48 protein-coding genes, 1 tRNA gene and 1 pseudogene (1 of these 50 running past the window's edge) are annotated in these 57671 nt (G+C 31.3%); 23 read left to right on the top strand and 27 right to left on the bottom strand.

What is annotated here, in order from left to right; translation table 11 throughout:
• From ACIQ66_RS01350 to ACIQ66_RS01360, 3 genes are all read left to right on the top strand, one after another.
• Positions 1-934: T9SS type B sorting domain-containing protein (locus tag ACIQ66_RS01350; RefSeq protein WP_396211021.1), on the top strand; the 934-nt coding region annotated here is incomplete at its 5' end.
• Positions 935-939: 5 nt separating this feature from the next.
• Entirely contained in the window at positions 940-1941 is a 1002-nt protein-coding gene (locus ACIQ66_RS01355) for a type IX secretion system membrane protein PorP/SprF (protein ID WP_396211022.1), read from the top strand.
• Between the two features lie 50 nt (positions 1942-1991).
• Entirely contained in the window at positions 1992-2507 is a 516-nt protein-coding gene (locus ACIQ66_RS01360) for a gamma carbonic anhydrase family protein (RefSeq protein WP_396211023.1), read from the top strand.
• Here the strand turns inward: ACIQ66_RS01360 and murI are convergent.
• The 8 genes from murI to ACIQ66_RS01400 form a co-directional block, all read right to left on the bottom strand.
• Positions 2504-3283, bottom strand: a complete 780-nt coding sequence (gene murI / locus ACIQ66_RS01365) for a glutamate racemase (RefSeq protein ID WP_396211024.1) — start codon at positions 3281-3283, stop codon at positions 2504-2506. The two genes, ACIQ66_RS01360 and murI, sit on opposite strands and share 4 nt — an antisense overlap.
• 73 nt (positions 3284-3356) lie before the next feature.
• Positions 3357-3854, bottom strand: coding sequence for an OmpH family outer membrane protein (locus ACIQ66_RS01370; RefSeq protein WP_396211025.1), 498 nt, complete (start codon positions 3852-3854; stop codon positions 3357-3359).
• Positions 3855-3879: 25 nt separating this feature from the next.
• Positions 3880-4911, bottom strand: coding sequence for an OmpH family outer membrane protein (locus ACIQ66_RS01375; protein ID WP_396211026.1), 1032 nt, complete (start codon positions 4909-4911; stop codon positions 3880-3882).
• Positions 4912-4953: 42 nt separating this feature from the next.
• The gene (locus ACIQ66_RS01380; protein ID WP_396211027.1) at positions 4954-7725 is read right to left on the bottom strand and encodes an outer membrane protein assembly factor; all 2772 of its coding nucleotides are present in this window, start codon (positions 7723-7725) and stop codon (positions 4954-4956) included.
• Positions 7658-8398: an isoprenyl transferase gene (locus ACIQ66_RS01385; RefSeq protein ID WP_396211028.1), complete on the bottom strand. Its 741-nt coding sequence runs from the start codon at positions 8396-8398 to the stop codon at positions 7658-7660. The genes ACIQ66_RS01380 and ACIQ66_RS01385 overlap by 68 nt, the downstream gene beginning before the upstream one ends.
• Before the next feature lie 2 nt (positions 8399-8400).
• Positions 8401-9084 (bottom strand): DUF6089 family protein, encoded by a 684-nt coding sequence (locus ACIQ66_RS01390; protein ID WP_396211029.1) that lies wholly within the window; start codon positions 9082-9084, stop codon positions 8401-8403.
• 172 nt (positions 9085-9256) lie between these two features.
• Positions 9257-10141 (bottom strand): NAD kinase, encoded by an 885-nt coding sequence (locus ACIQ66_RS01395; RefSeq protein WP_396211030.1) that lies wholly within the window; start codon positions 10139-10141, stop codon positions 9257-9259.
• A 46-nt stretch (positions 10142-10187) separates the two neighbouring features.
• Positions 10188-10847 (bottom strand): CBS domain-containing protein, encoded by a 660-nt coding sequence (locus tag ACIQ66_RS01400; RefSeq protein ID WP_396211031.1) that lies wholly within the window; start codon positions 10845-10847, stop codon positions 10188-10190.
• Between the two features lie 92 nt (positions 10848-10939).
• Here ACIQ66_RS01400 and ACIQ66_RS01405 point away from each other — a divergent pair, with 92 nt between their 5' ends.
• Together ACIQ66_RS01405 and ACIQ66_RS01410 are read left to right on the top strand one after the other, a co-directional pair.
• Positions 10940-11653 carry a pyridoxine 5'-phosphate synthase gene (locus ACIQ66_RS01405; protein ID WP_396211032.1) on the top strand — a complete coding sequence of 238 codons (714 nt, stop codon included), beginning with the start codon at positions 10940-10942 and terminating at the stop codon, positions 11651-11653.
• 108 nt (positions 11654-11761) lie between these two features.
• On the top strand, positions 11762-12538 hold the full coding sequence (locus tag ACIQ66_RS01410; RefSeq protein ID WP_396211033.1) for an alpha/beta fold hydrolase: 777 nt from the start codon (positions 11762-11764) through the stop codon (positions 12536-12538).
• A 53-nt stretch (positions 12539-12591) separates the two neighbouring features.
• Here the strand turns inward: ACIQ66_RS01410 and ACIQ66_RS01415 are convergent, their stop codons facing one another.
• Positions 12592-13416, bottom strand: coding sequence for a universal stress protein (locus ACIQ66_RS01415; protein WP_396211034.1), 825 nt, complete (start codon positions 13414-13416; stop codon positions 12592-12594).
• Positions 13417-13589: 173 nt separating this feature from the next.
• Between ACIQ66_RS01415 and rimP the strand changes: the two genes are divergently transcribed.
• Genes rimP through infB form a run of 3 tightly spaced genes read left to right on the top strand, consistent with a single transcriptional unit; the run spans position 13590 to position 18143 of the window.
• The gene (rimP, locus tag ACIQ66_RS01420; RefSeq protein WP_396211035.1) at positions 13590-14054 is read left to right on the top strand and encodes a ribosome assembly cofactor RimP; all 465 of its coding nucleotides are present in this window, start codon (positions 13590-13592) and stop codon (positions 14052-14054) included.
• Between the two features lie 13 nt (positions 14055-14067).
• Entirely contained in the window at positions 14068-15312 is a 1245-nt protein-coding gene (nusA, locus tag ACIQ66_RS01425) for a transcription termination factor NusA (RefSeq protein WP_396211036.1), read from the top strand.
• A 53-nt stretch (positions 15313-15365) separates the two neighbouring features.
• Positions 15366-18143, top strand: coding sequence for a translation initiation factor IF-2 (infB, locus tag ACIQ66_RS01430; protein WP_396211037.1), 2778 nt, complete (start codon positions 15366-15368; stop codon positions 18141-18143).
• 93 nt (positions 18144-18236) lie between these two features.
• Here the strand turns inward: infB and ACIQ66_RS01435 are convergent, their stop codons facing one another.
• Entirely contained in the window at positions 18237-18626 is a 390-nt protein-coding gene (locus ACIQ66_RS01435; protein WP_396211038.1) for an SPOR domain-containing protein, read from the bottom strand.
• A 220-nt stretch (positions 18627-18846) separates the two neighbouring features.
• On the opposite strand from ACIQ66_RS01435, the gene ACIQ66_RS01440 reads away from it, so the two are divergent.
• From ACIQ66_RS01440 to ACIQ66_RS01475, 8 genes are all read left to right on the top strand, one after another.
• Positions 18847-20127: a c-type cytochrome gene (locus ACIQ66_RS01440; RefSeq protein ID WP_396211039.1), complete on the top strand. Its 1281-nt coding sequence runs from the start codon at positions 18847-18849 to the stop codon at positions 20125-20127.
• A 31-nt stretch (positions 20128-20158) separates the two neighbouring features.
• Positions 20159-23218: a TAT-variant-translocated molybdopterin oxidoreductase gene (locus ACIQ66_RS01445; RefSeq protein WP_396211040.1), complete on the top strand. Its 3060-nt coding sequence runs from the start codon at positions 20159-20161 to the stop codon at positions 23216-23218.
• Positions 23219-23296: 78 nt separating this feature from the next.
• Positions 23297-24706, top strand: coding sequence for an NrfD/PsrC family molybdoenzyme membrane anchor subunit (nrfD, locus tag ACIQ66_RS01450; protein ID WP_396211041.1), 1410 nt, complete (start codon positions 23297-23299; stop codon positions 24704-24706).
• 8 nt (positions 24707-24714) lie between these two features.
• Complete coding sequence (locus tag ACIQ66_RS01455; protein WP_396211042.1) at positions 24715-25242, top strand: DUF3341 domain-containing protein; 528 nt, start codon at positions 24715-24717, stop codon at positions 25240-25242.
• An 8-nt stretch (positions 25243-25250) separates the two neighbouring features.
• Positions 25251-25811, top strand: coding sequence for a c-type cytochrome (locus ACIQ66_RS01460; protein WP_396211043.1), 561 nt, complete (start codon positions 25251-25253; stop codon positions 25809-25811).
• 27 nt (positions 25812-25838) lie between these two features.
• Complete coding sequence (locus ACIQ66_RS01465; protein ID WP_396211044.1) at positions 25839-27329, top strand: quinol:cytochrome C oxidoreductase; 1491 nt, start codon at positions 25839-25841, stop codon at positions 27327-27329.
• Positions 27330-27349: 20 nt separating this feature from the next.
• On the top strand, positions 27350-28492 hold the full coding sequence (locus ACIQ66_RS01470) for a cytochrome c oxidase subunit II (protein WP_396211045.1): 1143 nt from the start codon (positions 27350-27352) through the stop codon (positions 28490-28492).
• A 35-nt stretch (positions 28493-28527) separates the two neighbouring features.
• Positions 28528-30324: a cbb3-type cytochrome c oxidase subunit I gene (locus ACIQ66_RS01475; RefSeq protein WP_396211046.1), complete on the top strand. Its 1797-nt coding sequence runs from the start codon at positions 28528-28530 to the stop codon at positions 30322-30324.
• A 68-nt stretch (positions 30325-30392) separates the two neighbouring features.
• Here ACIQ66_RS01475 and clpX read toward each other — a convergent pair whose 3' ends face one another.
• The 5 genes from clpX to ACIQ66_RS01500 all read right to left on the bottom strand — a co-directional run bounded on the left by clpX (position 30393) and on the right by ACIQ66_RS01500 (position 34561).
• Positions 30393-31625: an ATP-dependent Clp protease ATP-binding subunit ClpX gene (clpX, locus tag ACIQ66_RS01480; protein ID WP_396211047.1), complete on the bottom strand. Its 1233-nt coding sequence runs from the start codon at positions 31623-31625 to the stop codon at positions 30393-30395.
• 76 nt (positions 31626-31701) lie between these two features.
• Positions 31702-32358, bottom strand: a complete 657-nt coding sequence (gene clpP / locus ACIQ66_RS01485) for an ATP-dependent Clp endopeptidase proteolytic subunit ClpP (protein WP_298176850.1) — start codon at positions 32356-32358, stop codon at positions 31702-31704.
• A gap of 246 nt (positions 32359-32604) precedes the next feature.
• Positions 32605-33930 carry a trigger factor gene (locus ACIQ66_RS01490; protein WP_396211048.1) on the bottom strand — a complete coding sequence of 442 codons (1326 nt, stop codon included), beginning with the start codon at positions 33928-33930 and terminating at the stop codon, positions 32605-32607.
• 85 nt (positions 33931-34015) lie between these two features.
• Positions 34016-34360, bottom strand: a complete 345-nt coding sequence (locus tag ACIQ66_RS01495; protein WP_298176854.1) for a phage holin family protein — start codon at positions 34358-34360, stop codon at positions 34016-34018.
• Between the two features lie 130 nt (positions 34361-34490).
• A tRNA-Gln gene (locus tag ACIQ66_RS01500) sits at positions 34491-34561 on the bottom strand.
• Positions 34562-34826: 265 nt separating this feature from the next.
• On the opposite strand from ACIQ66_RS01500, the gene ACIQ66_RS01505 reads away from it, so the two are divergent.
• Together ACIQ66_RS01505 and ACIQ66_RS01510 are read left to right on the top strand one after the other, a co-directional pair.
• Complete coding sequence (locus tag ACIQ66_RS01505) at positions 34827-38033, top strand: DUF2723 domain-containing protein (protein ID WP_396211049.1); 3207 nt, start codon at positions 34827-34829, stop codon at positions 38031-38033.
• A 75-nt stretch (positions 38034-38108) separates the two neighbouring features.
• The gene (locus tag ACIQ66_RS01510) at positions 38109-38741 is read left to right on the top strand and encodes a polysaccharide deacetylase family protein (protein ID WP_396211050.1); all 633 of its coding nucleotides are present in this window, start codon (positions 38109-38111) and stop codon (positions 38739-38741) included.
• Here ACIQ66_RS01510 and ACIQ66_RS01515 read toward each other — a convergent pair.
• The 4 genes and pseudogenes from ACIQ66_RS01515 to ACIQ66_RS01530 all read right to left on the bottom strand — a co-directional run bounded on the left by ACIQ66_RS01515 (position 38738) and on the right by ACIQ66_RS01530 (position 40863).
• The gene (locus tag ACIQ66_RS01515; protein WP_396211051.1) at positions 38738-38977 is read right to left on the bottom strand and encodes a DUF2442 domain-containing protein; all 240 of its coding nucleotides are present in this window, start codon (positions 38975-38977) and stop codon (positions 38738-38740) included. The genes ACIQ66_RS01510 and ACIQ66_RS01515 overlap by 4 nt on opposite strands.
• A 5-nt stretch (positions 38978-38982) precedes the next feature.
• A pseudogene (locus tag ACIQ66_RS01520) lies at positions 38983-39240 on the bottom strand (DUF4160 domain-containing protein).
• 18 nt (positions 39241-39258) lie between these two features.
• The gene (locus tag ACIQ66_RS01525; protein WP_395044228.1) at positions 39259-39555 is read right to left on the bottom strand and encodes a thioredoxin family protein; all 297 of its coding nucleotides are present in this window, start codon (positions 39553-39555) and stop codon (positions 39259-39261) included.
• Positions 39556-39627: 72 nt separating this feature from the next.
• The gene (locus ACIQ66_RS01530; protein WP_396211052.1) at positions 39628-40863 is read right to left on the bottom strand and encodes a metallophosphoesterase; all 1236 of its coding nucleotides are present in this window, start codon (positions 40861-40863) and stop codon (positions 39628-39630) included.
• A 145-nt stretch (positions 40864-41008) separates the two neighbouring features.
• Between ACIQ66_RS01530 and polA the strand changes: the two genes are divergently transcribed.
• A complete protein-coding gene (gene polA / locus ACIQ66_RS01535) occupies positions 41009-43900 on the top strand; it encodes a DNA polymerase I (RefSeq protein ID WP_396211053.1) in 2892 nt (963 codons plus the stop codon).
• Positions 43901-44306: 406 nt separating this feature from the next.
• Here the strand turns inward: polA and ACIQ66_RS01540 are convergent, their stop codons facing one another.
• Entirely contained in the window at positions 44307-45332 is a 1026-nt protein-coding gene (locus ACIQ66_RS01540; protein ID WP_396211054.1) for a LacI family DNA-binding transcriptional regulator, read from the bottom strand.
• A gap of 76 nt (positions 45333-45408) precedes the next feature.
• Positions 45409-46275: a DMT family transporter gene (locus tag ACIQ66_RS01545; protein WP_396211055.1), complete on the bottom strand. Its 867-nt coding sequence runs from the start codon at positions 46273-46275 to the stop codon at positions 45409-45411.
• Positions 46276-46394: 119 nt separating this feature from the next.
• Here ACIQ66_RS01545 and ACIQ66_RS01550 point away from each other — a divergent pair, with 119 nt between their 5' ends.
• Positions 46395-46724 (top strand): heavy-metal-associated domain-containing protein, encoded by a 330-nt coding sequence (locus ACIQ66_RS01550; RefSeq protein ID WP_396211056.1) that lies wholly within the window; start codon positions 46395-46397, stop codon positions 46722-46724.
• A 136-nt stretch (positions 46725-46860) separates the two neighbouring features.
• Here ACIQ66_RS01550 and ACIQ66_RS01555 read toward each other — a convergent pair whose 3' ends face one another.
• The 6 genes from ACIQ66_RS01555 to ACIQ66_RS01580 are packed head-to-tail and all read right to left on the bottom strand — an operon-like array spanning position 46861 to position 53769.
• Positions 46861-48147: an HlyD family secretion protein gene (locus tag ACIQ66_RS01555; protein WP_396211057.1), complete on the bottom strand. Its 1287-nt coding sequence runs from the start codon at positions 48145-48147 to the stop codon at positions 46861-46863.
• A 1-nt stretch (position 48148) separates the two neighbouring features.
• Positions 48149-50344 carry a peptidase domain-containing ABC transporter gene (locus tag ACIQ66_RS01560; protein WP_396211058.1) on the bottom strand — a complete coding sequence of 732 codons (2196 nt, stop codon included), beginning with the start codon at positions 50342-50344 and terminating at the stop codon, positions 48149-48151.
• Positions 50335-51138 carry a tetratricopeptide repeat protein gene (locus ACIQ66_RS01565; protein ID WP_396211059.1) on the bottom strand — a complete coding sequence of 268 codons (804 nt, stop codon included), beginning with the start codon at positions 51136-51138 and terminating at the stop codon, positions 50335-50337. Before ACIQ66_RS01565 ends, ACIQ66_RS01560 begins: the two co-directional genes overlap by 10 nt.
• 7 nt (positions 51139-51145) lie before the next feature.
• Positions 51146-52351: a hypothetical protein gene (locus ACIQ66_RS01570; RefSeq protein WP_396211060.1), complete on the bottom strand. Its 1206-nt coding sequence runs from the start codon at positions 52349-52351 to the stop codon at positions 51146-51148.
• The gene (locus ACIQ66_RS01575; RefSeq protein ID WP_396211061.1) at positions 52344-53549 is read right to left on the bottom strand and encodes a retropepsin-like aspartic protease; all 1206 of its coding nucleotides are present in this window, start codon (positions 53547-53549) and stop codon (positions 52344-52346) included. The genes ACIQ66_RS01570 and ACIQ66_RS01575 overlap by 8 nt, the downstream gene beginning before the upstream one ends.
• A 58-nt stretch (positions 53550-53607) precedes the next feature.
• A complete protein-coding gene (locus ACIQ66_RS01580; RefSeq protein ID WP_396211062.1) occupies positions 53608-53769 on the bottom strand; it encodes a hypothetical protein in 162 nt (53 codons plus the stop codon).
• A 559-nt stretch (positions 53770-54328) separates the two neighbouring features.
• Between ACIQ66_RS01580 and ACIQ66_RS01585 the strand changes: the two genes are divergently transcribed.
• The 3 genes from ACIQ66_RS01585 to ACIQ66_RS01595 form a co-directional block, all read left to right on the top strand.
• Positions 54329-55951, top strand: a complete 1623-nt coding sequence (locus tag ACIQ66_RS01585) for a helix-turn-helix domain-containing protein (RefSeq protein WP_396211063.1) — start codon at positions 54329-54331, stop codon at positions 55949-55951.
• Between the two features lie 141 nt (positions 55952-56092).
• Entirely contained in the window at positions 56093-56248 is a 156-nt protein-coding gene (locus ACIQ66_RS01590) for a hypothetical protein (RefSeq protein WP_396211064.1), read from the top strand.
• Between the two features lie 76 nt (positions 56249-56324).
• Positions 56325-57671, top strand: the 5' portion of a protein-coding gene (locus tag ACIQ66_RS01595; RefSeq protein WP_396211065.1) for a S8 family peptidase. 342 nt of this gene lie beyond the right edge of the window; 1347 of the gene's 1689 nt are visible here — the first part of the coding sequence; its start codon is at positions 56325-56327; its stop codon lies off the right edge, out of view.

The following is a 57671-nucleotide window of genomic DNA, read 5'->3' on the forward strand; positions in this document are numbered from 1 at the left end:
CACTGTTGATTTAACAGATCCTTTAGTTACAGCTGGAAGTGATGTTGGTGTATTGAGCTATTGGAAAAATTCAAATCTTACTTCTTCTCTTTCAACACCAAGTAGTGTGAGTCAAGATGGTATTTACTATATTGAGTTAACTGTAAATGGCTGTTCGACAGTAAAACCGGTTACTGTTACCATAAACCCATTACCGGTTATTAGCTTACCTGTAAATCCATTCCTTTGTGTAGATCTAAATGGTGATCCTACAACAACAGTTAATCTAGAAACGGGTTTGACATCACCAGCATATAGTTTTGCTTGGTATAATGACACAATATCTTCGACAACTATCATTGGAAATTCTAGTTCATACTTAGCAAATGATCTAGGAACTTACAGAGTAGTAGTTACAAATAACACTACTACATGTACCGATTCTGCCTCTGTAGAAGTTATTAGTTCGCTTCCTCCTTCTGCTATGCAATTTATAACTTCTAGTTATTTTTCTGATGAAGAAATGGTAATGGTAAATGTTACTCCTGCTGGTGATTATGAATACCAAATAAACAATGGTGAGTTTCAAGATAGTAATCAGTTTGTCGGACTAAATTCGGGTGAGCACACCATAGTTGTTAGAGATAAATTTAGTTGCGGTAGAATAGAAGGAACTGTAACATTACTTAATTATCCTAAGTTCTTTACACCAAACGGAGATGGCTTTAACGATACTTGGAATATTTCTGATTTAGAAAATGAACAACCTAACGCAAAAATTTATATATTTGACCGATACGGAAAATTAGTTAAACAAATTGCGCCAGGAGTTAACGGTTGGAATGGAAATATGAACGGAACACCACTTCCTGCTGATGATTACTGGTTTACTGTAGAGTATCAAGAAGAACAAATTAATAAAATTTTTAAATCGCATTTCGCATTAAAACGATAGCCACAATGAATTATAAAGGATTATATTTAGTTTTAGTATTATTTTTTTCACAAATTTCTTTTTCACAACAAGGAATTGCTGTTTATTCTGATTATTTATCAGACAATTATTATTTACTGCATCCATCAATGGCTGGAGCTGCAAATTGTGCTAAATTAAGAGTTACAGCTCGCCAACAATGGTTTGGTCAAGAAGATGCTCCTGCATTACAAACAGCAAGTTTTAATACTCGTTTAGGCGAATTTTCACCATCTGGCGCTGGAATAATTGTTTTTAACGATAAAAATGGCTACCATTCACAAAAAGGATTCAAAATGACTTATGCGCATCATTTAATGTTTTCTAGAGACGAAGTTGATTTAAACCAATTATCATTTGGATTAAGTGGAGGTTTTACACAAGCTTCTTTAGACGAAACAAAATTTTTACAGCCTGGAGAATATGACCCAATAATTGGAGGAATTGTTCAAAGAGATTCCTATTTTAATGTTGACTTTGGAATGTCATACAATTTGAGAAACTTTTATATTCATGGAACATTAAAAAATGCCATTGAAACAAGAAGAGATCTTTATACAGAATTTGAAGATGATAATATAAGAAAAGTTATAATTAACACTGGCTATGCTTTCGGAAGCAAAGATAAATTACTAATTGAACCATCATTGATGTATCAATCAGCAAATAAAACAGGCGAAAAGACGTTCGACGCAAATATTAAAGCGTATAAAGGTATGGATTTTGGAACTTTATGGGGCGGACTATCCTATAGAAGAAGTTTGGATGCAACTGAATTTCTTGATGGTGTAAATGTCAGAGCGCAAAGACTTCAATATATTACTCCAATTGTTGGTATAAATTATAAAGAATATATGGTATCATACACATATTCTCACCTAATAGGCGATATAAGATATGACAATGGCGGTTTTCATCAAATTACACTTGGTATGAATGTCTTCTGTAGAAAAGAAAGATGGCATTGTGACTGTCCTGCGGTTAATTAATAATTCAATAAATTTGTCCCGATTATTTCGGGACTATTTTTTTTTATAGTATGTTAGTAAAATCTGTAAATGGCAAATCGCCAGTAATTCCTCAAGATTGTTATATAGCTGAAAATGCAACAATTATTGGAGAAGTTTTTTTAGGAGAAAAATGTAGTGTTTGGTTTAACGCTGTTATTCGAGGCGATGTAAATAGCATTCATATTGGCAATAAAGTAAATATTCAAGATGGAGCCGTTATTCATTGTACCTATCAAAAACATCCGACTATTATAGGTAATAATGTGTCTATTGGCCATAATGCAATAGTACACGGTTGCACTATTAAAGATAATGTTCTTATAGGAATGGGAGCTATAGTTATGGATAATTGTGTTATAGAAAGCAATTCTATTATTGGTGCTGGATCTGTTGTAACTCAAAACACAGTTGTAGAATCAGGTACAATATATGCAGGCATTCCAGCTAAGAAAGTTAAAGATTTGAATGCTTCAGATTTTGCTGGCGAAATTGAACGTATTTCAAACAATTACGTTATGTACTCAAGTTGGTTTAAAGAAGATTAAAACTCTTTTTGACTAACAGAATACTCGCCTTTTAGAATTTCAGAAAGAACTTTGGGATTGCTATTAGTATAAAAAAACGCTTTCCCTTTTTGTTTTGAAGAATTCAAACCGATTTTTTCTTTTAAAACTTTTTGAGTTTGTCGTGCAACTGCTTCACCAGAATCAATAATTTGAATTCTTGCTGGAAGAATTTGTTTTATTTGTGGAATTAAATACGGATAATGACTGCAACCCAAAACCAAGTAATCAATGTTTTTTTCAATCATTGGATCTAAGTAAGAATGAAGTAATGTAGTCATTTCAGACGAATTTAATTCACCTTTTTCTATTAATTCTACTAATCCGTGCCCTACCTGTTCAACTATTTTAGTATCGTGATAAAGCTCGGTTGTTTTATTGAAAAGTTCGCTAGTCAAAGTTCCTTTTGTTGCTAGAACGCCAATAGTTTGCGTTTTAGAGTTGATTGCGGCTGGTTTGATTGCTGGTTCAATACCAATAAAAGGGATGTCGTATTTGGCTCTTAATTCTTTTATTGCATTTGTTGTAGCGGTATTACAGGCAACAACTATAATTTTGCAGTTCATTTTGAGTAGTACTTCTGTATTTTTACTGCTCAAATCAATTATCTGCTGTTTTGATTTTTTCCCATAAGGTGCATTAACGCTATCCGCTAAATAAATAGTGTCTTCATTTGGCATCAAATCTTGAATTGCTGACCAAATTGATGTCCCTCCTATGCCTGAGTCAAAAAGCCCTATTGGATTATTATTTTTCATTGAAACAAAAGTAAAAAAAAACTGCTCTAAACTGATAATTCAGCAGAGCAGTTTTTTAATTTATTTTAGATTATTAAAATCCTAAATCTTTTTTTACATCAGCAGTCAAGTTTGGTCCATCAGCTAAAAGTAAACCTTCAGAATTTAAAACATACTGATATCCTTTTGCTTTACCAACTTTAGCAATTGAAGCTTTTACTCTTTCGTAAAGAGGTTTCATAATATCTGCTTCTTTTGCTTGTAATTCTTTTTGAGCATTGTCTCTGTAATCAACAATTCTTTTTTGCATGTCTTGCATTTCTTTTGCACGAGTTTCATTAGATGCTTCTGTTTGAGTTGCAGCTTCTTCTTCGTATTTTTTAAGTTTGTTTTGATACTCATCAACCATAGTTTTGTACTCAGCATCATAAGTACCGCTCAATTTTTCTAATTGTTTTTGAGCATCTAGCATTGCAGGCATTTTAGAAATAATTTCGTTTACTTCAACATGAGCAGTTTTTGCTTGTGCTTGAATTGCCTGACTTCCAAGTAACATTACGGCAACTATAACTAACGTTTTAATTTGTTTCATTTTTCTAAATTTAATAATTATTGTTTTAAGGTTTATTTTTGTTTTCTTTATCTAGTTTTAATTTTTCTTCTCTTTCTTTTTTAGCAGCTTCTCTATCGGCTAAAGTTTTTGCTCTTTTTTCTTCTAAATTTTTCTTTCTTTCTTCTAAAACGCGCGCTCTCTCATCTGCTGCTTTTTGTTTTGCATCTGCAACAACTTTTTGTTGTTCATTCTTGGCAGATTCATCATCTTTCGTATCAATTGAAGTTTCTTTACTTAAATCTTCTTTTGGAGTATTAGCAGGAATCGTGCCATTTTTTTTTGCGGCTCTTTCGTCGGCTAATTTTTTTCTTGCCTCCTCTATTTCTTTTTTCTTTGCGTCGGCTGCTAACTTTCTTTCTTCTAATAATTTTTCACGAGCAGCTTTTTTATCGTCTAATTTTTTTTGTCTTTCTGCAAAAGCTGGATTTTCTTTTAATTCGTCTTCAAGATCTTGCTTAGCTTCTTTAGCTTCTTCTGCCTTAAGTTGTTTTTTTGACATTTGAGTTTGCTTAGAAGCACGAGTAATTGCACGAATTACTTGATCGCTAATATCAAATCTTTTGGCAGCAAAAAGCATTGTTAAATCAGAACTTTTATCGAAAATAAAATCATATTTTTTTGCCTCAGCTACATCTTGAGCTGCTGTGAAAACCTGATCTTGAACTGGCTGAACTAACACTGTTTTTTGAACAATTAAATCGCCTTTTGGTCCAAATCTTTTTTCTTGGTACTCTAATAATTCCTTTTTTTGAAAAGCAATTTCTTCTTCTCTTTCTTCAATTAATTCTTTGGTAAGTAAAACTCTTTCCGTCTTTAGAGACTCTTCGAGTTTGGTTAATTCCAATCCTTTAATTTCAATTTCTTGTTTCCATTTAAGCGCTTTTTGCTCTAATTGATTTTTTGCTTCAGTGTAATCTGGAACTTTTTGAAGAATGTACTCCATATCTATATAGCCAATCTTAACTCCTCTTCCCTGTGCATTTACAGAAATTGAAATTAACATACTGACCACAAGAATAACTAAATATTTTTTCATAATTCTAAATTTTATTAGAAATAATTTTCAAATATATTGATTTTAAAATTGTTGACCAATGATGAAGTGAGTTTCCCACCCATTTTTTTGAAGTGTACCTGGAACAGCATCAAAACCATGACCAAAATCAATACCTAACAATCCAAACGCTGGCATGAAAATTCTTAAACCAAAACCTGCCGAACGTTGTAATATAAACGGATTATATTGATTAAAATTGTTATAAGCGGCTCCACCTTCTAGAAATGATAAAACATATATTGATGCAGAAGATTTTAAGGTTATTGGATAACGCATTTCTAGAGAAAACTTGTTGTAAATTGTTCCTCCATCAACACTTGACAATGAATTGTTTGGATAACCTCTTAATTGAATTATCTCTCTACCGTCAAGGGCAAAATTTGCCAAACCATCACCACCTAAAAAGAATCTTTCAAATGGTACAAGACCTCTATCTTCATTGTAAGAACCCATAAACCCAAATTCACCCAATGAGCGAAGAACTAATTTACCATAAATTTTTGTAAACCAATCTGCTTTAAACTTGATTTTGTAATACTCTAACCAATTAAATTTCTTTTGGTCAACTTTTCCTCTATCTGCATCGGCACTCAAATAATCTGATTCTAAAATTTTATCGTAAAAACCTGTCTCTTCATTGAATTTGATTAGATCGCCTTCTTGCGGATAACCATTCGGAGTTACACTATTTACATCAATTGGCAACCTAGAAGAAGCTGCATATCGCAATTTATATTCTATTTGATTCTCTAAATTTCCATAATCAACTCCGTTAAACTTAGAATAAGGTGGTGTAAATTTACCAGAGATACTAAATTCAGAGCCATAAGTTGGAAAAATTGGGTTGGTACCTTTATTATTTCTACTAAGACCAATTGTGTAGGCTAAGTTTCTTGATGATCCATTACCAAACGTAAATAGTCCAGTGTTGTAATTATTCAAATCATAATACTGAAAACTCAATCCTTGTGAGAAAACAAAATAGTTATCAGGAGCATTTAATCTTTTGGCAAGACCAACAGATAAGGAAGTAATATTAAAACTTTTACTTTTATCTATAGTTGAAAACCCATTACTTAGGAACTGCTTGCTATGTGATAATGATGTGCTAAATTGAACAGGTTTTCTTCCTCCAAACCATGGTTCAGAAAAAGACAAACTATACGTTTGGAAAAATGAACTTGCTTGAAGTCGTAAAGCTACTTTTTGACCATCTCCCATAGGCAGGGGTTTGTAAGCATCTTTTTTGAATAAATTACTTGCAGAAAAATTATTAAAAGATAAACCAAGTGTTCCAATGAAACCGCCACCACCATAACCACCTTGAAGTTCTATTTGACTAGAACCTTTTTCGACAACTTGATATTCAATATCAACTGTTCCAGCTCCTGCATCAACGTTTTTAAAATCGGGTTTGATAGCTTCAGGATCAAAGAAACCTAATGCTCCAATTTCACGAATGGTGTTTACTAATTCTTCTTTACTATACTTTTGACCAGGTTTAGTTCTTAACTCACGGTAAATTACTTTATCGTTTGTTTTGTCATTTCCTGTTACTGTAATTTTGTTGAAATAGGCAATTGGCCCTTCGACAATTCTAATTTCAAAATCGATAGAATCTCCAACAGTTTTGGTTTCAACGGCATTTATATTAGAAAATAAATAACCATTGTTTTGATATAAATTAGTAATATCATCACCATCTGGTTTCGACTTATCAGCAATTCTTTTTTCTAACAAAACACCATTGTAAACATCGCCTTTTTTTATTCCTAACATTCTACTTAATCCATTGTCTGGATAAACCGTATTTCCTAAGAATTTGATGTCGCCAAAATAGTATTTACGCCCTTCCTCAATGTTCAAATTTATAGCAATATTTTTCTTTTCTTTGTTATAAATTACAGAATCGGAAGTTATACGAGCATCTCTATATCCTTTCTCCTTATATTTATCAATAATTGTAGTTATATCTTCTTTGTACTTATCTTTAATGAATTTAGATTTTTTAAAAACTCTAAGAGGATTTTGGAAAAAAGAACCAACAGTAAGTTTTTGTTTGGTGTTCTTCATTGCTTTTTTGAGTTTTTGATCAGTAATTTTTTCATTACCCGTAAAAACAATTTTTTCAACCTTTATTTTTTCACCTTTATCAATATTGACAAGCATTTTCACTTCATTAATTACAGTAGTGTCAACAACAGTATTAATATTTACCTTAGTATTGTAATAACCATCTTTTTTATACTTGTTTTCAATATAGTTTCGAGTAGTTGTAATTAAATTTTCGTTAACAATCTTACCTTTAACAAGGTCGTTATCTTTTATAAGAGCTTCTGTTTTATTTTTCTTTATCCCTTTAAACTTAACTTCACTTAATTTTGGTAGTTCGTTTATATTTAATTGAAGGTAAATACTATCTCCAGCAATATTATTTACATAAAAATCAATTTCACTAAAAAGACCAAGTTTACCAAGTTTTTTGATTGCATTAGATATTTCTTCTCCAGGCACGGTCACTGATTGTCCTTTTTCAAGACCGGCGAATGTAACAACTGTTTGTTGGTTGTAGCTTATTTTACCTATAACTTCAATATCGGCTAAAATATATTTTGTTCCTTGATCAAAAGGAATTCTTTCTTGTTCTTGGGCTTTAATTTGAAAAACGCTTCCCAGAAATAGTATTGTAAGAGCTATTCTTAATTTATTTTGTAACACTAAAAATTTATTTAATTTGTTCACTGGTTTTTCCAAATCTACGTTCTCTCTTTTGATAGCTAATGATTGCCTCATACAAATCTTCTTCTTTAAAATCTGGCCAAAGAACTTCGGTAAAGTATAATTCTGAGTAGGCAATTTGCCATAACAAGAAATTGCTTATCCTATGTTCGCCGCTAGTCCGTATTAATAAATCTACGTCTGGTAAATTTTGCGTGTAAAGATGCTGATTTATAATTGATTCGTCAATAGTGTCAATTGAAATTATATTATTTTTAACTTTATCGCTTATAATTTTAACAGCATTTAGCATTTCTTCTCTTGCTCCGTAATTCAAAGCAAGCGTTAAAACCATTCGCGTATTGTTTTTTGTCTTTTCTATTACTTCGAGTAATTCTTTTTGAGCAGATTTGGGTAAACGCTCAAGATTTCCAATAGAATTCAAACGAATATTATTGCCAATAAGTGTTTTAAGCTCTTTTTTTAATGAGCTTATCAAAAGTTTCATTAGGGTTTCTACTTCTAGTTTTGGGCGGTTCCAATTTTCTGTAGAAAAGGCATAAAGAGTTAAATTTTCAATTCCAAGTTTTGCACAAGTTTCTACGGTGATTCTAACAGATTTTGTTCCGTTTTCGTGACCAATTGCTCTTATTAATCCTTGTTTTTTTGCCCAACGACCATTCCCATCCATAATAATGGCAAGGTGTTTTGGTAAATTTTCTAAATTGATTGTATCTTTTAAACTCATTTTTATAGTTTACAATAACATGGTTTATTTCCAAAAGTATAGGTTAATGTTATACCTGAAAAAACATACCAATCAGTACTATTGATGTTGCCAAATTTTAAATGTGACAATTTATTACTTGTTGGATTGCTTCCATCGATATCATCTTTGAAAGTATATCTTGCTCCGGCTTCTATGCCAATAACCCAATGATCTAAAACTTTGGCTTTAACTCCAATGGTCATAGGAATTGCTAATGCACCATATTTTTTTTCCGTTTTGGGGTAATTTTCACCAGCAAAAAATAATCCGTCATATCTTGTATAACTTAGACCTGAATATATATAAGGTGTGACTTTTTTTGTCATATCATGCTGATTGAAATCAAAAAAATTAAATTCAAGTCCTAAAGATAATTCTTTTGCACTATTTTCAAAACTATAATCTCTTCCTTTTCTAGATTTCATATCTGAATCTGCATCTCTTGATGTTAATTTTGATTGAATAAATGATGCTCTCCATGAATGTCTTGGACTTTTATTCCATTTATACAATAGACCATAGGCAGGTTCGTTTGGATTTACATATGTTGTTGGCCCAACATCGCCTATAAAATTACTTCCACCAAAAAAAACCCCAACTTCATGTATTTGAGCTTTTGTTGATGATAAACTTATTAAAAATAAAACTAAAAAAAATCTTTTCATTCTTTTTAAAATAGCGTGCAAATATAATAATTATGACTACTAAAAGTACATGATTTATAATAATCTTTTCTTGCTATATTTAACGTTTATACTAGCGCCAGTTTTTTTCTATTTCTGGCTGGTATTTAAACGGTATTTTTAGTGTTTGTAGTATAAAAAAGTGAAAAAAAATTTAATTTCGCTTGTCTTCTCCCCATAGAAGTTTGTTTCGTAGTGTTTTCAGGAAAGTTTCATTCGGAATTTCAACCATATTTATATAAAATTCTGTTTTTCTTATTGTTAAAACCGAATTATTATTAAGTGTTGCAATTCGAGAATCTAAGGAAACTAAATATTGTTCTTCTCGCCCTGAAACTTTTAGTTTTATTTCTGTATCATCTGGAATAACTAGTGGCCTAGCGTTTAGATTATGCGGAGCAATAGGTGTTATTACAAAACTTTTTACTTCTGGTGTCAAAACGGGACCACCACAACTCAATGAATAACCTGTTGATCCTGTTGGAGTTGAAATAATTAAGCCGTCAGCCCAATATGAATTTAGATATTCATCGTTCAATGAGGTTTCAATTGTAATCATCGAAGTGGTGTCTTTTCGACTAACGGTTACTTCATTCATCGCAAAATTTAGTTCGTTTATTTGTTCATTTTCAGGTGAACATTCTAAACTTAAAAGTGCTCTTTTTGAAATAGTATATTTTTTCTCAATTACCACTTGAAGAAAACTTTCGATATTTTCTTTTTGAACTTTTGCCAAAAAACCTAATCTACCAGCATTAATTCCTATTATTGGAATACCAGAATCTCTAACAAAAGTGGCTGCTCTTAGAATAGTCCCGTCGCCACCAATGCTAACCAAAATATCAAAACTTGAATCTAAACACGAATATTCTTTAAATGTTTTATATTCTCGCTTTAAAATTTCTTGTTCGTATAATATTTTTAAGAATTTTTCTTCAATCACCAATTCGACATTGTTGGCATTAAAAAAAACAAAAATATCTCGAATAATTGGTCGAGTATCGTTTTGGTAATATTGTCCGAAAATTGCGATTTTCATTTTTTCTAAATTATCTAATTGGCAGAATAATTCATTGCCACATTGATTACATACTCAAATATTTGTCTAAATATTCCGATCGTTCTTTTAAACTATTCAAATAATTGTCTTCTTGATGCTCTGAAACAATTTCATAATTGTATCTTCTGAAAGTTTGAATAATATCATTCATAGCTCCAATTGCAATTTTTATGGTAATTTGAACATTTTCAACATCTGCTTCTGAAACAAATAAGCCTAACAATTTACCATTGTTGCTTTCAACAATTTGTGTAATTTGGCTCATAGAATACTCTTGAATACTTTTTTTAATCACAATAATGCCACCTTGTTCTCTTAAAAAAGGTGTTTCGTGAAAAAATTTCACAATATCTTCCAATTCATAATAACCTAAATAGGCATTTTCTTCATTCAAAACCGGAACTACATTGCTGTGATTTTTGGCAAACACTTCTAAAACATCTAGCCAAATCATACTATTTCTGGCAAAAAACCCTTCTAAAGCATATTTATAATCAGAAATATTTTTGTCAGAATCAAAAGTGTCAACATCATCTGCAGCAATGCTACCTATATATATACCCTCATTTAATACCGAAAAATGAGAAAAAGGAACATCCATAAAGAAATCTTGAACATGGGCAATAGTTTCTTGACTATCAAGGGCTTTGTAATCGTTCGTGATGTAGTCGGTAATCTCTGTCATGATACTTATTCAATATTTGTTGCAAAATAATCAAATTTTACAACATAAAACCTTATTTTAACTTTGTATTTTTGTGGTTCAAAAAAAATGATATGACAAAGTTAAGTGTAAATATTAATAAAATTGCAACTTTAAGAAATGCTCGCGGTGGAAATGTTCCCAATTTAGTTCAAGTTGCGAAAGATATTCAGAAATTTGGAGCACAAGGAATCACTATTCATCCGCGTCCTGATGAAAGACATATACGTTATCAGGATGCTCGTGATTTAAAACCAATTGTTTACACAGAGTTCAATATTGAAGGAAATCCGCAACATAATTTTATTGATTTGGTTTTAGAATGCAAGCCCGAACAAGTAACTTTAGTTCCAGATGCTATTGGAGCAATAACTTCATCCGCTGGTTGGGATACTAAAAAAAATCAATCTTATCTAACAGAAGTTATTCAGGAATTTCAGCGTAATGGCATCAGAACTTCTATTTTTGTTGATCCAATTTCAGAAATGATTGAAGGTGCAAAAAAAACAGGAACAGACAGAATTGAATTATACACCGAAGAATTTGCACAACAATACGGTTTAGGAAATCACAGAGTAATTGAAGCATATATAAAAGCTGCAATTATGGCTAATGAGTTAAACTTAGGAATAAATGCAGGTCATGATTTGAGCCTGGATAACATCAAATTTTTCAAAGAAAATATTCCAGATTTATTAGAAGTTTCTATTGGTCATGCATTAATTTCGGAAGCACTTTATTTTGGTTTGGATAATGTTGTAAATATGTATTTGCAAAAATTGAAGTAATTATAAACACAAATTGCCCAATTTTTTTTCGAATTCTAAATTCTAAATTATTTTACAAATTATCTGATACTGTAAATTCGTGAAATTCGAGTCAAAAAAAATAAAATCATGTTATATTCAAGAATAGAAGGACAAGGTAAACCATTATTAATCATCCACGGCTTTTTGGGAATGTCTGATAATTGGAAATCGTTTGGTTTTTTATATGCGGCCGAAGGATTTCAAACACACATGTTAGATTTGCGCAATCACGGTAGAAGTTTTCACTCTGAAAACTTTAGCTACGAAGTAATGGCTCAAGATGTTTTAGAATATTGCCAACAACATAATTTAGAAAAAATTTTCATAATCGGACATTCAATGGGCGGAAAAGTTGCTATGCTTTTTGCGACAAAATATCCCGAAATGATGGAAAAATTAATTGTTGCCGATATTGGTCCAAAATATTATGCACCACATCATCAAGATATTTTAGCCGGACTAAATGCTGTAGATTTTTCATCAAAACCTGATAGAACAGCCGTTGAAGAAATATTGTTTCCTTTTATTCCTGATTATGGTACACGCCAATTTTTAATGAAAAGCTTGTATTGGAAAGAACCCGGTCAACTAGCTTTCCGATTCAATTTGGATGTTTTCAATAGAAAAGTTGAAGAAGTTGGCAAAACATTACCGGAAAATGCCATTTTTGAAAAACCAACTTTGTTCATCCGCGGAGGAAACTCTAACTATATCTTAGATGCTGATTTTCTTGAAATAAAAGAACATTTTCCAAATTTAGAATTAGCAACTATTCCAAACACAGGTCATTGGCTACATGCAGAAAATCCGAATTTATTTTTTAGGGAAACTGCGCTATTTTTAAATAGTAAAATTTTAAAATAAAAAAAACCGTCTTTATTTAAAAAAACGGTTAATTAATAATATAATATCAACTATTATATTTTAAATGTAATAACGGGTCTAACAGCATGATTTACTAAATCCTCGCTTATACTTCCGTTAAAGAAATGAGCAAACCCAGTCCTTCCATGTGTACACATTCCAATGACATCAGCATTTACACTATTTGAAAAATTAATAATTCCTTTTTCGACATTGACATCATTGTATATATGTAATGAATGGTTACTATAATCAAATTCTTTAATAAAATCATTCATTATATTTTCAGCAACAATTGTTGATTTAAAACTATTAGGAGTGTTGATCATTACAAGATTTAAATGCGAACCATATCCTTTGGCAAAATCCAATATTTTAGCGAATGGTTTTTTGATTTCTTCTGAAAAATCTGAAGCAAAAACAAAACTATCAGCTTTAAATTCAGACATTTCATTTTTTATAACCAAAACAGGAACATCAGAATAACGAACAACTTTTTCTGTATTTGAACCGATAAGCATTTCATTAAAACCACTCGCTCCATGAGAACCCATTACAATAAAATCAATATCGTTTTTCTTGCTAATGTTTAAAACGCCACTAAATGCTTTTTCAAACTGAATTACTTCAGAAACTTCAATTCCATCTAAGAAATCTTCATCCATCAAATCTTCTAATCTTTCAATAGCTTTGTTTTTAAAAAACATTATTTCAGGCAAATCTTTACCCGTCCCAATGGCATCATTACCTTGATGAGGCAGCTCAATCATGTGCAATAAGATGATTTCACCGTTGTTTTTTCTTGCGATTTGCGCAGCTACTCTCAACGCATATTCAGAATGCTTTGAGAAGTCGGTAGGTACTAAAATTTTCTTCATGATATATAGTATAATTTATGTAAAAATGTAAGATACATTTTAATTATATAAAGGTACAAAAAATTATAAGATGAAACAATATTTTGATTTATAAAAAAAACACTATATTTGCACCGTTATTTAGTAAAACTTGAATAATGAGGGAAGCAATGCTTCCCTCTTTTTATAACAATATGGTATTTAAAGAAAAGGTATTTAGCTTACTTGAAGAAGGTTTACAAGAAAAACCATCTATTTTTTTAATAGATTTAACAATAACAGATAGTTATAAAATAATTATTACGCTTGATGGAGACAAAGGAGTGCAATTGCAAGACTGTATTGATATCAGTAGAATTATAGAAAATAATCTTGACAGAGAAGAACAAGATTTTTCGCTAGAAGTAGCATCGGTTGGAGTTGGTTCACCTCTAAAAATAGTAAGACAATACATAAAAAATATTGGAAGAAAACTAATAGTAAAATTAGCAACCGAAACCATTGAAGCTGAATTAGTTGAAGTTACAGATAATTTTATAACTTTGTCTTGGCAAGCGAGAGAACCTAAGAAAATAGGAAAAGGAAAAGAAACTGTACAAAAAAGACAAGAAATTCCTTTTTCTGAAATAAAAGAAGCAGTTGTTACAGTAACATTTTAAATAAAGAGTTGGCATGGAAAATTTAGCATTAATCGATTCATTTTCAGAGTTTAAGGACGATAAACTTATTGATCGTGTAACGCTTATGGCGATTTTAGAGGATGTATTTAGAAATGCATTAAAAAAGAAATTTGGTTCAGATGATAATTTCGACATTATTATCAATCCGGATAAAGGTGATATGGAAATTTGGCAAAGAAGAGTTATCGTTGCTGATGATGATTTAGACTTGGACCACCTAGAAATTACACTTACAGAAGCAAGAAAAATTGAACCCGATTTTGAAATTGGTGAAGAAGTTTCTGAAGAAGTAAAATTAATTGATTTAGGAAGAAGAGCTATTTTAGCTTTGCGCCAAAATTTAATTTCAAAAATTCACGAACACGACAATACTAATCTTTATAAACAATTTAAAGATTTAATTGGCGAAATTTACACTGCCGAAGTTCACCATGTACGACCAAGAGTTGTGATTTTGGTAGATGACGAAGGAAATGAAATTGTTCTTCCAAAAGAAAAACAAATCCCATCTGATTTCTTCCGCAAAGGAGATAATGTAAGAGGAATCATTGAAAGCGTTGAATTAAAAGGAAATAAACCTCAAATTATTATGTCTAGAACTTCAGAAAAGTTCTTAGAAAAATTATTTGAACAAGAAATTCCCGAGGTTTTCGACGGTTTAATTATGGTAAAAAATGTTGTTAGAATTCCAGGAGAAAAAGCAAAAGTAGCTGTAGATTCTTATGATGATAGAATTGATCCTGTTGGAGCTTGTGTTGGTATGAAGGGTTCAAGAATTCACGGAATTGTTCGTGAACTTGGAAATGAAAATATTGATGTAATTAATTATACAACTAACATTCAATTATACATTACTAGAGCTTTAAGTCCTGCAAAAGTTTCATCTATTAAAATTAATGAAGAAACAAAAAGAGCTGAAGTTTTCTTGAAATTAGAAGAAGTTTCTAAAGCCATTGGTAGAGGTGGCCACAATATTAGATTAGCTGGTCAATTGACTGGTTACGAATTAGATGTTATAAGAGAAGGCAACGTTGCTGAAGAAGAAGATGACGTTGAATTAACAGAGTTTTCAGATGAAATTGAAGCTTGGGTTATCGAAGAGTTTGCTAAAATTGGTTTAGACACTGCAAGAAGCGTTCTGAAACAAGATGTAAATGACTTGGTAAGAAGAACAGATCTTGAAGAAGAAACCATTATTGATGTCATGAATATTTTAAAAGCAGAATTTAATAGTTAACAACTACTAACTACTACAGCAACGCAACAAAAAAGAAATAATAAAAAGGTTTTATGTCTGAAGAAAGAGTAATAAGAATAAACAAGGTTTTAAGGGAATTAAATATTTCGTTAGAAAGAGCTGTTGATTATCTAAAAGATAAGGGAATTGCTATTGAGTCAAATCCTAACGCTAAAATTTCTGAAAACGAATTTAGTATCCTGCAAAATCAATTTGCTGGCGATAAGGGGAATAAAGAAGCTTCAAAAGAAGTAGGCGAAGAAAAAAGAAAAGAAAAGGAAGCTTTGCGTATCGAAAGAGAACGAGAAATTGAAGAAAAACGCAAACAAGATGAAGAACGTCAACGTCTAGAATTAATCAAAGCAAAAGCTGTCGTTACAGCACCTAAACAGGTCGGTACAATTGATTTGAATCCAAAAAAACCAGTAGCTCCTATTGCAGAAAAGGCTGATCCTAAAGTTGAGATTAAAGTTGAAAAACCTACTAAAAAGGAAACCCCTAAAGTTGAATCTATTCCTATTGTTGACGTAGCTAAGACAAAATCAGAAACGCTTAAAAAAGACGATGAGTCAATTGCTGCTATTGAAGAAGTTTTCAACACACAATATCAAAAATTATCTGGCGCTACACTTACTGGTCAAACAATTGATTTATCTCAATTTAATAAGCCTAAAAAGAAAAAAGAAGAGCCAAAGATTACTCCAAACAAACCAGGAGTGCCTAATGCAGGTAATCCAAATTCAAATGCGAATAAAAACAAAAGAAAAAGGATTCCAACAAAACCAGGAGAAGTTAGACCCGGTGGAAATGGAACACCTGGCGCAAATAAAATAGTACCAAACACAGGCGGAAACAATACAAATAGAGGTGCAAGACCTGGTTTTGTTAAAGGAAACAGACCTGCAATTGTTGCCAAAGTTGAGCCTACAGAAGAAGAAGTTAAAAATCAAATTCGTGAAACTTTAGAAAAATTACAAGGTAAAGGCGGAAAATCTAAAGCAGCTAAATACAGAAGAGATAAAAGAGATACGCACCGTCAAAAATCAGATGACGAACAAAAAGCTATTGAAGAAGGTAGTAAGACCATCAAAGTTACTGAATTCGTTACTGTTGGTGAAATTTCAACAATGATGGATGTGCCTATAACTAAGGTTATTGGAACATGTATGTCACTTGGAATCATGGTTACCATGAATCAACGTCTTGATGCCGAAACATTAACAATTGTTGCTGATGAATTTGGTTACGAAGTTGAATTCATAACAACTGAACTAGAAGAAAACATTCAAGTTGTAGAAGATAGAGAAGAAGATTTAATTACTAGAGCTCCAATCGTAACCGTAATGGGTCACGTTGACCACGGTAAAACCTCTTTGCTAGATTATATTCGTAAAGAAAATGTTATCGCTGGTGAATCTGGAGGAATAACACAACATATTGGCGCCTACGGAGTAACTCTTGATAATGGTCAAAAAATCGCATTTCTTGATACACCTGGACACGAAGCGTTTACCGCTATGCGTGCACGTGGTGCTCAAGTTACAGATATTGCAATTATTGTAATTGCTGCCGATGATGATATTATGCCTCAAACAAAAGAAGCAATTAGTCATGCTCAAGCAGCTGGTGTTCCAATCATTTTTGCAATCAATAAAGTGGATAAACCAAATGCAAATCCTGAAAAAATTAAAGAAGGATTAGCTCAAATGAATTTACTTGTTGAAGATTGGGGTGGAAAATACCAATCACATGATATTTCTGCTAAAATGGGAATAGGCGTAAAAGAACTTTTGGAAAAAGTATTACTTGAAGCAGAAGTTTTAGATTTAAAATCTAATCCAAATAAAGTAGCATCTGGAACTGTTGTTGAAGCATTTTTAGATAAAGGAAAAGGATATGTATCTACAATATTAGTACAACACGGAACTTTAAAAATTGGTGATTATATGCTTGCCGGGAAACATCATGGTAAAATTAAAGCCATGCATGATGAACGTGGTAACACAGTTAAAGAAGCAGGTCCATCAACGCCAGTTTCTGTTCTTGGACTAGACGGTTCGGCAACTGCAGGTGATAAGTTTAATGTTTTCGAAGACGAAAGAGAAGCAAAACAAATTGCTGCTAAACGTACACAATTAATGAGAGAACAATCAGTACGTGTTCAACGACATATTACACTTGATGAGATTGGTCGTCGTATCGCTTTAGGTCAATTTAAAGAATTGAATATAATTCTTAAAGGTGACGTGGATGGTTCTGTTGAAGCTCTTTCTGATTCCTTCTCAAAATTATCTACAGAAGAAATTCAAATCAATATTATTCACAAAGGTGTAGGTGCAATTACCGAATCAGACGTTATGTTAGCTTCTGCATCTGATGCCATCATTATAGGATTTAATGTTCGTCCAGCAGGAAACGCAAGACAATTAGCAGACAAAGAAGAAATCGATATTAGATTTTACTCCATTATCTACGCTGCAATAGATGACTTGAAAGATGCAATGGAAGGGATGTTAGCACCAGAAATGAAAGAAGAAGTTACGGGTACTGCCGAAATTAGAGAGATTTTCAAAATTTCAAAAATTGGTTCTATTGCGGGATGTATGGTAGTTGATGGTAAAATCCTTAGAAGTTCTAAAGTTAGAATTATTCGTCAAGGTGTTGTGGTTCACACAGGTGATCTAATAGCACTTAAACGTTTTAAAGATGATGTAAAAGAAGTAGCCAAAGGATACGATTGCGGTATTCAAATCAAGAATTTTAATGAAATCGAAATTGACGATGTTATCGAATCATTTCACGAAGTTGCTATCAAGAAAAAATTAAAATAATATTCAAAACAGTTCAAATAAAAAACCTCATTTTTTAAAAATGCCCCAAAGAGTTAAACACTATTTGGGGCATTTTTTATTAATAGATGCGTTTTATTTACTAGGCTTTATCAATAATGCTTTTGGATACTTTTTTAAAACCTCACTCAAATTTCTTTCTGCTTCAATTCTAGTTTTAAAATTACCAACCCAAACTTTATAATTTGGCGTATTAAAAACGATTGTTCCGTCAATGATTTTATTGTCTTTTCTAAAATCGGATAAATTCTTTTTTGCAGTTTCGCTATCACCACTAAAAATTTGTATTTTATACCTATCGTTTGATGTAATTGTTGCGTTTATTTTTCTTTTTTCTGTTAAAATTTGCTCAAATTTTAAGTCTTGAGAAACACTGATACTTGCCTCTTGTGCAGATAAATTTGCAGATAAAAAGAACATAAATATTCCGTAAATAACGCAGTTTGAATTTTTTAAATATTTCATAAATAATTGATTTTAATACAAATGTACTATTTTATAGCATAATCAAAAACACTGATATTATTTAGAATTAATATAAATTAACATTTAAGACTATTTTAAGGTTTTGAGAATTGCTCATAAGTCGTATTTTTGTGCAAGTTTTAAAAATAGAGGATGGTCTTTTTTAAAATATAAAACACAAAAAAAACACCAAAATTAGTAGATAATCATAATATATAATATGAAAAAGAAGGGTAACCCTAATTCGATTTCAAAGATTTTAATTTTAAGTTTAGCAGCAATGCTAAGTTTTTCATTAACATCCAAAGCCCAAGGTGCTGATGCAGCAAAAGGGAAAGAAATATTCAACACCAATTGCGCTGCTTGTCATAATTTAGACAAAAAGATGACTGGTCCAGCTTTGAGAGGCGTTTCTGCCAAATATGACAAAGAATGGTTGTACAAATGGGTAAAAAACAGTTCAGAACTTATAAAATCTGGTGATGCACAAGCTGTAAAAATTTTCGAAGAAAACAACAAGTCGGTAATGACTTCTTTTCCTCAATTATCAAACGCAGATATTGATAACATTATTGCTTATACAGACGAAGTAAAAGCCGAAGCTCCAGTAGCAACTACAGCTGGAACTCCGGGAACAGTAGCAGCAGAAGATGGAATTTCTAACAATGTCATTCTTGGAGCACTAATTGCAGTAATGTTAATGTTAATTACAATGTTATATATTGTAAATAACTTGCTTACTAAAATTGCAAAAGCAAACGGAATTGAAATTCAAAAATTAGCAAATGAAAACAAAATTCCAATTTGGAAAGCATTTGTGAAAAATCAATTTTTAGTTTTGGTTTCTGTTATCATTTTAATGTTAAGTGCAGCTTACTTTGCATATGGTTACTTTGTGCAGATAGGTGTAGATCAGGATTATGCGCCAATTCAACCTATACATTTCTCACACAGAATTCACGCTGGGAGCAACGGTGTTGATTGTAAATATTGTCACTCATCTGCAAGAGTTAGTAAAAATGCAGGAATTCCTTCTTTAAATGTTTGTATGAATTGCCATAAAAACATAAGTCAAGTTGCAGACACAACTGCTACTGCTGAATATTCTAAAGCTTTTTATGATGGAGAAATTCAAAAACTATACAAAGCAGTTGGTTGGGATGGAACTTTACAGAAATATACTGGCAAAACTGAACCTGTTAAATGGGTAAGAATACATAATTTACAAGATTTTGCTTATTTCAATCACTCACAACACGTTTCTGTAGCTGGCGTAGAATGTCAAACTTGTCACGGGCCAGTTCAAACTTATGAAATTCAAAAACAGTTTGCTCCGCTAACAATGGGTTGGTGTATTGATTGTCATAGAAAAACTGAGGTTAAAATGGAAGGTAATGAATATTACACTAAAATTCATGCTGAACTTTCAAAAAGATACGGTGTTGACAAGCTAACTGCAGCACAAATGGGTGGATTAGAATGTGGAAAATGCCACTATTAATAAAATAATTAAGAAGCTAATATTATATACGATGTCATCAAACAAAAAATACTGGAAAAGTGTTGAGGAACTAAACGAAAATAGTTCTATTGTTGAGGCGCTTAGAAATAACGAATTTGTTGAAGAAATCCCTACAGATCAATTCTTAGGCAACGATAATTCACTATCAAATTCGTCAACTTCAAGACGTGATTTCCTTAAGTACGTTGGATTTAGTACTGCAGCAGCAACGCTTGCAGCATGTGAAGGTCCAGTTCATAAATCAATTCCTTACGTTGTTCAGCCTGATCAAATTATTCCTGGTGTAGCAAATTTCTATGCAACTACCGTTTATGACGGTTTCGATTTTGCTAATTTATTAGTAAAAACAAGGGAAGGTAGACCAATAAAAATTGAAAATAATACTATAGAAGGAGCAAAATTTGCTGCTAATGCTAGAGTTCATGGTTCTATATTGTCATTGTATGACAACATGAGAGTTAAAAATCCTAGAATTGCAGGAAAACCAGCAACTTGGTCTGAAATAGATTCTAATTTGATAGCTAGTATTTCTGAAGCAAAAGCAAAAGGAAGTCAAGTTGTTTTACTTACCAATACTTTGGCAAGTCCTTCAACTGAAAAATTAATTGCTGAATTTTTAGCTAAAAACCCAAGCGCAAAACATGTGGTTTACGATGCTGTTTCTTCTTCGGAAGCACTTGACGCATTTGAAACTGTTTATGGTGAAAGGGGTTTGAAAGATTATGATTTTTCAAAAGCTTCTTTAATTGTTTCTGTTGGAGCTGACTTTTTAGGAGATTGGCAAGGTGGAAGTTATGATGGTGGATACGCACAAGGTAGAATTCCAAGGAACGGAAAAATGTCTCGTCACTTCCAATTTGAAGCAAACATGACATTATCTGGAGCTGCTGCTGACAAACGTGTTGCAATGTCAAACGCAAATCAAATTCAAGCTTTAGTTAAAATATATAATGTAATTACAAATTCTTCTGTAGCTACATCTAAAATTCCAAATGAAGATATCGTTATGAAAGCCGCTCAACAGTTGAAATCAGCTGGTAGCAAAGGGCTTTTAGTTTCTGGTATTCAAGATAAAAATGCTCAATTGTTAGTTTTGGCTATCAATCAAGTTTTAGCAAGTGAAGCATTCACAACTACAGGAACAAGATTAATTAGAAAAGGATCAAACGAAAAAGTAACTCAATTGGTTGCTGATATGAATGCCGGAAGTGTTCATACATTAATTATGAGTGGCGTTAACCCTGTTTTTACCTTACCAAATAGTGATGCATTCAAAGCTGGATTGAAAAAAGTTAAAACTTCAGTAACTTTCACTTTAAGAGAAGACGAAACGGCTTTATTATCATCAATGGTTGCCGCAACTCCTCATTATTTAGAATCATGGAATGATGTTTCTATTACTAAAGGCAGTTATGCACTAACTCAGCCAACAATCCGTCCATTATTCAACACCAAACAATTTCAAGAAGTTTTAATGTCTTTGAATGGTATCGGTGGAACTTATTACGATTACTTAAAATCAAATTCTGCAAATTATAGTTCAGGTTTAACTTGGAATAAAGTTTTACATGATGGTGTTGTTGCCGCTGCGACTCAAGTTGCATCTGGCGGAACTGCTGATTATGCTGGCGCTGCTAATGCTCTAGCACAAACAAAAGCTAAAGCTGGATTTGAATTAAATTTATATACAAAAACAGGTCTTGGTGATGGTCAACAAGCCAACAATCCCTGGTTACAAGAATTCCCTGATCCAATTACAAGAGTTTCTTGGGATAATTATGTGACTATATCAAGAGCTGATGCTGACAAACTTGGTTTATCTAATGAAATAGTTGCTAATGGTGGGCTTAATGGTAGCTATACAACTTTAACAGTTAACGGTGCTAAGTTAGAAAATGTTCCTGTAATTGTTCAGCCAGGACAAGCAGTTGGAACATTAGGATTGGCATTAGGTTATGGTCGTGAAGCAGCTATGAAAGAAGAAATGAAAGTAGGTGTTAATGCTTTCAAATTATATAAAAACTTCAATAATATTCAATCTGTAACTATCGATAAAGCTGATGGTGAGCACGAGTTTGCTTGTGTTCAAGGTCAAAAAACGTTGATGGGTAGAGGTGATATTATAAAAGAAACTACATTAGAAGTTTTCAATACAAAAGAAGCTAAAGAATGGAATATTCTTCCTGTTGTATCTTTAGATCACAAGGAAGTTGAAGCAACAAAAGTTGACTTGTGGGAATCTTTTGACCGTTCTGTTGGACATCATTTTAATCTTTCAATTGATTTAAATGCATGTACAGGATGTGGAGCATGTGTAATTGCATGTCATGCCGAAAATAACGTTCCGGTAGTTGGAAAATCTGAAGTTAGAAGAAGTAGAGATATGCACTGGTTGCGTATTGATAGATATTATTCATCTGAAGAAACTTTTGCAGGTGATAATAAGAAAAAAGAAGAGTTTGATGGTTTGTCTGGAGATAAAGGTTCTCTTGGAGGATTTGGAGAAATGGAACATGCTTCTGACAATCCACAAGTTTCTTTCCAACCAGTTATGTGTCAACACTGTAATCACGCACCATGTGAAACAGTTTGTCCGGTAGCTGCAACATCTCATGGACGTCAAGGTCAAAACCAAATGGCTTACAATAGATGTGTTGGTACTCGTTATTGTGCAAACAACTGTCCTTATAAAGTACGTCGTTTCAACTGGTTTTTATATGCAAACAATGACGAATTTAATTATCATATGAATGATGATTTAGGTCGTATGGTTGTAAATCCAGACGTGAATGTTCGTTCTCGTGGAGTTATGGAAAAATGTTCAATGTGTATTCAAAAAACACAATTAACTATTCTTACAGCTAAACGTGAAGGTAGAGAAGTTGCAGTAAATGAATTCCAAACAGCTTGTTCAAGTGCTTGTTCAAATGGTGCAATGGCTTTTGGAGATGTTAATAACAAAGAATCTGAAATAGCAAAACTTGCTGCAGACGATAGATCATATCATTTACTAGAACATGTTGGTACAAAACCAAACGTTGTTTATCAAGTTAAAGTAAGAAATATATAATACGAAAATAATAAATAGATAGCGGTATCAGATTTATTCTGAAAACTGTAATCTAAAATCTAAAATCTAAATATAAGTATGTCGTCTCATTACGAAGCACCCATTAGAAAACCCTTAGTTATAGGTGATAAAAGTTATCACGATATAACTGTTGATGTTGCTGCTCCTGTAGAAGGAAGAGCCAATAAACAGTGGTGGACTGTATTTTCTATCGCACTTGCAGCTTTCCTTTGGGGAATAGGTTGTATTATTTATACTATATCAACAGGTATTGGTACTTGGGGATTAAATAAAACTGTAGGTTGGGCTTGGGATATCACGAATTTTGTTTGGTGGGTTGGTATCGGTCACGCTGGTACACTAATCTCTGCTGTACTATTATTGTTCCGTCAAAGATGGAGAATGGCAATTAACCGTTCTGCTGAAGCGATGACAATTTTCTCAGTTATACAAGCAGGTTTGTTCCCTATAATTCACATGGGACGCCCTTGGTTAGCTTACTGGGTAGTTCCAATTCCTAATCAATTTGGTTCTTTATGGGTTAACTTCAACTCACCATTATTATGGGACGTATTTGCAATATCAACTTACCTTTCTGTATCACTAGTTTTCTGGTGGACAGGTTTATTACCTGATTTTGCAATGTTACGTGATAGAGCTGTAACACCATTTACTAAAAGAGTATATTCTATTTTAAGTTTTGGTTGGAGCGGTAGAGCAAAAGACTGGCAACGTTTTGAAGAGGTTTCTCTTGTGTTAGCTGGTTTAGCAACTCCTCTTGTGCTTTCTGTACACACAATCGTATCTTTTGACTTTGCTACTTCAGTTATTCCAGGATGGCACACAACAATCTTCCCTCCTTACTTCGTTGCAGGAGCGGTTTTCTCAGGATTTGCAATGGTAAACACTTTGCTAATTATCATGAGAAAAGTTTCTAAATTGGAAGCCTATATCACAATTCAACATATTGAATTAATGAATATTGTAATCATGATTACAGGTTCTATAGTAGGGGTTGCCTATATTACTGAGTTATTTGTTGCTTGGTACTCTGGTGTAGAATACGAGCAATATGCTTTCTTAAACAGAGCAACTGGTCCTTACTGGTGGGCATATTGGTCAATGATGACTTGTAATGTATTCTCTCCACAGTTTATGTGGTTCAAAAAATTGAGAACTAGTATTATGTTCTCTTTCATAATCTCAATTGTTGTAAATATTGGTATGTGGTTCGAACGTTTTGTAATCATTGTAACATCATTACACAGAGATTACTTACCGTCTTCTTGGACAATGTTTTCTCCGACATTTGTAGATATTGGAATTTTCATCGGAACAATCGGATTCTTCTTCGTATTATTCTTATTGTATGCAAGAACGTTCCCGGTAATTGCTCAAGCAGAGGTTAAAACAATTTTAAAATCTTCTGGAGAAAACTATAAAAGAAAAAGAGAAGCAGAGGGTCATAATAATTCAGAAAAACATTAGTATTCGTTATGAGTAATAATAAAGTTATACACGCTATATACAATGATGATGATATTTTAATGGATGCTGTAAAGCAAACTAGAAATGCACATCATCATATTGAAGAAGTTTTTACTCCATTCCCAGTTCACGGGTTGGATAAAGCAATGGGATTAGCTCCTACTAGACTTGCTATATGTGCCTTTATATATGGCTGTATTGGTCTTTCTGTTGCTACTTGGATGATGAATTTTATCATGATTTCTGATTGGCCACAGGATATTGGAGGAAAGCCAAGTTTTAGTTATATTCAAAACATGCCAGCTTTTGTTCCTGTTATGTTTGAAATGACTGTATTCTTTGCAGCTCACTTAATGGTTATCACTTTTTATATGAGAAGTAGGTTATGGCCATTCAAACAAGCTGAAAATCCGGATGTAAGAACAACAGATGATCATTTCCTTATGGAAGTTGCTGTAAAAGGTGATGAAAATGAAATGGTATCTTTTTTCAAAAATACAGGAGCAGTCGAAGTTAAAGTAATCGAAAAGCATTAAAATTAACTATGAAAAGTTTATATAAAATAGCACTTTTGGTAAGTATGACAGTTGTTGTTTCATCATGTAAAAATGATTTGAAACCTAATTATCAATACATGCCTAACATGTATGAGTCAGTTGCATACGAAACCTATTCTGAATCGGATGCTTTTGCATCTCCGTCAGGGGAAAAAGGCAAAGAAGGACAACTTCCTCCAAATGGAGTTATAAAAAGAGGCTATGTGCCTTATGAATATGCAAATACTCCAGAAGCATTAGCAACAGTTAAAGCAGCTAATATTAAGTCACCATTAGATTCAACTCAAGTTGACATGAAAAAAAGTGAAGAATTGTATAACATTTATTGTGCAATTTGCCACGGAACTACTGGAGATGGAAAGGGAAAATTGGTTAAACAAGAAAAATTTTTAGGTGTACCCAATTATAAAGATAGAGAAATTAACGAAGGAAGTATATTTCACGTTATTACTTATGGATTGAATTCTATGGGTTCTCACGCTAATCAACTAAACACAAAAGAACGTTGGTTAGTATCTTCTTATGTTATGCAACTAAAAAATAAATAAAAATAGAACAATCTGAATAGTATAGATATGTACACATTTTCAAGTAAATTAAAAACCTTTTCTTTTATTCTTATGATCGTTGGTATCCTAGGTATAGGGTATGGTTTTTTAACAACGCCAAAAAATATAAAAGAAGTTGAAGAAATGTTAGCAGCAAGTTCACATGGTGAACATCATACGGAAGCTGTTACACATGTAGCGAATACACACGAAACTAAACCGGTAGCTGAACACAAAGAAGTAGTAGCTCACGAAAATGATTCGCTTACAAAAGTTGTTTCACATAGTGTGGGTGTTAAAGAAGATTCTTTAGCAAATAAAGAAGAGGTTGCTGTAAATCTAGCTATGGTTGACAAAATTGAAAAAGAGGATGAAAGTAAATTGGCAGACGTAAAAGCTCATAAAGAGCACGAAGCACATTTAGAACATGTTTTGCATCAATTGCAAAATAAACCATGGGCAGCTTTTTATGTAGCTTGTATTTTCTTCTTGTTAATATCTATGGGAGTTTTAGCTTTTTATGCTATTCAACAAGTAGCACAAGCTGGTTGGTCTCCGGTACTCTTTAGAGTTATGCAGGGTATTACAGCTTATTTACCAATTGGATCTGTAATATTCTTTATTTTCTTAGTTTTATGTGGAATGCATTTTAACCATTTGTTTATTTGGATGGATCCAGAAGTTGTTGCTCATGATAAATTAATTCGAAATAAATCAGGCTACCTTAATTTCCCATTTTGGATTATAAGAGCTGCTATATTTTTGATTGGATGGAATTTATATAGATATTTTTCAAGAAAAAACTGTTTAGCTCAAGATGAATCAAATGACAATAGTTTCTACAAAAAGAATTTCAAAATGTCAGCGGCATTCTTGGTTTTCTTTATAGTTACAGAATCAATTATGTCTTGGGATTGGATAATGTCAATTGACCCTCACTGGTTTAGTACGTTATTTGGATGGTATGTTTTTGCAAGCTTCTTTGTAAGTGGAATCACAACAATATGTATGATAACACTTTACCTAAAATCTAAAGGTTATTTAGAAAATGTAAATAATAGTCATATTCACGATTTAGCAAAATTCATGTTTGGTATTAGTGTTTTTTGGACATATTTATGGTTCTCACAATTTATGCTAATTTGGTATGCTAATATTCCTGAAGAAGTTACTTATTTCATTACAAGAATTGAAGATTATGGTATTACTTTCTGGGGTGCAGTTGTTATGAATTTCATTTTCCCAATATTGATATTAATAAATACAGATTTCAAAAGAATATCTTGGGTTCTTGTGATGGCTGGTACAGTAATATTACTTGGACATTATATTGATTTTTTTAATATGATTATGCCATCAACAGTTGGAGATCAATGGTTTATTGGAATTCCAGAAATAAGTTCTTTATTATTCTTTTTAGGATTATTCATTTTCATTGTATTTACAGCTCTAACAAAAGCACCATTATTACCGAAAAGAAATCCATTCATTGAAGAAAGTAAACATTTTCATTATTAATTAGTTAAAAAAAGATACAGATGACAACTTTGTTGGTAATTATAGTTTTAGTTTTATTATCCATTGGTATTTGGCAATTAACCAAAATATTCGATTTGACTCAAGTTGGAGGAAATTCAGATAATAGTCAAATTGCAAATGATGAAGATAATAAGGTGCAAGGATATTTAATGTTTGGATTTTTAGGGTTCATTTATGTTTTTACAATTTATGGAATTATAAAATGGGGTGGTTTAGTTTTACATACACCAGCTTCAGAACATGGTTCGCTTGTAGATAATCTTATGAACATAACATGGGTATTAATATTCTTTGTGCAAACAATAACTCAAGCCTTACTTCATTATTTTGCATTCAAATACAGTGGAAAAAAAGATCAAAAAGCGCTTTATCTTGCAGATAATAATAAACTTGAATTTATTTGGAGTAGTATTCCAGCTGTTGTATTAGCGGGTCTAATCCTTTATGGTTTGTATGCATGGACAAATATCATGTTCGTAGATGAAGACGAAGAAGTAATTGTTATTGAACTATATGCACAACAATTCAATTGGACTGCAAGGTATTCTGGAGAAGATAATGTGTTAGGAAAAGCAAATGTTAGATATATAGAAGGTGTTAACATACTTGGTGTTGATATGTCTGATCCTAATGCACAAGATGATAAAGTTGTAAAAGAATTACATATTCCTAAAGGAAAAAAAGTTGTTTTCAAAATGAGATCACAAGATGTATTACATTCTGCTTTTATGCCACATTTTAGAGCACAAATGAACTGTGTTCCTGGTATGGTAACTCAGTTTGCTTTTACTCCTATTTATACTACATCTGAGATTCGTGAACAAGAATACATGCAGCAAAAAGTAAAAAATATTAATGATATACGTAACAAAAAAAGTATAGAATTAGTTGCAAAAGGAGAAACTGCTTTAGACCCATACACTTTTGACTACTTATTATTATGTAATAAAATTTGTGGTGCATCTCACTATAATATGCAAATGAAAATTGTAGTAGATTCTCCAGAAGATTACAAAAAATGGCTAAAAGGAATACCTACAATTGTAGATGAAATAAAAGTTGCAACAGCAGCACCTGCTAATTCTGAAGAAGTTTCTATGAAAAATGATTCAACACTTATAGTACAAGTTGAAACAAAATAATTTAAAAAAATAACCTATATTTATATATGTCAGCAATGAGTAACGAACACGATCACCACGAACACGATCACCACGAAGAACACCATCATAAAGATACTTTCATAACTAAATATATATTTAGTATTGATCACAAAATGATTGCAAAACAATATCTATTATCTGGTATTGTGATGGGAATTATTGGTGTTGGTATGTCATTACTTTTTAGAATGCAATTAGCGTGGCCTGAAGAATCTTTTAAAATATTTAATATTCTTCTTGGCGATACATTTGCTCCAAATGGTGTAATGAGAAATGATATTTATTTAGCACTTGTTACAATACATGGAACTATTATGGTTTTCTTTGTGTTAACCGCCTCATTAAGTGGAACTTTTAGTAATTTACTTATTCCACTTCAAATAGGAGCAAGAGATATGGCTTCTGGATTCATGAATATGGTTTCATATTGGTTATTCTTTTTATCAAGTGTAATCATGGTTTGTTCATTATTTGTTGAATCTGGACCTGCATCTGCTGGTTGGACTATTTATCCACCATTAAGTGTATTGCCTCAAGCTATTCCTGGATCGGGAGCAGGTATGACACTTTGGTTAGTATCTATGGCTATTTTCATTGCATCATCTTTAATGGGTTCATTAAACTATGTTGTAACTGTTATTAACCTAAGAACAAAAGGTATGTCAATGACGAGATTGCCACTAACAATTTGGGCATTCTTTATAACAGCAATTATTGGTATTGTTTCATTTCCAGTATTATTATCTGCTGCATTGTTATTAATTATGGATAGAAGTTTCGGAACATCATTCTTCTTATCTGATATTTATATTGCTGGAGAGGTTCTTCACTACCAAGGAGGATCGCCAGTATTGTTTGAACATTTATTCTGGTTCTTAGGACATCCAGAGGTTTATATTGTATTATTACCAGCATTAGGAATTACATCAGAAGTAATTGCTACCAACTCAAGAAAACCAATTTTTGGATACAGAGCGATGATTATGTCAATTATTGCTATTGCATTTTTATCTACAATTGTTTGGGGTCATCACATGTTTATTTCAGGAATGAATCCTTTCTTAGGTTCAGTATTTACCTTTACAACATTATTAATTGCGATACCTTCTGCGGTAAAAGCATTTAATTATATAACAACTTTATGGAAAGGTAATTTGCAATTAAATCCTGCAATGTTATTTTCTATTGGATTAGTTTCAACCTTTATAACAGGTGGTTTAACTGGAATTATTCTTGGAGATAGTACACTAGATATTAATGTTCACGACACGTACTTTGTAGTTGCTCACTTCCACTTAGTAATGGGTATATCTGCACTTTACGGAATGTTTGCAGGTATTTACCATTGGTATCCTAAAATGTTTGGTAGAATGCTAAATAAGAATTTAGGATATATTCACTTTTGGGTAACTGCAATATGTGCTTACGGCGTGTTTTTTCCAATGCACTTTATTGGATTAGCTGGACTACCTAGACGTTATTATACAAATACAGCTTTCCCTTTATTTGATGATTTACAAAATGTAAATGTGCTAATAACTGTATTTGCAATTATAGGTGGTGCATTTCAACTAGTATTTTTATTTAATTTTTTCTATAGTATTTTTTACGGAAAAAGAACAGTTCAAAATCCTTGGAAATCAAATACTTTAGAATGGACAGCACCTATAGAACATATACATGGTAACTGGCCGGGAGAAATTCCTCACGTTCATAGATGGCCTTACGATTATAGTAAACCAGGTCATGATGATGATTTTGTCCCTCAAACGGTACCAATGAAAGAAGGTGAAGAAGTTTTACATCACTAAGAATATTTTTAGCATAAAAAAACCTTTCAAATTGAAAGGTTTTTTTATGCTAAATTTTTTACTAAAAACTAAGAAGCAATTTCTAGTCTTTTTAGTAAATTCTTATTCAAAGTATGCTCGGCATAATCTCTATCAATATCTAGTGCTTTTTCATCAGTGCTTGGTAGTTCATACATAGCATCAGTTAAGATAGCTTCGCAAAGTGAACGTAATCCTCGAGCTCCTAGTTTGTATTCTAAAGCTTTATCTACAATATAATCAAGTGCATCATTTGAAATAGTAAACTTGACGTCATCCATTTCAAAAAGTTTTTCATATTGCTTGATTAACGCATTTTTTGGTTCTGTTAATATAGAACGTAATGTTTCTCTATCCAACGGATCCATGTGTGTTAAAACAGGTAAACGACCAATAATTTCAGGAATCAATCCAAAATCTTTAATGTCTTTTGGGATAATATATTGAAGTAAGTTTTCTTTATCAATATTATCAGCATTTTTTGAAGTGCTATACCCTATAGCTTGACGGTTTAATCTTTTTGAAATAATTCTTTCAATTCCATCAAAAGCACCACCTGCTATGAATAAAATATTTTGAGTGTTTACCTCAACAAATTTTTGGTCTGGGTGTTTTCTTCCGCCTTTTGGTGGTACATTTACAACCGTTCCTTCTAATAATTTAAGTAACGCTTGTTGTACACCTTCACCAGAAACATCGCGAGTTATTGAAGGATTATCACTTTTACGAGCAATTTTATCAATTTCGTCGATGAACACAATTCCGCGTTCGGCTTTGGTTACATCATAATCGGCAGCCTGAAGCAAACGCGTTAAAATACTTTCTACATCTTCACCAACATAACCTGCTTCGGTAAGAACCGTTGCGTCAACTATAGCTAATGGGACGTCTAACATTCTCGCAATAGTTTTAGCAACTAGCGTTTTACCAGTTCCTGTTTGACCAACCATAATAATGTTTGATTTTTCAATTTCTACATCTTCATGGTGCTGTTGTTGCATTAATCTTTTGTAGTGATTGTAAACTGCAACTGACATTACTTTTTTAGTTTGATCTTGACCAATAACATATTCGTCAAGAAAAGCTCTAATTTCTTTTGGTTTACGAAGAATTAAATCAGATACCGTTTTGGAACCAGCTGTTGTTTTTAATTCTTCAAGAATTATTCCATGTGCTTGCTCAATGCAACGATCGCATATGTGCGCATCAATACCAGCAATTAATAAATTGGTTTCTGGTTTTTTTCTTCCGCAGAAGGAACATTCTAATTTTTCTTTTGCCATCTTTTTTAGGTAATAGGTAGTAGGTATTAGGTGGTAGGTTACCTAATACCTACCACTTAATACCTACTACCTTTTATTATCTTCTTAAAACCTCATCAATCATTCCGTATTCTTTAGCTTCATCAGCTATCATCCAGTAGTCTCTTTCGGAATCTTTGTGGACTTTATCGAAAGTTTGTCCTGAATGGTGTGAAATGATTTGGTATAATTCGTCTTTTAATTTCAACATTTCTTTCAAGTTGATTTCCATATCAGTTGCAACACCTTGTGCGCCACCAGATGGTTGGTGAATCATAACTCTTGAATGTGGTAATGCTGAACGTTTTCCTGCAGCTCCAGCACAAAGTAAAACAGCACCCATAGAAGCTGCCATTCCTGTACAAATTGTAGCTACATCAGGTTTGATGTATTGCATAGTGTCATAAATTCCAAGTCCGGCATATACACTTCCACCTGGTGAATTGATGTAAATTTGAATATCTTTAGAAGCATCAACAGATTCTAAAAACAACAATTGCGCTTGAATAATATTTGCCATATAGTCATCAACTCCAGTTCCCATGAAGATGATTCTGTCCATCATTAAACGTGAAAAAACGTCTAATTGCGACACATTAAGTTGGCGTTCTTCGATAATATAAGGTGTTAAACTTGCTGTAAGTTTATCGTAATACAAACTGTTTACACCGTGATGCTTAGTTGCGAATTTTTTAAATTCTTTTCCGTAGTTCATTTTGTTAATTCGTTAATTAGATAATAAGACAATTAGCCAATGTTAAGTTTAATTATATACAAAGGTCGTACCTTTTATTTTATAAGTCAATTTGTCCTGACTTAGCCCAGATAGCAGTGGAAATCCTTTACTTATTTTCTTTAAAAAAGAAAAGATTGCAACGTATAGCTGGAATAGCTCCTAAAACAAATGAGCGTCAAAAATACAAATTCATGACGCTCAAAGATACTAAATATTTGTTAGAATTTATTCGCCATACATAGCGGCAACAAATTGTTCGTAAGTCACTTCTTTAGTGGTTGGATTGGCTTTATCTTTGAATAATTGCAACATTTTTTCGGCTACAACTTGCTCAGAAAGACGTTTTACTTCTTCTTGATTAGAAAGTACACGAGCTACAATTCCTTCCACTTCTTCGTCGGAAGCATCAACTTTTCCAAATTGTAACATTTGTTGACGGATAGCGTTTGCTGTAAACGATTTTAGATCATCGAAAGTGATTTGGATATTGCTTTGCGCTAGTGCTTTTCCTTCGATTAATTGGAAACGAAGTCCTTTTTCAGATCTTTCATATTCGATGGCTGCTTCTTCTGGAGTTAAAACTTTTTCGCCAGCTGTTTGCAACCATTTTTTAAGAAACTCTGATGGCAATTCAAATTTGTTATTCTCAATTAAGAATTCTTGAACGTCAACCATTAATTTTTGTTCTGCTTGAACTGCGAATTGTTTTTCAACATCTTCTTTGATTTTGGCTTTCATCTCATCAACAGAATTTACAACACCAGCACCAAATAATTTATCAAAAAGTTCTTGGTTAAGTTCAGCTGGTTCGCTAGCCACAACTTCATCAATAGTAAAAGTTACTTCAACATCAAGATGGTGCACATCGTCGTGAGAAACTGCTAAGTAATCCATTAATTTGTGATCATCTGCAAATAAGCCTTTAGTTTTAAGACTTACAACGTCACCAATTTTTTTACCAACAAAGCTTTTAGCTACTTTTTTATCTGCAAATTCTTCTAAATCAACAGTTGTGCGGTTGTGAATTCCAGCTTCTTCGTTAGCGAAAACACCTGAAACATCATTCCCAGCTTCCACCACTTCTTTAGAAACGATTTTACCGTATTGTTTTTGGATACGAGCAATTTGAGCATTGATAAAAGTATCGTCAGCTTTTACAACATATTTTACAATGTCGTTTTTAGCTTCCATATCGATTTCGAATTTTGGAGCTAGACCAATTTCATATTCAAAAACTAAGTCTTCAGCATCCCAATCGAAATTTTCATCCATTTTAGGAAGCGGCGTTCCAAGCAAATCAAGTCTTTCTGATTGAATATAACGAGTTAACGCAAGTTGAACAACTTTGTTTACTTCTTCTATTTTGATGGCTTTACCATATTGTTTTTCTACTAATGCTCTTGGCACTTGTCCTTTGCGGAAACCTTTTACAGTTGCCAATGGCATTTTTTCGTTGATTCTTTTTGTAACTTGACCATTATATTCCATTGGCGGAACATTCATTACAATTACTTCATTTACAGCATTTATTGCTACTCTTTTGATATCCATTTCTGACTTGATTTACATAATAAAATTGGGTTGCAAAATTAGAACATTTTTGCAACCCAACCAAGTTTTTATTTGACAAGTATTTTTACTTTTTTTCTTTGGTCAAACCATTCATTAAAGATTGTGATAATGATAGAATTATACTAAACAATAATGCTGTCCAAAACGAATCGACATGAAAGCCACCAACTATTTTGGAACATAAAATAATAATTATAGCATTGATGACAAGAAGAAACAATCCGAGTGTTAGAATAGTAACAGGAAAAGTAAAAAATATTAGAAGTGGCTTGATAAAAGTATTAAGCAATGCTAAAACGATAGCTACTAAAATAGAGGTTGTAAAACTTGCAACTGTAATGCCTGACATAAAATAGTCGATTACAAGAACAAGAATGGCCGTTATGATAATTCTGATAAGTGTGTTCATAGATTTTGTTTTAAAATTCAAAGTTAGTGAAATTGTTAATCCCTTTATCATTTAGTCAAAAAACGCGCCGATACTTTTGCCAAAGTGATTAAAAACAAAAAATCCCAACTTTTCAGTTAGGATTTTTTTGTTGGTCTACAAGGACTCGAACCTTGAAAGACTGCACCAAAAACAGTTGTGTTACCATTACACCATAGACCAATTATTTCACAAAGCATTTATTTCAATAGGAGTTCAGTGAACTTCTTTTGTACTTGAATGCGGGTGCAAATTTAATACAAATTTTATTTTAAGCAAACATAATTCGATTTTTATTGCAAAAAAAATGATTTAAAAACAATACTTGAGTTAACTTAACGTTTATCAGTAGAATAAATTTTAATATAGTACCATAAATTTTGTTAATAGCTTCTCGATTACACAAAAAAATGGTTTCTTTGTAGCTTGAAATAACCATACTTTTTATATGAATACACCATTTAATTTTAATAAATGGAATACAATTACCGGTTGGATTGTATTTTCTATAGCATTACTTACTTTTTCGCTGACTGTTGAACCAACTATGAGCTTTTGGGATTGTGGCGAATATATTGCTACCGCTGCTAAACTAGAAGTTGGTCATCCACCAGGAGCACCTTTATTTCAAATGATAGGTGCGTTTTTTGCTATGTTCGCTTTTGATAATGAGCACATTGCTTTAATGGTAAATATGATGTCCGTTTTTTCGAGTGCCTTTACTATTTTATTTCTATTTTGGTCGTCAAATATATTGTTGCGTAAATTAATTTCTCAATTTTCTGAGATTACTAAGACTAATTCTTTTGTAATAATTGGAAGTTCCGTAGTAGGTGCATTAGCATTTACTTTCTCAGATAGTTTTTGGTATAATGCAGTAGAAGCCGAAGTATATGCCATGGCAACTTTATTTATCGCATTACTTTTTTGGCTTGGTTTACGCTGGGAACAAGAAATGATGACACCAAGAGGAAATCGTTGGTTACTATTAATTTCATTAGTAATTGGACTTTCTTTTGGAGTTCACTTTATGGCTTTACTTACAATTCCTTCAATAGGATTTCTATATTTCTTCAAACATTACAAAAAAGTTACTATCAAAAACTTTATCATTGCTAATGTGGTGGTAGTTTCAATATTGCTTTTTATTTTCAAATTGCTTTTGCCGATAACAATGGCATTTTTTGGAAAAACCGAAGTTTTTATGGTCAATACATTTGGATTACCATTTGATTCAGGAACTATTTTGGTGGTGCTTTTGTTTATAGCTTTCTTCTATTTTGGATTGAAATACACTAAACAAAAAGGTTATGTACATTTTAACACCATCATTCTTTGTATTCTTTTCATATTAATTGGGTTTTCAACTTGGATGATGTTGCCAATTAGAGCCAATGCAAATCCGCCAATTAACGAAAATAAACCTTCAGATGCTGCCGAAGTTTTGGCTTATTACAACAGAGAGCAATATGGTGTAAATCCATTGTTTTATGGTCCGCAGTACACAGATGCATTTGCTGGTTTAGACGAAAACACTCCTTATCTTGACAAAGCTCCTAACTACGAGCGAGATTTAACAACTGGTAAATATATCATCACAAACAAGTTCAAAAATGCTGAACAAAATAGTGATGACAATCATAAATCTATTTTACCAAGATTATGGAGTGGCGAACACATTGACAATTATATCAATTTTACAAATGTTCCCGAATTCAAAATTAATCCTGAATATTCTGAAGAGCAAGAATTGGTAGATATTGTTGCCGAATTCAGAAAAGCTTATGCTAATAATCAAATAGATAATGATGGTTATGTTCAGTTTTTGAAAAGTTACCGCGACTATTTAATAGTTGAAAAACCTTCAACAGCTGATAATTTAGGATTTATGTTTGAATACCAATTTGGCTATATGTACTGGCGTTATCTAATGTGGAATTTCGCTGGAAGACAAAACGATATTCAAGGTAAATACGACAATTTAGATGGTAACTGGATGAGTGGCATCCAATTTATTGACGAAATTAGACTTGGTTCTCAAGACAATTTACCTTCGGATGTTTTGAATAATAAAAGTAGAAATTTCTACTATTTCTTGCCATTCTTGTTAGGAATTCTAGGGATTTTGTACCATGCTAATAAAGATTTGAAAAGCTTTTACGTGCTATTAGCATTATTTTTATTCACTGGTTTAGCCTTGAAAATATATCTAAACGAAAGACCTTTTGAGCCAAGAGAGAGGGATTATGCTCTAGTGGGCTCATTCTATGTTTTTGCGATTTGGATAGGATTTGGAGTTTATGCTATTTATGATACTTTACGCAATTATATTCAACCAAAAATAACTGGAATTGTAGTGGTCGTTTTAGGATTATTAGCCGCGCCAGTTTTAATGGCCTTTCAAAACTGGGATGATCATGACCGTTCTGAAAAAAGAACAGCAATGGCAACTGCAATAAACTACTTGAATTCTTGTGAAAAAAACGCAATTTTATTTACTATTGGAGACAATGATACGTTCCCTCTTTGGTATGCACAAGAAATTGAAAATGTACGTCCAGATATAAAAATTGTCAATACAAGTCTATTTATGACCGACTGGTATATTGACCAAATGAAGTTTAAAACCTACCAAGCGGATGGTTTACCTATTTCATTTACACATGACCAATATGTAGGAGATAAATTGGATTACGCTTTTTATGATAAAAAAACAGAGTCTCGTTGGGATTTAAAAGACTTACTAGCCTTCTTATCAAGCGATGATCCTAGAACCATAGTCGAAATGAGTAATGGTCAAAGTATTCACTTCTACCCTACTAACAAGTTTAGAATTCCTATTGATAAAAACACAATTATCAAAAACAAAGTGGTTTCACCAAAAGATTATGATTCTATTGTGCCTTACATTGATTTTGAAATAAAAGACAATGCGTTGTACAAAAATAGAATTATGATGTTAGATGTTCTATTGAATAATAATTGGAAACGACCAATCTATTTTACAGGTGGAAGTTTTACAGATGAAGATTACTTATGGATGAAAGATTATCTTCAATTAGATGGTATGGTTTACAAGCTAGTTCCAATAAAAACAACTTTAGACAAAGAAGCAAGTCAGCTTGATATGGGTCAAATAGATTCAGACAAAATGTTTGATATTGTTATGAAATGGGAATGGGGTAACGGAGAAAAAACAACTATTTACCATGATGTCGAAACACGTAAAAACAGTATTTCTTACCGAAGTAATTTGGCTAGATTAATGGAACAATTAGTAAACGAAGGAAAGCTGGATAAAGCCAAGAAAGTAATAGAACTAGCAATGACAAAAATGCCATTGAACTATTACGCTTATTATTCATTAGTTGAACCTTTTGCGGGGGGCTATTATGTGGTAAACGAAAAAGAAAAAGCACGAAAATTGTTAGAAGATTTAATGACTAAATACAAAGAAAACTTGTCTTATTACAAAACATTAAAACCTTCTGAACAATCTAATCTTGCTATTGATATTATTACAGATATAGAAAGATACCGCGGATTATTAGAAGTGATGAAAGAAAGAGGCGATATGGAGTTTTATAACAAACACAAAACAATCTTCAATTCATACAACAAAATGTTTGAACGTTTTGGTAGAGATATGGAGTAGTAAGAAGCTATATTTATTTAAAATAAACAAAAAGTGTCAATAAAATATTGGCACTTTTTTAGTTACTTTTGAAACATGATTTGGATAAAAACGCATTGGCTTATAAAAAAACTATTCTCCAACTACATTTGGGAAATGCCAAATAGTAAAAATAAAATCTACCTAACTTTTGACGATGGTCCAACACCTGAAATTACCGAATGGACTTTACAACAACTTAAAAAACACAATGCCAAAGCAACCTTTTTTTGCATTGGAGATAACATTAAAAAATATCCCGAAATCTTTAAAAAAGTAATTGAAGAAGGACATTCAATAGGCAATCATACATTCAATCACCTCAACGGTTGGAAAACAAAAACAAATGAGTATGTTGAAAATGTAAAACTTTGTGATACAGAAACTCGAAACTTGAAACTCGAAACTCGAAACCTTTTCCGTCCGCCTTACGGCAAAATTAAACCTTCTCAATCTAGAGAATTAAGAAAACTTGGCTACAAAATAACAATGTGGGACATCATTTCTTATGATTTTGATGCAACAATTTCAAAAGAAAAATGTTTAGAAAATGTACTTACAAATGTAAAATCGGGAAGTATCATCGTTTTTCACGACAGTATAAAAGCATTTCCTAATTTGGAATATACTTTACCAAAAGTGCTTGAAATTTTAAATAAAAAAGGATTTGTTTTTGCTAAAATTGATTAAGAAAGAATTAATATTTCTTTGAGAAATTCTGGGGAAAAATCAGCTCCATTCTCCCATTCAATTGTCCACGAATTTAATTTTACTTTTTTAAAAAAATCAACTTCTTTTAATGGTTCAAAAATTCTTTTATCTAAATGATTTTCAAGATTAACTACTCCTTTTTCAGATGTGTTAAACTGTAAATTGAGTCGATAATTATCAACATATTCAACTTTTGTTATCCAAAGTAAACTCATAAAAATTATTTTAAAGGTTCAATACTTTTTAAAATTTCTCCTTTTTGAGCTAATTCCCAATTTTCTAAAAGTTCCATTTTGTGCAAATCCATCCATTCAAAAACAAGTTTCAAAGCACGTTTAGGCATAAATCCTTCAACAATTTCATCACTAATATTAATAACTACTTTGAATTCTCAATAAACAACATGAAAATGTGGTGGATTGTGATCATTGTAAAACATTTGAATTATCATCCCGTAAAATCTACAAATTTCAGGCATAAAACGAATATTTTAAAGTTACGCTTGTTCTTGAACCAAACCAATAATTGTATTTGCATCTAACTCGCCAGATTGTCTCCAAACCATTTGACCCTCTTTGTAGATCATTAAAGTTGGAAGGCCTTTGATACGCAATGCTTCTGCCAATTCTTGATTTTTATCGACATCAATTTTAATAACTTTTGCTTTATCTCCAAGTGCAGCCGCTACATCTCTAATTACAGGATGCATTGATACTGATGATTCGTTCCACTCTGTGTAAAAGTCAATTAACACTGGAACTTGAGCGTTTATAAGTTCTCCAAATTTTGACATACAACCAAAATATTAATTATTTTCTTGTGATAAAAAGAAATTTAATAATACAAATGTACTATTTTTAACTAATTATACTACTTTTTTACGTTTTTTTAGCTCTAAAACGGTAATTTCTGGCATTATTCCTACTCTACCAGGATATGCATGAAAACCAAAGCCTCTATTCACGTACAAATATCGTTCCATATTTACATACAAACCTGCCCATTGTTTGTAAACGTATTCTACTGGACTCCATTTAATTACACCTGGAATCTCAATTCCAAACTGAAACCCATGTGTGTGTCCGGAGAGTGTTAAATGAAAATCTTTTTCGTGCGTGTTAATTTCGGCATCCCAATGACTTGGATCATGACTCATTAAGATTTTGAAATCCTCTTTTTTCAAATTTTCGGAAGCTTTATTCAAATCACCTACTTTTTTGAATTTAACACCCCAATTTTCAACACCAACCAGTGCAATTTCGTCGTTTCCTTTCTTAAGTTTGGTGTTTTCATTCAAAAGTAATTTAAAATCTATTTGACGGTGTAAATCTTTTATATCCTCAAAATTCTTATTCTTTAATTCCTCAGATTTCCATTCTACATATTCGCCATAATCGTGATTTCCAAGAATAGAATATTTTCCAAATTCATGGTTTTTTATTTTTTTAAAAGTGTCAATCCATGGATGCATTTCGGTTGCATTCGTATTTACAATATCTCCTGTAAATAACAATAAATCTGATTCTTGTTCATTAATTAAATCAACTGCATAACTTATTTTTTCAGGATTATCAAAACTGCCACTATGAATATCCGAAATTTGTGTGATTTTAAATCCGTCAAAAGCATCGGGTAAATCATCAAAAAACAAAGTATGTCGTAATACTTTATAATTATATTTGCCCACTGTCATTCCATAAATTAAAGAAAGAAACGGAACAGCTGCTATTCCTAATGCTACTTTACTAATAAAACGTCTTCTTTCTGGCAAAAAAGAGGCTTCCTTATCGTAATTATTAAAATAGTTTCTTGAGCCTACTATCAATCGTAAACCATCTTCAAGTATAAGCACAGAAGTAATTAGCAATTTCGGAATCAAAACCAACAACATCAATCCAACAGTAATCATGAACATGGGTGTTTGCCCAACACTTCTGTCAAATCTTGTAAATTGATAAACAATAAAAACTATTGACATTAATGAAATAATTACATAGCAAAGCCGAACCCATTTAACCTTAGTAAATGTTTTAACAGCCTGAAAAGCATAAATTTCGATTACACCAATGATTAAAAAAAGTATAAATAAGCTAAAAGCCATGATTTGGAATATTTAGGCAAATTAACGAAGAAACTCTATTGTAAAAGTGATAATTAAAGATATTTTAACAATGGTTTAAATTATAAAAAAAACAATCGTAAATTTTGAAAGATTATCTATTTTTACATTTCATAAAAAACATACTATGTCAACTCAAAAACGCCTTTACCTTCTTGATGCCTACGCACTAATCTTTCGAGGTTATTTTGCCTTTATAAAAAATCCTAGAATCAATTCTAAAGGAATGGATACATCAGCCATTATGGGATTTATGAATGCCTTGATGGATGTAATCAAACGGGAAAAACCCGATCACTTAGCCGTAGCATTTGACAAAGGCGGAAGCACGTATCGTTATGAAATGTACCAAGAATACAAAGCACATCGCGACGAAACTCCAGAAGCTATAAAAATTGCCGTTCCGTATATTCAAGAATTGTTGAAAGCGATGCACATTCCGATTATTGAAGTGGCAGGTTTTGAAGCCGATGACTTAATTGGAACTATAGCAAAACAAGCCGAAAAAGAAGATTATAAAGTTTTTATGGTTACGCCAGATAAGGATTTTGCACAATTAGTTTCCGAAAATATTTTCATGTACAAACCAGCACGAATGGGTAACGACATCGAAATTTGGGGAATTCCTGAAGTATTACAAAAATTTGAAATCGAACGACCAGAACAAGTAATCGATTTCTTAGGAATGATGGGCGATGCAGCCGATAACATTCCGGGATTGCCAGGCGTTGGCGAAAAAACGGCAAAGAAGTTCTTGAAAGAATATGGTTCGATGGAAAATCTTTTGGCAAATACTCACGAACTAAAAGGCGCCATTAAAGATAAAATTGAAGCCAATGCAGAATTAGGATTATTATCAAAAAAATTGGCTACTATCCTACTCGATTGTCCTGTTCAATTTAATGCTGAAGATTTTGAATTATCAAAACCTGATGTTGAAAAAACCGATGCTTTATTTCAAGAATTGGAATTCCGCCAAATGAAAGCACAGTTTGATAAATATTTTGGCACTGGAAAAGAATACGACGAAATTGATACAAACGGCAATGACAATAGCAATGACAAAAATCAAATTCAAAAGAAAACAGTAGCGAAAAAATCAAACGAAGACCAATTTGATTTGTTCGGATTTTCGGATGAGGAAAGTGGTGAAGTAAAAACCAATTCTAACTATGCAACATTAGAAAACACCAATCATAATTACACTATCATTCAAGGTGACTTGGGTACAAAATTGTTTTTGCAAAATTTACTAAATCAAACTTCAGTATGTTTTGATACTGAAACTACTGGAATTGATGCTTTAAATGCCGAATTAGTTGGAATGTCATTTTCTTGGCAAAAAGGCGAAGCATTTTACGTTCCGTTTCCAGAAAATCAGGAAGAAGCACAACTTTTAGTTGATAAATTCAAGCCGTTTTTTGAAAGTGAAACCATCGAAAAAGTCGGTCAGAATATAAAATATGATTTGAAAATTCTATCTAATTATGGAGTTCAAATCAAAGGAAAATTATTCGATACGATGATTGCGCATTATTTGATAAATCCTGATATGCGTCACAATATGGATGTTTTGTCAGAAACGTATTTAAAATATTCTCCAAAATCTATTGAAGATTTAATTGGTAAAAAAGGTAAAAATACTTCGTCAGTTCGAGCAAAGCTCTCGGGTCAAAAATCGATGCGCGATGTTGCTTTGGAAGAAATCAAAGAATACGCTGCCGAAGATGCCGATGTTACTTTTCAATTAAAGCAAAATTTCAGTCCAATTCTTGACAAAGCCGAAACCAAAAAGTTATTTGATGAAATCGAAATTCCGTTAATTCCTGTTTTAGCGGCAATGGAATTGGAAGGAATTAATCTTGACGTTCCGTTCTTGAAAGAAATGTCGGTTGAAATGGCTAAAGAAAGTTCAGAATTAGAACAAAAAATATACGAAACGGCTGGCGAGAAATTCAATTTGGCTTCACCAAAACAATTGGGCGAGGTTTTATTTGACAAAATGAAAATTGGTGGCGCCAAACAAAAGAAAACCAAAACTGGTCAATATGCTACTGGTGAAGAAGTTTTGAGTTATTTAGCCAACGAACATCAAATTGTAAAAGATATTTTAGACTGGCGTCAAATGGTGAAATTGCAAAGTACTTACATTGATGCTTTACCAAATCAAGTTGATAAAAAAACTGGACGTGTTCACACCGATTATATGCAAACTGTTGCCGCTACTGGTCGTTTGAGTTCAAATAATCCGAACTTGCAAAACATTCCAATTCGGACTGAAAGAGGACGATTGATAAGAAAAGCATTTATTGCTCGCGATGAAAATTACACTTTAGTTTCTGCCGATTATTCGCAGATAGAACTTCGAATTATCGCAGCATTATCAGGCGAAGAAAACATGATTAGAGCGTTTCAAAACAACGAAGACATTCACCGAAGTACGGCTGCAAAAGTATTCAATGTGCCTTTAGAAGAAGTTACAAAAGAACAACGTAGTAATGCCAAAACTGTAAATTTCGGAATTATTTATGGTGTTTCTGCATTCGGACTTTCTAATCAAACTTCGTTGTCACGAAAAGAAAGTGCTGAGTTGATTGATGCGTATTATGCGACTTATCCAAAACTAAAGTCATACATGAGCAATCAAGTTGATTTTGCTAGAGAAAATGGTTACGTTCAAACAGTTTTAGGAAGAAGACGTTATTTAAAAGACATTAATTCGGCCAATATGATGGTAAAAAGTGGCGCCGAACGAAATGCAGTAAATGCTCCAATTCAAGGTTCGGCAGCCGATATTATCAAAATTGCAATGATTAATATTCATAAAAAACTAACTTCGGAGAATTGGAAATCGAAAATGTTACTTCAGGTTCATGACGAATTGGTTTTTGATGTTCATAATTCAGAATTAGAAAAAATAAAACCAATGATAAAACATGAAATGGAAAATGCCTTTAAAATGGATGTTCCGTTGGATGTTGAAATTGGTGTTGGAAAAAATTGGCTGGAAGCGCATTAAAAGTTGGTAGTATTCAGTCGCAGTTGGCAGTTTTCACATTTTCAATAAAAAACACAAAAAAATTTCTATATATTTGCTTTCATGACCAAACCAATTCTTTCAGGAAAAACCATTACTGCTATTAAATCTATAACCAACAGTAAACTAACTTGACGCTATTTGAATTGCTAATTGTAATTTCAGCTTCTATTATATTAGGTTGTCACAATACAGAATACAACTTCAGTTTTCAAGTTAAAAATTATGTTTTCTTTTTAGATCATTTTCCCATCCTAAACACAGGATTTTTACTGATTGGAAACAGATTAGTTACAAAAAAAATAATTTTGGAAATTTTGTCACAATATGTAATACTTTTTCAATGCCATTATTGGTTGCATCACTAGTATTGATGATAAGAAAAAAGTTATTTAATTTTTCTAGTCGATTCTCTTTGTCTTAATTCAGTTTTTACAATGGTCGTTTTGTGATTGTAAATTTCTTCTTTGCTTTCAAGTTTTTCAATAAGCATTTTAGTAGCGACTTCGCCTATTTCTGGTCCGTGTTGGCTTACCGTAGATAGACTTGGTGTTAATCTTCGGGACCAAACACCATCGGCAAATCCAATAACAGAAAGTTCTTCAGGAATTTTTAATCCTTTTTTGATTCCTAATTTCATTGCTGTTACTGATGCGTGTTCATCAAGTGCGAAAACAGCATCCACTTTATTTTTATCAAAAAAACCAGCTGCTTTTGCATCAAAATCATCTGCCGTTTCAGCAAGAACAATTAAATTTTCATCGGCTTTTAATCCATTGGCTTCAATTGCTTTATAAAACCCTTTAGCTCTTAATTTTCCAACACTCAAATTATCTATTGAAGAAAATAAAGCTATTTTTTTACAACCTGTTTTAATCAAATGATTGGTTGCATCAATAGCAGAATCGAAATCATCTACAACTACTTTGTCACAGTTTACTTCTTCAGCGATTCTATCGAACATTACAATTGGCGTTCCTTCGCTAATTATTGACTTGAAGTGATTGTATTGTTGTAACTTTTGTGCTTCATCAGAAATTGATAAGATAAAACCATCAATAGTTCCGTTGCTTAACATTTCTAGAGCATTTATTTCTTTTTCGAGCGATTCATTTGAAATACAAGTAATTACTTTATATCCTTTTTCATCGGCTACTTTCTCAATTCCTGTAAAAACTTTTGCAAAAAACTGATTTAAAATATTGGGAAGAATAACACCAATCGTACGAGTGGAACGGTTTTTAAGATTCAAACCAATCATATTGGGCTTGTAGTTCTTTAATTTTGCGTATTCTTGAATTTTTACCTTAGTTGGTTCGCTAATTTCTGGACTATCGTTCAATGCTTTTGAAACGGTAGAAACAGAAACACCCAGCTCTTTTGCAATTTGTTTAAGAGTAGCTTTTGCTTTCATGTTACTTAATTTGAGATGTAAAATTAAAGAAACTTATCGTAAAATTTTAATTTTTACCGTTAAGGTTATGCGAAAATCATTTTTTACTAGACAAATAAACGCCAAATAAAATAATAAGTGCTCCTACCAATTGAATTGGACTCAAAACTTCACTATCGACCAAACCCCAAAAGAAGGCAACAACTGGAATTAAATACGTCACAGATGTAGCAAAAACAGGAGACGAAATTTGAATTAATTTAAAGAAAATAATATTGGCAATTCCAGTTCCTACAACACCTAAAATTAGTACAAATAACATAGAATGCTGCGTTAGAGGCAACTGAAAAACCTCTAAAAAACCAGAAAAAGATAAAATTAGTAAAGCTGGTAACAACATAACCGTAAAATTTCCAGTAGAAATACTTAACGGACTTAAGTCAGAAAGATATTTTTTTAAAAGATTGACATTCATTGCATAGCAAATAGACGCAATAATTACCAAAATGGCATAGTAATAGTTCTGTTCAGGATGTGTTGCTGCTCCATTTAGAATTAATAAAGCACTTCCAACCAACCCAATAATTACACCTATGATTTGGCTTCTTTTAGGTGTTAATCCAAAAGCTAAAATACCAATTAATAATGTATTCATTGGTGTTAATGAGTTCAAAATAGAACTTATCGTACTATCAATTTGAGTTTGTGCAATAGCAAAAAGAAATGCCGGAATAAACGTGCCAAACAAACCTGTTAATGCAATGTACTTCCATTTATTTTGTGGAATTTGCGGTAAGGTTTTGAAACCAATTACCAAAAGAAAAATTGCAGAGAAAATAATTCGCAAAGAGCCTAACTGAATAGGTGTTAAACCTACTAATCCTCTTTTAATTAATATAAAAGAACTTCCCCAAATGAAAGCTAAAACCAGAAGAAAAAGCCATTTTTTATTGTTTGTTTCCATGCAAATGATTGAAGTACAAAATTGGTATAATTTTATGATAGTTTGCTACTTTTTTTTGTAAATTTGTTACTAATTATAATTTACTAAATTCAATGAATATCTCCAAATTATTTGTGCTAATGTCAGTGATAGCCACATTAGTAACTAGTTGTAAAAAAGAAGTAGCTCCCGATGCTACCGCAAAAACAGAAACTAAAGTTATAGCTAAAGCAAAAAAACCTGCCAAAGCAACATTAACTGTTGAAGGAATGACTTGTGCCATTGGATGCGCCAAAACGGTAGAAGATGATCTTTCAAAAATGGAAGGCGTTCAAAAAGCTGTTGTAGATTTTGACACAAAAATCGCTACTATTGATTATGATGCCGCGGTTTTGTCTCCAGATAATTTAGTTAAAACAGTAGCATCTGCTGCTGATGGTAAAACGTATAGTGTTTCAAGTGTGAAATAAATTTAGGAGCAAATGGCTTGGGCTTTTTCGACAATCCTTATTCCCGCTTTTCGTTACAATAAAAATGCTTCCAAACAATGGAAGTATTTTTATTTTCACTGCAATCGGGGCTAGTTAAGCTATCATTTTTGTGAAATCATCTTTTAAAAACACCTCTGAATTGATATAACAATCGTTCAATCAATCTTAAATCTTCGGTAATTATATCGGCATTTCCAGTCATTTCTTGTTGAAAGGTAATTTGTTTTTTATAAGAGGTTTCTAATTCATTTGGTAATGAAATATCTATCAATAAGTTGTTGTCTTTGTCGGGAGTTAATGAAATAGCGGTTACTTTTCCCTTTAGTATTCCAAATTCTGTATCAGGATAATTGGCTAGTCTTATAGTAACATCTTGCCCTATTTTTATTTTTCCCGAATTCAATGCTGGTGCTTTTACTTTTCCTATAAAATTACTTTTGTCACTCGGTATGATGGCAAAAACTGTTGAACCAACTTCAATGTTTTGATTCTCTGTCCATATTTGCAAAAAGGTTACTTTACCATTTATGGAAGAACGCAAAACATAATTCAATTCCCAATCTTTAATCACTTTTTTTAATTGATAAAAAGCCTGAACAACATTTCTTTCAAGATTTATATTTTCTTTACTTTCATTTATTTGAGTTGTTTTACTTGTTCTGTTTAACTCGTTAAGAGAAGATTTTAAAGTAGAAATTGTATTTAAAACATTCTTATAATTTTTTTGCGATTGCAAATAAACTAGTCTTTGTTTTTCAATTTCTTGCGTGGCAATAATTCCTTTTTTGTACAATCCTTCATAACGCTCTAAGTCTTTTTTTTGAAGTTCTAGTTCACTTTGATTGAGGCTTTTTTGAGATTCTAAAAGGCTTAATCGTTCTTTTAGTTGGATAGCCTCATAACTTTGAGCAACGCCATCAACTTTATAGGGTTGAAGTTTTGAGTTTAAATCATCAGCACTACTTTCTTTTTGAAAAATAGCATACGAACTTTCAATTTCTCCTAATTGTGCTGAGGCTAATTTTTCAAAAGGGAATTTCGATTTATTGATGTCAATTGTATCAACGATGCTTTTCAATAGAAAAACATCTTCATAGTTTGCCGAGTTTTCAATTACTGCAAGCGGTGTTTTTTTAATAACATTCGTTCTATCATTTACAAGTATAGCTTGTATTTTTCCTGATGTTTTCGCAACTAATTTTTCAGGTGGAATTGAAGTAGTAATAGTTATTTGTGTAGAAATTAAATCAGGATACTTTATAAGCCAAGAAATAGAGATTAATAATATTACAAAAGCGAATACAATGGTGTTTCCCCATCTTAATAATGCTTTAGGAGGATCAGATAGGACATCCCGAACCTCCTCACTATAAATTTTTAAACCGTCATCTATATTGTCCATATTAATTTCCTAACTCTAATTGATTTTTAACTAATTCATAATATTTGCCTTTTAATCTAGTTAAGATTTCATGGCTTCCTTGCTCAACAATCTCACCATTTTCAAGTACAATAATGTTATCCGCATTTTTAACAGTAGATAAACGATGTGCTACTATTATAGCAGTTTTACCTTCAATAAATTTATTTAAATTTTCCATTATTACTTTTTCATTATTTGCATCAAGTGCAGAGGTAGCCTCATCAAAAAAAAGATAAAAAGGGTTTTTATAAACGGCTCTAGCAATCATAATTCTTTGCTCTTGTCCACCACTTAAACGAATTCCAGAAGTTCCCAACTCGGTGTTATATTTATTTGGAAGCTTTTGTATAAAATCTTCAATATTAGCTACGAAAGCTGCATTGTTTAATTTGTCTCTATTAATAATTTCATTTTGCTCGGATTCAGATATATTTCCTGCAATTGTGTCATTAAACATAAAGGTATCTTGCATTACTGCACCACAATTCATACGCCAAAAATCATTGTTTAGGTTATTTAAATTTACTTCACCAATAAGTATTTCTCCTTCTGTTGGCTCGTAAAACTTTAATAAAAGTTTCATCAATGTTGTTTTTCCACTTCCGCTGGCACCAACAATTGCAGTAGTTTTTCCTTCGGGAATTGAACAAGAAATACTTTTTAGTACAAAAGGGGTAGATTGTCCGCCATATCTGTATGATAAATTCTTCAAGATAATTGACTTATTTACGGGTAATTCTTTGCTTTTATTCAGGTTCTCAACATCTTCATCATCTCTTGTGTGCACTTGAGATAAACGCTCTAAACTAATTTTGGCATCTTGCCAGGTTTGAATAAATGTTATAAAAGTACTTAATGGTAAATTTAGTTGACCAACGATATATTGAGTTGTAACCATCATTCCAAGAGTCAAACTTCCATCAACAACTGCCTTAGCAGCTAAGAATGTTATGATTATATTTTTAAGTTCATTAATAAATGTGGCTCCTATCGATTGATATTGAGCCAATTTTAATGAGCTTAAAGATGTCTTAAACAGGCTAATTTGAGTAAACTCCCATTTCCATCTATTTTTACGTTGCGAATTGTTTATTTTTATTTCCTTAACACCACTTATAATTTGAATAAGAGAGTTTTGACTTTGTGAAGTTTCATCAAATCTTTTATAATCAAGTTCAGCTCTTTTTTTTAAGAAGAAGAAAGTCCAACCAACGTAAAGAACAGCTCCTATTATAAAAACAAAGAATATCTTAGTATTATAATAAGCTAGTATACAATTGAATAATAGGAATGTAATTATTGAAAACAACATGTTCAACGTAGATGATGATATAAAATTTTGAATCCTAGTATGATCTGCGATTCTTTGAATATGCTCACCTGTATTACGAGTTTCAAAATAAGAAATTGGAAGCTTCAACATTTTAAACAAAAAATCAGAAATCATTTTTATATTAAAGCGACTTGTAATGTGTATTAATAGCCATTCCCTAAAAACACTTACTAATGTTTGAGACAAAATAAGTGTTAATTGTGAAATTAAAATTAGGTATATAAAAGGAATATCTCGGTTATTAACACCTATATCTACAACTGATTGCATCAGAAAAGGCAAAATAAGTTGTATTATTGAAGCAACAAGTAATCCTATAAATAATTGTTGTATTAATTTTTTGTAAGGTCTAAAATAAGGTAGTAAAAAGGAAAATCCTTTGGTTTTAGCTTTATCTTCTTTTTGAGCGAAAAACTGTGTGTTAGGTTCTAAAAGCAAGGCAAAACCTGTATCATCACCTGTATTTGTCCATGCTTTTTTAAAATCTTCATGACTATACGTTAACAATCCTTGCGCTGGATCTGCAACAAAAATTGTATCCTTTGAGGTTTTGTAAACTACTACAAAATGCTTTTGTCTCCAAGGAACTATAAATGGAGTTGGTGCTTCAGTCACTAAACTATCCATTGAAACACGCATGCCTAATGTTCGCATACCAATAGCTTCAGCAGCTTCTGCTATACCAGCCATTGTAACTCCAATTCTTGTTATACTGGCTTTATCTCTCAAAAATTCTCTCGAAAATGTTTTGCCATAATGTTTGGCAACCATTCTCAAACAGGTAGGCCCGCAATCTCTAGAGTCGAGTTGCTTAAAATAGGGGAATTTACTTTTTATTTCCATATAACTTGATATGGATATTTCTCATAAATAGCGTTATCCTCGTTAATTGTATAGCCTTTTTCGGCATCCATTTTTCCTTCCTCTAGTAATGTCATGGCTTCTTTTTCCTTATTAATTTTCATAAAACACATTGCTTTATAGAATTTAACATCAGAAAAATTTGAATATATTTTTAATGCTTTATCAAATTCAACAATTGCCTCTTCAAAATTTTGCAATTCATATTTTGCAATTCCATAATAAAATAAAGCTGTGTGATGCTCTAAACCTTGCCTGTTTTGAAACAAATCTTCTACATATTCTTTAAAATACTTTTCTGCTTTTTCGTATTCATTCAATTGCAAATAACATAATCCCAAGTAAAAACTATATGTATGATCCATCTCATAGTTATTGCCGAATTTTTTAATACAATCTTCAAAATCTATTATAGCTTCTTTATATGTTCTTGCAAAAATACATTTGATGAATGCTCTATATGGTTGCCATCTTTTAGCATCATATTGAACGGCTTTGTTTATAAAAGGCATACCTATTTCGCACTTTCTCAATTTAAAATAAGGCATAGCCTTTTGTTGCCATAAATATGCAATTGTACTATCTTTTTTTAAACCTAAATCAATTTCATCTTGCCATTCTTTTGAAAACAGCATATGCCTCCATGCTCCGTTCTCAAGAGATTCTTTAATGATTGCTTCTTGTTTTGTTTTTTTATCGAAGACTTCTTGAATAGTAGCTTGACCAAAACAATTAGATAATATTAAAATTGATAGTAATGTTATGATTTTAATCATTGTAATTTTAGTTTTTTAAAGGATTTAGTTCAGCAAAATTGGAATATGTAAAATTATAGGGTTGATTACTCATATCATAATGTTTTGTTACTTCAAACCATTTTCTATACATTTCTTTCCACTTATTTTTTAGTTCACTATATATTTGTAAACCCATCTCAGTAAAATATTCACTTGATTTAATTTCTGAGTTTATTGGATTGTCTATAAGTAATAAATCTCTATAACATTTGTTAATATAAAATGATATTCTTCCCAAAGCTTCGTGCTTTTGTCTGCCAATTAATGCTTTGCTTTCTAAACAAGCGTCTAAACAAATAAAACTAGCATAATAAGTGTAAAGAGCATGAAAAACAACATGTAAATCCCTGTTTTCTATAAAACTACCATCAGGCATATTAATAACTTCAAGTATTGTATTCTTATCCGTTTTAAAAAATAGTTTGGATTCATATATCATCACGTTAAATATCACATGTCCTGTTTGATGAGCTATATCATCTAAAAAAAAAACCTCATCATAGTCATCTTGATAGGCATTATAAAATCCAATTCCCTGAGCTGATAATGTAGCAAAGGAATTTCGTAAATAGGTATCAATATTAAATATGACACATTTAGGAGCATATCTTTCTATCAATTCAAATTGTGTAGGAATATATTGTTTTATTAATTGATAAGCTTTAGTTATGCTTTTCAAATTTTCTCGGGTAACACTCTCAATTTCAACATTTAAAATTTCGTTTTCTGTATTAAAATAAAACTTTTTTAAAAGTGGTATTGGGTATTTTATCACTTCTATTTTTGTGTCAGTTATAAATTCTAATTTCTCAAACTCAAAATCAATAATTTTTTTGTCTTGAAGCAATTTGAAACTTAATTTATCAAAATCAAATTTCTCATTTTTTAAATTCGTTTTAAACCATCCTACATTTGGCAAATAAATTATTCCATTTTCATCAGAAACCAATTCGATATGTATAGTTTTTTGCGAATAACCAAAGACAACCGACTCTAATTTTTGTTTGTTAGTCTCGAAGTTATTAAAGTAAGCAAATAAAAGAGGTTCAATATAAATTTTATCATTTTCAAAATCTAAAATTTCAAATATATTTTCGTCCTGTTTATAAAGTAATATTTTTATGTTTTGTATTAATTGGGCTAGACCATTATCTAAAAATAGTTTTGAGATAGTATATAGTTTATTATTCATAGAATTCTTTTTTTGAAATAGTAAATTTTTGAAATTTATTGTTTTTATTAATCTCTATTATTAATGGGAAAATATTATTTATGTATTTTTTTTTAAAATCTTCTAATTCACATTCGTCTTTAATTTCTTCGATGCTTATATTGTTAATTTTATAAACAGTGTCGTTCATAGTAATCCCTTTATCTTCTAATGCACCACCTTTTGACAATGCACCAATAATTACTTTATCTTTTTTAAATCTAAAATTAATATTGGCAATATTGTTATCAATTTTAGTGTCATAAACTTTTAATAAATAAAATCTTTTATTTGGCACATCAATGACAATATCGTTATCTTCAATTATTTTACTTCCAATATAACCATTACAGTTCTTATTACTATATTGTTCTATAGTATTTAAAAATGCATTTTGCCCGATGAATACTTCTCTTTCATAATAAGAAACTGTTTTAATTTCTTCGGAAAAAAGACCTTTGAAAGACATTTTTTTTTGCTTTAATTGTTTATCTTTTCTACTTACTATTTTTGAATTTTCATTAACAAGCAAAAACCCATTTGCATAACCAGTATCTAATTTTAGCCATACTTTATTAGCTCCTTTAATTTTTAGATAAGGTTGACCCAAAAATCTTTTTAATCTTGTCGATTTACCAAATTTATTTAATGGTAACTTTTCTTTAATATTTGTAATAACAAGTATTCTTTCTCTTGCATTAAAGTAATAAAATCCTTGGTTCAGTATATTTGGACCAATTATTCCATCAATATTTTGACTACACTTTTTAGAAAACAAATCTGTAGTTGCAGTATTAATTCTCAAGTTTTTAATATCAAGACTACCTATTTTTAAACTCGTCAAATAACTAACTCCAACAGTTTCATTATTAAAAGTATCTCTATTTACAACAGTTACACCATCTTTTAATCCTAATTCAGGTACCAAAACATCTGAAATAATAGTAATAGCTCCTGTATCAAACATAAAATTATATTCTTTTTCAGAATTATTTATTTTTGCTTTTATCATAATACGCCCCTTCTCAATTTTATATGGTATCTCTGTATAAAATGTGTTTATTTGTTTTTTTGGCGCGTAATGACTATCAATTAATTGATTTCCAAATACATTCCTTACTACCGTCGAACATGAAAGTAATCCAAGTAATAATGGTATAGAAATAAATTTTTTGTACATAAAGTAAATATAAGTTTTAAAAAGGAGTGTTTTTACACTCCTTTTGTTTTTTAATAAATTAATCAGTCATTCGATCAATTGCATCTAATGCAAATTTGCGTAACTGTCCCCAAAATCCATGACAATCTGACCAAGCACCTCCTTCAATTTGCTGCATTATCTCTTGAGGCTGAACATTTTCTGCGATTTGTTTAAAATCATCTAAACTTAACTTTTTCATTATATTTGTATTTTACTATTAGCAGTCTTACTTAATGTGTCTAGCATTTTTAAAGAGTAAGACTGTTTTTTTTTGGTTGGTAGTTCCACCACTTCTAAAAAGCCAACCTTTTCCTTTTAAAAGTGAAACAGTTTTAGAAATCTGATAATTCTTTTGCTCAGTTTTTTTAATGGGTTACCTAAACAGCTGACTCAATCCCAACCTAATTTGGCCTATTAGATAGAAAAGCGTTTAACCAAAATCAACCTCTTTTCCTGATACCAAAACTATAGGAAGTCTAAATGCTATCCAAACTAAGTATATCGAAATTCATGAATTTCGTGTCTAAATTCCTGAAAACAAGGAAAATAAAAACTTAATTGTCTAATTATCTGCTATTTGCAATTTTTGTTAAAAATTTTATTTCCATACAACATAAGGAAAAAAGATGTATCATTGCTCAATTATTTAGTTATTTTCATTTTAAATATACACCCAAATCCGCATGAAATTTTTTAAATCTTTTTGTTTTCTATTTCTTTTTTCAGTTTCTATATCATTATGCCAAGAAAAAAACAATTTGAAAAAGTTAGATTATGATCAATTGAGAAATATTTATAATAATTCCCAAAGAGTGTCTGAAAAAGAAAAAATTGCCACAATATATTTAAGTAGAGCAAAAAATGAAAAAAATAATATAAGAATTGCAAAAGGTTATTATTTAAAAGCATTATTAAATTTTAAAACTGATAAAATAAAAGCATTAAAACTTTTGGATAGTTCAATACTATATTCAAAAAATGACCGTAAAGACACGCTTTATCCCATGGCACCTTACTGTGACAAAGCCATCATTTTAACAGAACAACATAGATATAAAGATGCTATTACAAATTATAAGCTAGCCGAAAAAGCCGCTCTTACTAACAACATAGATTTTTATTATATCATTAGAGGAAATATTGCTATAACTAAATCAGAGAACCTTGGAGAAGTTGAAGAAGCCTTAGTTTTATATAAAGAATGTTATAATTATTATAAAAATAAAAGTACTCGAAGTAAGAAATATTTATTAGATTATCATTACTCAATTTTTGGTTTAGCAGATGTTTATAAATCTCTTAAGCAAGTTGATTCTTGTGCATTTTACAATAAATTGGGATATATAGAAACTAAAGCTACAAAGAATGAAAATTTTCATTACATGTTTATTCTTAATGAAGGTGCTAATCAAATACTAAAGAAAAACTACAAAGCCGCAATTGATAGTATTAATAAAGCTTTACCTAAATTAGAATCATTAAAAAACACTGAGAATATTTTCGCTTCTTTTTTCTATTATGGAAAAGCTTATGAAGGATTAAATAAAAATGAATTAGCAGTAATTAATTATAAGAAAGTTGATTCAATTTATGAATTAAACAACGAAATAATGACTCCAGAATTTACGAGTGGGTATAGATTTTTAATAAAGTATTACAAACAAAAAAACGATAATAAGAACCAATTAAAGTACCTATCAAAATATATGGAAATTGATAGCGTATTACAAAACAACTACAAGGAGCTAAACAATTTACTAAAAAAAGAATATGATTTTCCTTATTTACAAAGAGATAAGGAAGCACTAATCAACTCATTAAAAAATAAAAACAATTATTTTATTTGGGGTGTTGTTGGTTTAATAGTATTGATTTTGATTTTGATTTTGTACCAGCAAAGTATGAAAAAAATATACCATCTCCGTTTTGAAGAAATTATTAAAGAGGCTGAAATTAATAAAAATAGTGAAACCGTTACGATTGAGAAAAACTTTGTAGAGAGTAAGAACGCTACAATTTCAAAAGAAATAATTGATCAAATAATTCAAAAGCTAAAATTATTTGAAAAAGAAAAAGGCTATATAAATTCAAAAATATCAATAAACTCTTTAGCCGATGAGTTTGAAACAAATAGTAAATATTTATCAAAAATTGTAAATGAATATAAAGAAAAATCGTTTGTTACTTATATAAACGATTTAAGAATTGACTACATAATTTTAGTATTGAAAGAAGATAAAAAAATGCGTAAATATAACTTGCAAGCTATCGCAATTGAATGTGGGTTTAATTCGGCAGAATCTTTTTCAACTGCTTTTTTTAAGAAAACAGGAATTAAACCTAGTTTTTTTATAAAAGAATTAGATAAAAATAGTAATTGATAATCAATGTTTTATAGCGATTAAAACACGAAATTCCCGAATTTCTATATACACTTATATTTTTTTATATTGTAAAAGTAAAATATTTCTACATTTGGATAGTTTTAAATCTAAAATTATTTTAACTAAAAACTAAAAATTATGAAAACAAAAAAAGAAAGCAAATTTACATTAGAAAAATTTGAAGTAGCTAAATTGAAAAAATCATCAATGAATAAAATCATTGGAGGTGCGAATGAAGACCCTATAGGTGGTCAAGACGCAACTAAAGTAGCTTCTAAAGGAGGAAATGGTTAATACAAATTTAAAGTTCCCTAAAAGTTTAATTACATAATTATACTTTTAGGGAACATTTTTTTTAAATAGTTTAAAAATGAAAAAACTATATCTTTTAATTATACTTTTTATACTTATATGTTGTAAAACTCATAAAGTAATTAATCAAGATCAGCCTGCGTTAGTATCAAAATCTCCAACGAAACAATGGTATTTTAATGATTTTTCAACTGACAATATCCCAGGGATATCATATAACGAATGGTTAAAAAACAATCACAATAAAATAAAATGTAAAGATATAATTGTTGCTACCATAGATTGTCAAATAGATATATACCATGAAGATTTACAAGGTCAATTATGGACAAATCTGAAAGAAATTCCAAATAATAGAATTGATGATGATAAAAACGGTTATATTGATGATGTTAACGGATGGAATTTTCTTGGTACCAAAAGTGGCAATTATATAGTTTGGGAAAATTATGAATACGTAAGATGTGTTCGAGAGTGGAAACCACACTTCCAAGAAAAAAAACAAAGTGAAATAGAACACAAAGACCTGAATAGATATGAAGAGTACCAAAGAGCGTTAAAAATGTTAGAGAGTGAAAGAGCAGTTCATGAAAATTGGTTAAATTCATTAGTATATGCTGAAACTTTTTTTCCTAAGTCAAAAGACACCCTCAAACACTTTTTCCCAAAAGAGGATTATTCATATGAACAACTAGACAGTTTGTATAAAATTTATAAAATAAACGATAAAATATTTAGACAAAGACGATTAGACAAAGACCAAGATCTTGGAGCTCTAATTGATTTCATGAGAGTGCGATTTGAGTTAGATGAAAAAACAGTTGAAGAAGTAATTGAAAAGAAAATCCAAGTTGACTCACTTTACAACAAATGCTTTAACATAGATTATAATGAAAGAGTTTATATAGGAGATGATCCCTTAAAATTCGACAATGGGTATGGAACAAATAACGTATGTGCCAACATTAAAGGAATTAGAAAATATCAAGGTCATAACACAAAAGTATCAAGTATAATTGCTGCCAAAAGAGATAATAAAAAAGGAATTGATGGTTTTTCAAATAATATAAAAATAATGCCATTAACTGCTTCAGCTTCAGGAGATGAGCACGATAAGGACATTGCGTTAGCAATAAGATATGCAGTAGATAATGGAGCAAAAGTAATTAACATGTCTTTTTCCAAAGATTTTTCTCTAAATAAAGAGTGGGTTTTTGACGCTATAAAATATGCAGAAAAAAACAATGTTTTAATTGTGCATTGCGCTGGTAATGATGGCTTTGATATTGATGTAAACCCAAAATATCCAAATGACAGTGATCACCAAAACCCAAAAGAGATTAGCAATAATTTTATTTGTGTTGGTTCAATTACCAATAAAGTAGGTGCTTCTTTAGTCTCAGAT

The sequence above is a fragment of the Flavobacterium sp. genome, assembly GCF_044377315.1.
Classification (GTDB): domain Bacteria; phylum Bacteroidota; class Bacteroidia; order Flavobacteriales; family Flavobacteriaceae; genus Flavobacterium.

What these genes read in the sequence shown, in the direction of transcription:
- ACIQ66_RS01545 (WP_396211055.1), bottom strand. Translation starts at nt 46,275, where the DNA reads ATGGAAACAAACAATAAAAAATGGCTTTTTCTTCTGGTTTTAGCTTTC.
- ACIQ66_RS01490 (WP_396211048.1), bottom strand. Translation starts at nt 33,930, where the DNA reads ATGGATATCAAAAGAGTAGCAATAAATGCTGTAAATGAAGTAATTGTA.
- ACIQ66_RS01390 (WP_396211029.1), bottom strand. Translation starts at nt 9,084, where the DNA reads ATGAAAAGATTTTTTTTAGTTTTATTTTTAATAAGTTTATCATCAACA.
- ACIQ66_RS01370 (WP_396211025.1), bottom strand. Translation starts at nt 3,854, where the DNA reads ATGAAACAAATTAAAACGTTAGTTATAGTTGCCGTAATGTTACTTGGA.
- ACIQ66_RS01550 (WP_396211056.1), top strand. Translation starts at nt 46,395, where the DNA reads ATGTCAGTGATAGCCACATTAGTAACTAGTTGTAAAAAAGAAGTAGCT.
- ACIQ66_RS01555 (WP_396211057.1), bottom strand. Translation starts at nt 48,147, where the DNA reads ATGGACAATATAGATGACGGTTTAAAAATTTATAGTGAGGAGGTTCGG.
- ACIQ66_RS01400 (WP_396211031.1), bottom strand. Translation starts at nt 10,847, where the DNA reads ATGACAGAGATTACCGACTACATCACGAACGATTACAAAGCCCTTGAT.
- ACIQ66_RS01590 (WP_396211064.1), top strand. Translation starts at nt 56,093, where the DNA reads ATGAAAACAAAAAAAGAAAGCAAATTTACATTAGAAAAATTTGAAGTA.
- ACIQ66_RS01580 (WP_396211062.1), bottom strand. Translation starts at nt 53,769, where the DNA reads ATGAAAAAGTTAAGTTTAGATGATTTTAAACAAATCGCAGAAAATGTT.
- ACIQ66_RS01355 (WP_396211022.1), top strand. Translation starts at nt 940, where the DNA reads ATGAATTATAAAGGATTATATTTAGTTTTAGTATTATTTTTTTCACAA.
- ACIQ66_RS01560 (WP_396211058.1), bottom strand. Translation starts at nt 50,344, where the DNA reads ATGGAAATAAAAAGTAAATTCCCCTATTTTAAGCAACTCGACTCTAGA.
- ACIQ66_RS01505 (WP_396211049.1), top strand. Translation starts at nt 34,827, where the DNA reads ATGAATACACCATTTAATTTTAATAAATGGAATACAATTACCGGTTGG.
- ACIQ66_RS01540 (WP_396211054.1), bottom strand. Translation starts at nt 45,332, where the DNA reads ATGAAAGCAAAAGCTACTCTTAAACAAATTGCAAAAGAGCTGGGTGTT.
- ACIQ66_RS01410 (WP_396211033.1), top strand. Translation starts at nt 11,762, where the DNA reads ATGTTATATTCAAGAATAGAAGGACAAGGTAAACCATTATTAATCATC.
- ACIQ66_RS01360 (WP_396211023.1), top strand. Translation starts at nt 1,992, where the DNA reads ATGTTAGTAAAATCTGTAAATGGCAAATCGCCAGTAATTCCTCAAGAT.
- ACIQ66_RS01395 (WP_396211030.1), bottom strand. Translation starts at nt 10,141, where the DNA reads ATGAAAATCGCAATTTTCGGACAATATTACCAAAACGATACTCGACCA.
- ACIQ66_RS01415 (WP_396211034.1), bottom strand. Translation starts at nt 13,416, where the DNA reads ATGAAGAAAATTTTAGTACCTACCGACTTCTCAAAGCATTCTGAATAT.
- ACIQ66_RS01470 (WP_396211045.1), top strand. Translation starts at nt 27,350, where the DNA reads ATGACAACTTTGTTGGTAATTATAGTTTTAGTTTTATTATCCATTGGT.
- ACIQ66_RS01510 (WP_396211050.1), top strand. Translation starts at nt 38,109, where the DNA reads ATGATTTGGATAAAAACGCATTGGCTTATAAAAAAACTATTCTCCAAC.
- ACIQ66_RS01375 (WP_396211026.1), bottom strand. Translation starts at nt 4,911, where the DNA reads ATGAAAAAATATTTAGTTATTCTTGTGGTCAGTATGTTAATTTCAATT.
- ACIQ66_RS01465 (WP_396211044.1), top strand. Translation starts at nt 25,839, where the DNA reads ATGTACACATTTTCAAGTAAATTAAAAACCTTTTCTTTTATTCTTATG.
- ACIQ66_RS01495 (WP_298176854.1), bottom strand. Translation starts at nt 34,360, where the DNA reads ATGAACACACTTATCAGAATTATCATAACGGCCATTCTTGTTCTTGTA.
- ACIQ66_RS01565 (WP_396211059.1), bottom strand. Translation starts at nt 51,138, where the DNA reads ATGATTAAAATCATAACATTACTATCAATTTTAATATTATCTAATTGT.
- ACIQ66_RS01570 (WP_396211060.1), bottom strand. Translation starts at nt 52,351, where the DNA reads ATGAATAATAAACTATATACTATCTCAAAACTATTTTTAGATAATGGT.
- ACIQ66_RS01380 (WP_396211027.1), bottom strand. Translation starts at nt 7,725, where the DNA reads ATGAGGCAATCATTAGCTATCAAAAGAGAGAACGTAGATTTGGAAAAA.
- ACIQ66_RS01405 (WP_396211032.1), top strand. Translation starts at nt 10,940, where the DNA reads ATGACAAAGTTAAGTGTAAATATTAATAAAATTGCAACTTTAAGAAAT.
- rimP (WP_396211035.1), top strand. Translation starts at nt 13,590, where the DNA reads ATGGTATTTAAAGAAAAGGTATTTAGCTTACTTGAAGAAGGTTTACAA.
- clpX (WP_396211047.1), bottom strand. Translation starts at nt 31,625, where the DNA reads ATGGCAAAAGAAAAATTAGAATGTTCCTTCTGCGGAAGAAAAAAACCA.
- ACIQ66_RS01445 (WP_396211040.1), top strand. Translation starts at nt 20,159, where the DNA reads ATGTCATCAAACAAAAAATACTGGAAAAGTGTTGAGGAACTAAACGAA.
- murI (WP_396211024.1), bottom strand. Translation starts at nt 3,283, where the DNA reads ATGAAAAATAATAATCCAATAGGGCTTTTTGACTCAGGCATAGGAGGG.
- infB (WP_396211037.1), top strand. Translation starts at nt 15,366, where the DNA reads ATGTCTGAAGAAAGAGTAATAAGAATAAACAAGGTTTTAAGGGAATTA.
- ACIQ66_RS01515 (WP_396211051.1), bottom strand. Translation starts at nt 38,977, where the DNA reads ATGAGTTTACTTTGGATAACAAAAGTTGAATATGTTGATAATTATCGA.
- ACIQ66_RS01575 (WP_396211061.1), bottom strand. Translation starts at nt 53,549, where the DNA reads ATGTACAAAAAATTTATTTCTATACCATTATTACTTGGATTACTTTCA.
- ACIQ66_RS01530 (WP_396211052.1), bottom strand. Translation starts at nt 40,863, where the DNA reads ATGGCTTTTAGCTTATTTATACTTTTTTTAATCATTGGTGTAATCGAA.
- polA (WP_396211053.1), top strand. Translation starts at nt 41,009, where the DNA reads ATGTCAACTCAAAAACGCCTTTACCTTCTTGATGCCTACGCACTAATC.
- ACIQ66_RS01455 (WP_396211042.1), top strand. Translation starts at nt 24,715, where the DNA reads ATGAGTAATAATAAAGTTATACACGCTATATACAATGATGATGATATT.
- clpP (WP_298176850.1), bottom strand. Translation starts at nt 32,358, where the DNA reads ATGAACTACGGAAAAGAATTTAAAAAATTCGCAACTAAGCATCACGGT.
- ACIQ66_RS01385 (WP_396211028.1), bottom strand. Translation starts at nt 8,398, where the DNA reads ATGAGTTTAAAAGATACAATCAATTTAGAAAATTTACCAAAACACCTT.
- ACIQ66_RS01475 (WP_396211046.1), top strand. Translation starts at nt 28,528, where the DNA reads ATGAGTAACGAACACGATCACCACGAACACGATCACCACGAAGAACAC.
- ACIQ66_RS01460 (WP_396211043.1), top strand. Translation starts at nt 25,251, where the DNA reads ATGAAAAGTTTATATAAAATAGCACTTTTGGTAAGTATGACAGTTGTT.
- ACIQ66_RS01435 (WP_396211038.1), bottom strand. Translation starts at nt 18,626, where the DNA reads ATGAAATATTTAAAAAATTCAAACTGCGTTATTTACGGAATATTTATG.
- nusA (WP_396211036.1), top strand. Translation starts at nt 14,068, where the DNA reads ATGGAAAATTTAGCATTAATCGATTCATTTTCAGAGTTTAAGGACGAT.
- ACIQ66_RS01525 (WP_395044228.1), bottom strand. Translation starts at nt 39,555, where the DNA reads ATGTCAAAATTTGGAGAACTTATAAACGCTCAAGTTCCAGTGTTAATT.
- ACIQ66_RS01440 (WP_396211039.1), top strand. Translation starts at nt 18,847, where the DNA reads ATGAAAAAGAAGGGTAACCCTAATTCGATTTCAAAGATTTTAATTTTA.
- nrfD (WP_396211041.1), top strand. Translation starts at nt 23,297, where the DNA reads ATGTCGTCTCATTACGAAGCACCCATTAGAAAACCCTTAGTTATAGGT.